The 57,333-nt window shown below is 71.8% G+C and carries 51 protein-coding genes (2 of these 51 running past the window's edge); 28 read left to right on the top strand and 23 right to left on the bottom strand.

What is annotated here, in order from left to right; genetic code table 11:
* The 3 genes from IE99_RS0103620 to IE99_RS0103605 all read right to left on the bottom strand — a co-directional run.
* Window positions 1-31 carry the 5' end (the start) of an RNA-binding S4 domain-containing protein gene (locus IE99_RS0103620; protein WP_030163636.1) on the bottom strand. 365 nt of this gene lie to the left of the window's left edge, so the window shows 31 of its 396 coding nt (coding positions 1-31); it begins with the start codon at window positions 29-31; its stop codon lies off the left edge, out of view.
* A 95-nt stretch (window positions 32-126) separates the two neighbouring features.
* A complete protein-coding gene (locus IE99_RS0103615; protein ID WP_030163633.1) occupies window positions 127-1,083 on the bottom strand; it encodes a DUF2382 domain-containing protein in 957 nt (318 codons plus the stop codon).
* Between the two features lie 507 nt (window positions 1,084-1,590).
* Window positions 1,591-2,376, bottom strand: a complete 786-nt coding sequence (locus IE99_RS0103605; protein ID WP_245623043.1) for a polysaccharide deacetylase family protein — start codon at window positions 2,374-2,376, stop codon at window positions 1,591-1,593.
* Window positions 2,377-2,760: 384 nt separating this feature from the next.
* Between IE99_RS0103605 and IE99_RS0103600 the strand changes: the two genes are divergently transcribed.
* From IE99_RS0103600 to IE99_RS0103590, 3 genes are all read left to right on the top strand, one after another.
* Window positions 2,761-3,129: a hypothetical protein gene (locus IE99_RS0103600; RefSeq protein ID WP_030163629.1), complete on the top strand. Its 369-nt coding sequence runs from the start codon at window positions 2,761-2,763 to the stop codon at window positions 3,127-3,129.
* Window positions 3,130-3,398: 269 nt separating this feature from the next.
* The gene (locus IE99_RS31675) at window positions 3,399-3,935 is read left to right on the top strand and encodes a hypothetical protein (protein WP_030163627.1); all 537 of its coding nucleotides are present in this window, start codon (window positions 3,399-3,401) and stop codon (window positions 3,933-3,935) included.
* Window positions 3,936-4,208: 273 nt separating this feature from the next.
* Window positions 4,209-5,423, top strand: coding sequence for a L,D-transpeptidase (locus tag IE99_RS0103590; RefSeq protein ID WP_030163625.1), 1,215 nt, complete (start codon window positions 4,209-4,211; stop codon window positions 5,421-5,423).
* Here the strand turns inward: IE99_RS0103590 and IE99_RS31670 are convergent.
* Complete coding sequence (locus IE99_RS31670) at window positions 5,404-5,553, bottom strand: hypothetical protein (RefSeq protein WP_157610025.1); 150 nt, start codon at window positions 5,551-5,553, stop codon at window positions 5,404-5,406. The genes IE99_RS0103590 and IE99_RS31670 overlap by 20 nt on opposite strands.
* Window positions 5,554-5,716: 163 nt before the next feature.
* On the opposite strand from IE99_RS31670, the gene IE99_RS0103580 reads away from it, so the two are divergent.
* The gene (locus tag IE99_RS0103580) at window positions 5,717-6,130 is read left to right on the top strand and encodes a hypothetical protein (protein WP_030163623.1); all 414 of its coding nucleotides are present in this window, start codon (window positions 5,717-5,719) and stop codon (window positions 6,128-6,130) included.
* Window positions 6,131-6,171: 41 nt separating this feature from the next.
* On the opposite strand, the gene IE99_RS0103575 is transcribed toward IE99_RS0103580, so the two are convergent.
* Window positions 6,172-7,296 (bottom strand): hypothetical protein, encoded by a 1,125-nt coding sequence (locus IE99_RS0103575; protein WP_157610023.1) that lies wholly within the window; start codon window positions 7,294-7,296, stop codon window positions 6,172-6,174.
* Window positions 7,297-7,803: 507 nt separating this feature from the next.
* Here IE99_RS0103575 and IE99_RS28795 point away from each other — a divergent pair.
* Window positions 7,804-8,190, top strand: coding sequence for an ATP-binding protein (locus tag IE99_RS28795; RefSeq protein WP_245623041.1), 387 nt, complete (start codon window positions 7,804-7,806; stop codon window positions 8,188-8,190).
* On the opposite strand, the gene IE99_RS0103565 is transcribed toward IE99_RS28795, so the two are convergent.
* Window positions 8,187-9,734 carry an MDR family MFS transporter gene (locus tag IE99_RS0103565; RefSeq protein WP_037558614.1) on the bottom strand — a complete coding sequence of 516 codons (1,548 nt, stop codon included), beginning with the start codon at window positions 9,732-9,734 and terminating at the stop codon, window positions 8,187-8,189. The two genes, IE99_RS28795 and IE99_RS0103565, sit on opposite strands and share 4 nt — an antisense overlap.
* A 156-nt stretch (window positions 9,735-9,890) precedes the next feature.
* Here IE99_RS0103565 and IE99_RS0103560 point away from each other — a divergent pair, with 156 nt between their 5' ends.
* The 6 genes from IE99_RS0103560 (at window position 9,891) to IE99_RS0103535 (ending at window position 15,108) form a co-directional block, all read left to right on the top strand.
* Window positions 9,891-10,481, top strand: a complete 591-nt coding sequence (locus IE99_RS0103560) for a TetR/AcrR family transcriptional regulator (RefSeq protein ID WP_030163619.1) — start codon at window positions 9,891-9,893, stop codon at window positions 10,479-10,481.
* Between the two features lie 35 nt (window positions 10,482-10,516).
* Window positions 10,517-11,050: a MarR family winged helix-turn-helix transcriptional regulator gene (locus IE99_RS0103555; protein ID WP_030163617.1), complete on the top strand. Its 534-nt coding sequence runs from the start codon at window positions 10,517-10,519 to the stop codon at window positions 11,048-11,050.
* Between the two features lie 88 nt (window positions 11,051-11,138).
* Window positions 11,139-12,329, top strand: coding sequence for a homogentisate 1,2-dioxygenase (locus tag IE99_RS0103550; RefSeq protein WP_030163616.1), 1,191 nt, complete (start codon window positions 11,139-11,141; stop codon window positions 12,327-12,329).
* Window positions 12,326-13,153 carry a hypothetical protein gene (locus IE99_RS0103545; RefSeq protein ID WP_157610021.1) on the top strand — a complete coding sequence of 276 codons (828 nt, stop codon included), beginning with the start codon at window positions 12,326-12,328 and terminating at the stop codon, window positions 13,151-13,153. The genes IE99_RS0103550 and IE99_RS0103545 overlap by 4 nt, the downstream gene beginning before the upstream one ends.
* Window positions 13,150-14,310, top strand: a complete 1,161-nt coding sequence (fahA, locus tag IE99_RS0103540; RefSeq protein ID WP_030163612.1) for a fumarylacetoacetase — start codon at window positions 13,150-13,152, stop codon at window positions 14,308-14,310. Before IE99_RS0103545 ends, fahA begins: the two co-directional genes overlap by 4 nt.
* 165 nt (window positions 14,311-14,475) lie before the next feature.
* Complete coding sequence (locus tag IE99_RS0103535) at window positions 14,476-15,108, top strand: VOC family protein (protein ID WP_030163610.1); 633 nt, start codon at window positions 14,476-14,478, stop codon at window positions 15,106-15,108.
* A gap of 81 nt (window positions 15,109-15,189) precedes the next feature.
* Here IE99_RS0103535 and IE99_RS0103530 read toward each other — a convergent pair whose 3' ends face one another.
* The 4 genes from IE99_RS0103530 to IE99_RS0103515 form a co-directional block, all read right to left on the bottom strand.
* Window positions 15,190-15,498: a hypothetical protein gene (locus IE99_RS0103530; RefSeq protein ID WP_211258711.1), complete on the bottom strand. Its 309-nt coding sequence runs from the start codon at window positions 15,496-15,498 to the stop codon at window positions 15,190-15,192.
* A gap of 105 nt (window positions 15,499-15,603) precedes the next feature.
* Complete coding sequence (locus tag IE99_RS0103525; protein WP_030163606.1) at window positions 15,604-15,930, bottom strand: hypothetical protein; 327 nt, start codon at window positions 15,928-15,930, stop codon at window positions 15,604-15,606.
* A 92-nt stretch (window positions 15,931-16,022) separates the two neighbouring features.
* Window positions 16,023-16,232, bottom strand: a complete 210-nt coding sequence (locus IE99_RS0103520) for a DUF397 domain-containing protein (protein ID WP_030163604.1) — start codon at window positions 16,230-16,232, stop codon at window positions 16,023-16,025.
* Window positions 16,229-17,056, bottom strand: coding sequence for a helix-turn-helix domain-containing protein (locus tag IE99_RS0103515; protein WP_084219256.1), 828 nt, complete (start codon window positions 17,054-17,056; stop codon window positions 16,229-16,231). The genes IE99_RS0103520 and IE99_RS0103515 overlap by 4 nt, the downstream gene beginning before the upstream one ends.
* Before the next feature lie 147 nt (window positions 17,057-17,203).
* Here IE99_RS0103515 and IE99_RS0103510 point away from each other — a divergent pair, with 147 nt between their 5' ends.
* The 3 genes from IE99_RS0103510 (at window position 17,204) to IE99_RS0103500 (ending at window position 18,680) form a co-directional block, all read left to right on the top strand.
* Entirely contained in the window at window positions 17,204-17,476 is a 273-nt protein-coding gene (locus IE99_RS0103510) for a hypothetical protein (protein WP_157610019.1), read from the top strand.
* Between the two features lie 110 nt (window positions 17,477-17,586).
* The gene (locus IE99_RS0103505) at window positions 17,587-17,979 is read left to right on the top strand and encodes a hypothetical protein (RefSeq protein WP_157610018.1); all 393 of its coding nucleotides are present in this window, start codon (window positions 17,587-17,589) and stop codon (window positions 17,977-17,979) included.
* Between the two features lie 152 nt (window positions 17,980-18,131).
* Window positions 18,132-18,680, top strand: a complete 549-nt coding sequence (locus IE99_RS0103500; protein ID WP_030163595.1) for a YceI family protein — start codon at window positions 18,132-18,134, stop codon at window positions 18,678-18,680.
* A gap of 40 nt (window positions 18,681-18,720) precedes the next feature.
* Here IE99_RS0103500 and IE99_RS0103495 read toward each other — a convergent pair whose 3' ends face one another.
* Entirely contained in the window at window positions 18,721-20,061 is a 1,341-nt protein-coding gene (locus IE99_RS0103495; protein WP_030163593.1) for a sensor histidine kinase, read from the bottom strand.
* A 145-nt stretch (window positions 20,062-20,206) separates the two neighbouring features.
* Between IE99_RS0103495 and IE99_RS0103490 the strand changes: the two genes are divergently transcribed.
* The 4 genes from IE99_RS0103490 (at window position 20,207) to IE99_RS0103475 (ending at window position 25,349) form a co-directional block, all read left to right on the top strand.
* Window positions 20,207-21,688 (top strand): glutamate-cysteine ligase family protein, encoded by a 1,482-nt coding sequence (locus IE99_RS0103490; protein ID WP_030163591.1) that lies wholly within the window; start codon window positions 20,207-20,209, stop codon window positions 21,686-21,688.
* 63 nt (window positions 21,689-21,751) lie between these two features.
* Window positions 21,752-22,429, top strand: coding sequence for a response regulator transcription factor (locus tag IE99_RS0103485; RefSeq protein ID WP_030163589.1), 678 nt, complete (start codon window positions 21,752-21,754; stop codon window positions 22,427-22,429).
* Window positions 22,426-23,481, top strand: a complete 1,056-nt coding sequence (locus IE99_RS0103480) for a sensor histidine kinase (protein ID WP_030163587.1) — start codon at window positions 22,426-22,428, stop codon at window positions 23,479-23,481. The genes IE99_RS0103485 and IE99_RS0103480 overlap by 4 nt, the downstream gene beginning before the upstream one ends.
* A gap of 359 nt (window positions 23,482-23,840) precedes the next feature.
* Entirely contained in the window at window positions 23,841-25,349 is a 1,509-nt protein-coding gene (locus IE99_RS0103475) for a DUF4153 domain-containing protein (RefSeq protein ID WP_051711907.1), read from the top strand.
* Between the two features lie 30 nt (window positions 25,350-25,379).
* Here IE99_RS0103475 and IE99_RS0103470 read toward each other — a convergent pair whose 3' ends face one another.
* Window positions 25,380-26,651 (bottom strand): PucR-like N-terminal domain-containing protein, encoded by a 1,272-nt coding sequence (locus IE99_RS0103470; protein WP_037558611.1) that lies wholly within the window; start codon window positions 26,649-26,651, stop codon window positions 25,380-25,382.
* Between the two features lie 241 nt (window positions 26,652-26,892).
* Between IE99_RS0103470 and qcrB the strand changes: the two genes are divergently transcribed.
* From qcrB to IE99_RS0103455, 3 genes are all read left to right on the top strand, one after another.
* Window positions 26,893-28,503 (top strand): cytochrome bc1 complex cytochrome b subunit, encoded by a 1,611-nt coding sequence (gene qcrB, locus IE99_RS0103465; RefSeq protein ID WP_051711906.1) that lies wholly within the window; start codon window positions 26,893-26,895, stop codon window positions 28,501-28,503.
* A 292-nt stretch (window positions 28,504-28,795) separates the two neighbouring features.
* A complete protein-coding gene (locus IE99_RS0103460; RefSeq protein ID WP_030163580.1) occupies window positions 28,796-29,509 on the top strand; it encodes a hypothetical protein in 714 nt (237 codons plus the stop codon).
* A 1-nt stretch (window position 29,510) separates the two neighbouring features.
* Window positions 29,511-30,146: a class F sortase gene (locus tag IE99_RS0103455; protein WP_030163578.1), complete on the top strand. Its 636-nt coding sequence runs from the start codon at window positions 29,511-29,513 to the stop codon at window positions 30,144-30,146.
* Between the two features lie 265 nt (window positions 30,147-30,411).
* Here IE99_RS0103455 and ccrA read toward each other — a convergent pair whose 3' ends face one another.
* The gene (gene ccrA / locus IE99_RS0103445; RefSeq protein ID WP_030163576.1) at window positions 30,412-31,746 is read right to left on the bottom strand and encodes a crotonyl-CoA carboxylase/reductase; all 1,335 of its coding nucleotides are present in this window, start codon (window positions 31,744-31,746) and stop codon (window positions 30,412-30,414) included.
* Between the two features lie 37 nt (window positions 31,747-31,783).
* Window positions 31,784-38,233 (bottom strand): type I polyketide synthase, encoded by a 6,450-nt coding sequence (locus IE99_RS0103440; RefSeq protein ID WP_030163574.1) that lies wholly within the window; start codon window positions 38,231-38,233, stop codon window positions 31,784-31,786.
* Window positions 38,234-38,627: 394 nt separating this feature from the next.
* Between IE99_RS0103440 and IE99_RS28790 the strand changes: the two genes are divergently transcribed.
* Window positions 38,628-40,400 (top strand): MFS transporter, encoded by a 1,773-nt coding sequence (locus IE99_RS28790; RefSeq protein WP_245623040.1) that lies wholly within the window; start codon window positions 38,628-38,630, stop codon window positions 40,398-40,400.
* A 22-nt stretch (window positions 40,401-40,422) separates the two neighbouring features.
* Window positions 40,423-41,667, top strand: a complete 1,245-nt coding sequence (locus IE99_RS0103430) for a glycosyltransferase (protein WP_030163570.1) — start codon at window positions 40,423-40,425, stop codon at window positions 41,665-41,667.
* Between the two features lie 5 nt (window positions 41,668-41,672).
* Here the strand turns inward: IE99_RS0103430 and IE99_RS0103425 are convergent, their stop codons facing one another.
* The 4 genes from IE99_RS0103425 to IE99_RS31665 form a co-directional block, all read right to left on the bottom strand.
* On the bottom strand, window positions 41,673-42,710 hold the full coding sequence (locus IE99_RS0103425) for an alpha/beta hydrolase (protein WP_030163568.1): 1,038 nt from the start codon (window positions 42,708-42,710) through the stop codon (window positions 41,673-41,675).
* Entirely contained in the window at window positions 42,700-45,306 is a 2,607-nt protein-coding gene (locus IE99_RS0103420) for an MMPL family transporter (RefSeq protein ID WP_030163566.1), read from the bottom strand. Before IE99_RS0103420 ends, IE99_RS0103425 begins: the two co-directional genes overlap by 11 nt.
* A gap of 60 nt (window positions 45,307-45,366) precedes the next feature.
* A complete protein-coding gene (locus tag IE99_RS0103415; protein ID WP_030163564.1) occupies window positions 45,367-47,163 on the bottom strand; it encodes a fatty acyl-AMP ligase in 1,797 nt (598 codons plus the stop codon).
* 178 nt (window positions 47,164-47,341) lie between these two features.
* Complete coding sequence (locus IE99_RS31665) at window positions 47,342-48,115, bottom strand: hypothetical protein (protein ID WP_030163562.1); 774 nt, start codon at window positions 48,113-48,115, stop codon at window positions 47,342-47,344.
* A gap of 348 nt (window positions 48,116-48,463) precedes the next feature.
* Between IE99_RS31665 and IE99_RS0103405 the strand changes: the two genes are divergently transcribed.
* The gene (locus IE99_RS0103405; RefSeq protein WP_030163560.1) at window positions 48,464-49,201 is read left to right on the top strand and encodes an IclR family transcriptional regulator; all 738 of its coding nucleotides are present in this window, start codon (window positions 48,464-48,466) and stop codon (window positions 49,199-49,201) included.
* On the opposite strand, the gene IE99_RS0103400 is transcribed toward IE99_RS0103405, so the two are convergent.
* Entirely contained in the window at window positions 49,194-49,556 is a 363-nt protein-coding gene (locus tag IE99_RS0103400; RefSeq protein ID WP_030163558.1) for a YkvA family protein, read from the bottom strand. The two genes, IE99_RS0103405 and IE99_RS0103400, sit on opposite strands and share 8 nt — an antisense overlap.
* Before the next feature lie 231 nt (window positions 49,557-49,787).
* Here IE99_RS0103400 and IE99_RS28785 point away from each other — a divergent pair, with 231 nt between their 5' ends.
* Window positions 49,788-50,684, top strand: coding sequence for an alpha/beta hydrolase (locus IE99_RS28785; protein ID WP_051711901.1), 897 nt, complete (start codon window positions 49,788-49,790; stop codon window positions 50,682-50,684).
* Here the strand turns inward: IE99_RS28785 and IE99_RS31660 are convergent.
* From IE99_RS31660 to IE99_RS0103375, 4 genes are all read right to left on the bottom strand, one after another.
* Window positions 50,663-51,244 carry a septal ring lytic transglycosylase RlpA family protein gene (locus IE99_RS31660; RefSeq protein WP_030163555.1) on the bottom strand — a complete coding sequence of 194 codons (582 nt, stop codon included), beginning with the start codon at window positions 51,242-51,244 and terminating at the stop codon, window positions 50,663-50,665. The two genes, IE99_RS28785 and IE99_RS31660, sit on opposite strands and share 22 nt — an antisense overlap.
* 508 nt (window positions 51,245-51,752) lie before the next feature.
* Window positions 51,753-52,862, bottom strand: a complete 1,110-nt coding sequence (locus tag IE99_RS0103385; protein WP_030163553.1) for a ferritin-like domain-containing protein — start codon at window positions 52,860-52,862, stop codon at window positions 51,753-51,755.
* 127 nt (window positions 52,863-52,989) lie between these two features.
* The gene (locus IE99_RS0103380) at window positions 52,990-53,598 is read right to left on the bottom strand and encodes an LURP-one-related family protein (RefSeq protein WP_245623039.1); all 609 of its coding nucleotides are present in this window, start codon (window positions 53,596-53,598) and stop codon (window positions 52,990-52,992) included.
* 68 nt (window positions 53,599-53,666) lie between these two features.
* Window positions 53,667-54,317, bottom strand: a complete 651-nt coding sequence (locus IE99_RS0103375) for a TetR/AcrR family transcriptional regulator (RefSeq protein WP_037558608.1) — start codon at window positions 54,315-54,317, stop codon at window positions 53,667-53,669.
* 70 nt (window positions 54,318-54,387) lie between these two features.
* Between IE99_RS0103375 and IE99_RS0103370 the strand changes: the two genes are divergently transcribed.
* The 3 genes from IE99_RS0103370 to IE99_RS0103360 all read left to right on the top strand — a co-directional run.
* Complete coding sequence (locus IE99_RS0103370; protein WP_030163549.1) at window positions 54,388-55,716, top strand: GH1 family beta-glucosidase; 1,329 nt, start codon at window positions 54,388-54,390, stop codon at window positions 55,714-55,716.
* Window positions 55,717-55,750: 34 nt separating this feature from the next.
* Window positions 55,751-56,620 carry a serine/threonine-protein kinase gene (locus tag IE99_RS28780; RefSeq protein ID WP_169744386.1) on the top strand — a complete coding sequence of 290 codons (870 nt, stop codon included), beginning with the start codon at window positions 55,751-55,753 and terminating at the stop codon, window positions 56,618-56,620.
* 86 nt (window positions 56,621-56,706) lie between these two features.
* On the top strand, window positions 56,707-57,333 hold the 5' portion of the coding sequence (locus IE99_RS0103360) for a peptidylprolyl isomerase (RefSeq protein WP_037558687.1). The gene runs 57 nt beyond the window's last position; 627 of the gene's 684 nt are visible here — the first part of the coding sequence; it begins with the start codon at window positions 56,707-56,709; its stop codon lies beyond the right edge, outside the window.

Below are 57,333 nucleotides of genomic sequence, written 5' to 3'. Positions count from 1 at the left end.
ACAGATCGATCCGCACCGTCCCCTCGTCCATTCCACGACTCTACTCATCGCGGCACTCGAGGCGGGAGGATCAGGGCGGGCAGGGGAACGCCCGGCGGCGACGCCGCCGGGCGCCCAGGCGGGCGATCACCGTCTCGGCCCCCGGGAGCCGTCGTCGCGGGTCACCTCGACGCGCTCCTTTCGGAGCTGGTCGCGGACGGTCTGCTCGTCCCGGATCTCCTCGGTGTGCAGCCGGATCCGCTCGACGGGGACGGTCTCCTTGGCCACGATCGGCCGCTCCTCGTAGAGGATGATCTCGAGGTCGTCCTCGGCCACGGTGACGCCGGACGCCGGCCTGCCGCCGACGATCGGCTCGCGGTCGATGCGCAGCTCCTCGTGCGAGACCGGGATCGTCTGCTCGACGGTCTCGGTCTCGATCCACTTGTGGACGTGGACCCGTCCGGCCTCGTGCCGCTCGGTGCCGATGCGGAGCCGCTCCTCCGAACGGGTGACCTCGGTGTCCTCGTGCCCCTCCCGGTCGGCGCGCGGCGGGAGGCCGGTGGCGGCGTGCTTGCCGGGCCGGCTCTGCGGCTGCGCCTGCCGCGCGGACGGGTCGCCGCCCTCAAGGACGCCCTTGCCGCCGGACCGCCCGGCCAGACCCGGGGTCCCGGCCATGCCCGCGGCGCCCCCCGTGCCCGTCGCCGTGCCGCTCCTGCTCCTGGTGTCCGCGTCGCGCCGCGCGCTGTCGGACGGCCGCCCGCTGTCGGACGGTCCACGCCCGCTCGGGGCCGGGGGCCGGACGCCGTAATGGCGGTAGAGGTCGACGATCTGCGCGTGGGACAGGTGCTCGTCCGCGTCGACGTTCGGGGCACCCTTGATGGTGTCCTTGTCATACGGCACCTGGAGCGTCTCCCCGCTCTTGCGGGCACCTGAGAGCGGGACGAAACTCTCTCTCATCCCGAACCACCCCGTGTGGACGGTCACCCACTCCGGAGCGCCGGAGTCGTCGTTGAGGTAGACCTGTTTGACCGTGCCGACCTTGCTGCCGTGGGTGTCGGTGACGCTCATGTCCATGAGTTCGCGCACCTGTGTCTGCGTCTTCACCTTGAACACCTCTGCTCTCGGACGGGCTGCCGGTCCGGAGGCGTGGTCCGGCTCACGGCCCCCCTTGGTGTGTTGATCCCGAGTTGCCTGTTTTTCAAGGCTTCTCCGGATGTGCCGCTGGTAAACCGATTTATCTAACAGAGAGTGACGATCTACCCAACAATGACGGTCGTCCGGTTCGCATACAACCGCAGCTCATTGGCCAATTTCGTGAGACCGAAGCAGGATATTGATTACTGTTAGTGATGAGTGACGGCCACACTCATAGGACGAACATTGCGGTAGGTATCCGTTACACTACGGATGGCAATCATCCTCCGCATTTCCCTCGGCCCTCCGATGGCCGCCCACCCCGGGAGTCCGCCGATGCCCTCCCCCCGCCCGTCCCTGATGTGGGCCTGGACGGCCTATTTCCGCTGGGAGTGGCACCTCGCCAACCAGCGTGTCGCCCGCTACCGCCGGCGCCCCGGGATGTTCTGACCCGGTCGCGACGACCTCGCCGGCGGTTCACACCCGGCTGCGGGTGCGCCACTCGTGGTGCAGCAGCTTGGCTCCGAGCAGCAGCCGCCCCTCCCGCTCCCCGACGCGCGCGCGGGGCAGAGCGAACCGGCCTCCCGGCACGATCGGCCCGCCCGGCGCGCAGGTGCCGCCGGCGCAGGCATAGCCGTACCCCGCAGCCCTGGCCGCCGCGATCTCCCGCGACGTGACGCGCCCGTACGGGTAGGCGAAACCGACGACCTCGCCGCCGATGACGTCCTCCAGGGTGAGGCGGCTGACCTCCAGCTCGGTCGCGAGCTCGGCGTCGGCCACGCCGGGCAGCGCCGCGTGCGACCGGCCGTGCGAACCGACCTCCATGCCCGCCCGGGTGACCGTGCGCAGCTGGTCGGGGGTCATGAGGGACTTGCCCGGCCCGCCCTCCCAGGCGCTGCCCCGGCCCATCCGCCCGGACACCATGAACACCGTCGCCGTGAACCCGTACCGCAGGAGCACCGGGACGGCGCGGGTCGCGAAGTCCGCGTAGCCGTCGTCGAACGTGAGGCCGACGAGGCCGCGCGCCGCGTCGGGGGCGCCGGCGTCCCTGGCGTCCAGCAGCTCCCGGACGCTCACGCCGCGCAGGCCGCGCGCGCGCAGCCAGCCCATCTGGCGTTCGAAGGCGCCCGGCGACACCGTGCGGGGATGCGGGTCGGCGCGCACGCGGTCCACCGACTGGTACCGCAGCAGCCACGGCGCGCCCGCCGCGCCGATCCGCGTCGGGCCGGACCGGCGCGCCGGGTCCTCGGTCGGCTGGGGCACTGCTCTCCTCCGGATCGGTGACGGCCGCGCCGTCCGGTGCCGGGTGCACATATCCCCGCGAAATACCGGACGTTTCGGATTGGCGGCACCGTGCAGCCTGGCAGCGTTCCCCGTTACCTCTCATGGCTTTAACCAACACCGGCCCGCACCTTGAGGAGAAGTTCGCCGTGCGGCGTCCGGACCGACCCGGGAAAATGGCTTTGCCCACGTCCGCCAGACTTTTCCGGCCCGAAAATTAATCGGCAGACCAAACTCAGGCCAAGATCAAAGCCCATAACGGACACGGAGGGTACGAGCTCGATCACAGCGTGATACTCCTAGGTTGCTCGCGACCACCTCAGTCGCGGGAGCACCACGAAGAAACCCGAGTTCTCAGGAGAAAAAATGATCAAGCGACTGGCAGCGGTCGGGGCTGCGAGCCTCGCCGCCGGCACCGTCCTCTTCGCCGCCACGCCCGCCATGGCGGACCCGGAGCTCAACGCCTACCAGAACTGCTCGAACGACGGTGAAGGGCTGCTGCTGGGCCTCAGCCTGCTCAACAACAACAACTGCAGCCAGGAAGTCAACCAGTTCGCCCTGGAGAGCAACAACTTCGGCGGCTTCGGCCAGGGCCACCACGGCCACGGCCACGGCCACCACCACGGCTGGCACCCGGGCTGGCACCGCGGGCACACGCACGGCCACTGGTACAAGCAGGGCCAGCAGAGCGAGCAGAGCGGCTACGCCGTCCACGGCTCCTTCCGCGCTCGCTAGACCCTGAAGCACGGGCGTTCCGGCGCCCGGTCAGAGTCGGGGGGAGGGCCGTCCAGCCCTCCCCCCTCCCTGCTTCCGGAGATGGACCGTTCCTCCCGACGCCACCGGTTAACCACCGGACGATCTCCCAGTAAAATGCCGTTGATACGTCGCATCAAAGCGTTTTCGGCGCTTCCTTTCGTGTTATCAGTTGAGTCGTTCCGCAGCAGTCCACAGGGCAGCGGAACAGGTGAAAGGGAAATTCCCGAAAAACCTCAGGAGGGCACACCATGAAGAAGCGACTGACGACCGCCGGCGTCCTGTCCCTGGCCGTCGGGGGGGTGCTGTTCGGCGCCTCGGCCGCGATGGCCGATCCGAACCCGAACATGATCGCCGTCCAGCACTGCTCCGCCGGTGGACCCGCCGTGACCGTGTCGACTTCCGGCGCCTTCGGCATCGTGAGCAACTCGAACAACTGCGGCCACAACACGCACATGAACGTCCAGCAGTGCTCGTCCGGTGGACCCGCCGTGCTCGTGGCGGGCTCCGGTGCAGCAGGCATCACGGGCCACTCGAACGGCTGCGGCAACAACCCGCACGTGAACGTGCAACAGCACCACAGCAGCCACAGCCACAGCCACAGCAGCCACAGCAGCTACAGCAGCTACAGCAGCCACAGCGGCCATGGCCACGAGCACACCGTCGTCTACGGCGGGGACGGCTTCGACGACGAGGACTGCCCGTTCCTCGACGACGAGGACACCGGCAACGACTGCCCCGACGACAACGGGAACGGCGGGACCCCGGGCAAGCGGTCCGGAGGCTGATTGGAACGATCCCCACGCGGGGAGGAGCCGCTGCGCGGCTCCTCCCCGCGTGCTCTCCCAGACGATCGACCTTCTTCGCAGATCATCGGCTTTCCTCTCTCATTCCCCGGCGAATCCTCCGAACCGCCCGCCGCGCGGCGGCCTTCGCGGCACGATGGGCGTCGCACGGGGCCGGACGGGGCGCGCGGCCGATCTCGGGGGCCGCGGGCCGTCCGTCCGCGACCGTGCGGCCGGCCCGGTCCCCGCGGGCCGGCGGGGCGACGAGGGAGAACGGTGCGAGGTAAGGCCATTGCCGCGGTACTGCTTCTAGGGCCGGCGACCGCGTGCAGCGGCGGAGACACGACGGAGGGCGGCGGAGACGGCACTCCGGCGGTGAGCATCGCTCCCGCGGACGGCACGAGGTCCGCGCGTCCCGATCGCGGCGTGACCGTCAGGGCGAAGGGCGGCACGCTCGGACGGGTGTCCGTCCGGCTCAGGGGCGTCGAGGTCCCCGGCACCCTGTCCCGCGACAAGAGGACCTGGCGCTCGGCGTGGACGCTCGTCCCCGGCGCCCGCTACGAAGTCTCCGCGACGGCGACGTCCGGCTCCGGCAGGACGGCCACGGCGAGCAGCGTGTTCCGCACGACCCGGGCCGTCGCCGCGACGGTCGTCAACAATGTCGTGCCGAGCCAGGGCGAGACGGTCGGCACGGGCATGCCGGTGTTCGTCCAGTTCAACAAGGAGGTCCCGGCGGCGGCCCGGCCGGCCGTGGAGCGCGCCGTCGAGATCCGCTCGACCGTCCCGACCGAGGGCGCGTGGCGGTGGCTGAGCGCGGGCGAGTCGTTCAACGGGCTCCCGTCGCTCGTCTTCCGCCCCCGGCGGCCGTGGGCGCCGCGCCAGACGGTGTCGGTCACCGTCCACTACGCGGGGCTGCCGATCGGCGAGACCGTCTTCGGAGCGCGGGACGTCACGCGCACGTTCCGCATCGGCGAGCACCACACCGTCGACGTCGACGCCGGCACGCACACGCTGGTCGTCCGGGAGAACGGCCGGATCGTGCGCACGTGGGGGGTCAGCCTCGGCCGCGGCGGGGACGTCCGGGCGGACGGCGTCGACCGCCTGCTCACCACGAGCGGCGTCCACCTCACCATGGACCGGGTGCGGGTGGAGCGCATGCGCGCGCCCGGCAAGAAGAAGGGCGAGCCGGGGTACTACGACGAGAAGGTCCCCTGGGCCACGCGGATCTCCAACAGCGGCGAGTACATCCACCAGAACATGGACGACCCGACCTGCCTGGGCAGGCGGAACTGCAGCCACGGCTGCGTGCGCTCCCCCGCCGCCCACGCGAAGTGGTTCTTCCACTGGTCGTACCGGGGCGACATCGTCACCGTCACCGGCACGAAGCGGCCCTTGGCCTGGACGAACGGCTGGGGCTACTGGCAGCTTCCGTTCGAGACGTGGGTCCAGGGCGGCGCCCTCGGCAAGTCCATCACGACGGAGCGGGCCTGACCGCGCGCCGGTTCAGCCGCAGTTCCCACAGCGCCTCGTCCACCGCGCGGTCGGAATGGGTCCGCAGGTGCCGCGCCACCCCCGCCGGGACCGCCGCGAACGCGGACGCGTCCATGCCCGAATCCAGCACTCGACCTCCCCCTTCGCCGCCCCTCCGGTGCGGGGTTCCCCCAGCATGGCCGATCGGCTCCGGGCGCGATTGTGGCTGGATTGAATCGTTCGGCGATCTTTCCTGGAGTCGGACGAAAAAAAGCATCGTTGAACGCCCGGTCACTTCTCCGGATAATGGCCGGATGCCGAATCGCCGCCAGGCCGCCGCCCTGCTGTTCGCAGCCGCCCTCTCCCTCACCGCGTGCGGCGGCGGGGACGACGGCGACGGCGCCGCTCCGCCGCCGGCCGCGCAGTCCCCGGGTGCGGGCGCGCCGTCAGCGCCGGTCCCGGGCGGCACCGCCCCCGGCGGCGCGGCCCCGAGCGGTCCGGCCCCGGGCGCTCCGGGCGCGACGGCACCCGGCGGCACCCCCGGCCAGGCGGTGCCGAGCGGTGCCGCGTCGCAGGCCGTCAGCGCGTTCGCGGCCTGCATGCGAAAGGCCGGCGTGGACATCCCGGGCGACATCAGCACCTGGACGCCGCCGCCCGGCGAAACGGATCCGAAGACCCAGCTCGCCGCCGCGAAGTGCATGCGGGAACTGCTGGAGGCGCGTGAATAGCCGGCGGGAAATGACCCGCGCGGCTCTTTCGAGGGCAGCGGTCACATTCGGCGGGTCAGGTGATGGCCCGGCGCGGGGTCGCCCGGCGGCGTCCGCCATCGGCCGGCGTCGTCGGTCGGGCGTCCGTGCGGCAGCGCCCGGTGGGCCGCGGTCCGGCGGGGTTCGGCGACCGAACGCGGCTCGGCGGGCGGACGCGGCTCGGCGGGCGGACGCCGCTCGCCGGATGTACGCCGCTCGGCGGGTGGACGCGGTTCGGGACGCGTCCGCCGCTCGTGGCGCGGGAAGGCCGACAGGGCGAGGACGGCCAGCAGGACGCCCGCGACCCGCAGCATGAACAGCGCCCGGTCGGACGGCCAGGGCTCGCCGTACAGGAGCGTCGCGGAGAGCAGCAGGTGCGTCTTCGCGGTCACGGTGACGACCGTGACGATGATCGTCAGGCGACAGCGCTGCAGGCCGATCGAAAGCAGGACGAGACCGGGAGCGCCGGCGGCGAGGAACAGGTACGGGTGCGGGGTGGACAGGACGCCGAGGCCGTCGCCGCGCGCCGGCATCATCGCCATGCCGAGGCCGAAGACCTCGGTGGCGCCGAGCAGGACGCCCGCGCCGAGCCCGTAGGCGATGCCGGTGACGGGGCGGGCATGGCGCCCGGCGACCGCCCGGTCGTGCACGCAGAACATCCACAGCGGCAGCGCGAGGGACGGGACGACGACGAGGGCGGCCTTCCACAGGGGCAGCGCCGCGGCGGCCTCCGCGCCGCCGGGGGCGCGGTGCAGGGCGTCCAGGACAGACTCGCCCGCGCCGGACGTGATCGACAGGGCCGCGCTGCCCATGGCGGCGACGGTGATCAGGACGGCGAGCCATTCGCGGGCCGTGGGCCGCTCCCCGAAGCCGCTCATGCCGACGGCCAGCAGCAGGACGAGGCTGGCGCCGTAGGCGGGCAGCGCGGCGACCACGGGCAGGTCGCCGAGCGCGAACGCCGACAGGGCGAAGCCGCCGATGAGGACGAGCAGCCCGGCCGCCCAGCGCCGGCTGCGGAGCAGCAGTCCGGCGGCCCGGAACGGGCGGCGGCCGCCGATCGGCCGGATCCGGCCAGTGGCGGTCTTACAGAGGACGAAGGCGACGATATAGACGACCTGCGCGAGGCAGGCGAGGACGATCATTTCCATGACGCACCCCCGGCGGGCCGAGCTTCCGCCGGCGGGCCGCCCCGCCGGGCGCGAATGTCTACCGCATCGGATCGTGACATATGGAGAGCGTTCGGCGATGCATGCCCGGACACGCAAAACGTTCCCGGTTTGTGCGGATCGGTGAGTAGCGTCGGGCCGTCCGCCGGGCGACGCGAGCGGCCGGGCACGCAGGGTGTCGGATTACCGCGATCCGCAGGTGGAGCGGCCGTGCTTGCCGTAGGCTCCGCCGCACCGGCTCCGCCGGACCGCATTCCGGTCCGGCCGCGCCGGGGCAAGGGCACGTCACGGAAGACCGCGCCGCGGAAAGGCTGTGTCTCGAACAGGCCAAGATCGTTCCGTTCGGTGCGTTGAATCGTCACTCAGCGCGGGTGAATGATTGCGTTGCGCTCTCAATACACAGTGTGGTGATGCAGTGACTATCGGCACATCGGTCATCGTCGTCCGCAGCCGTGGCCCGCGCCGGCTCCGCCCGCGGGACCGTGCGGCATGACCGGGACCATGGAGCCGCTGGGCGAGCCGCTCGCCCTCACCGGCGCGCCGGACGAGGGGCGCCGGGCCCGCCGGGCCGTCCGGGAGCGCGCCGCGAAGGTGATCTCCGATCCGGACCGCCTCGACGATGTCGAACTGATCACCGCCGAGGGCGTGGCCAACGCGGTGCTGCACGGGTCCGCGCCCGTCCGGGTGCACGTCGCCACCGACGGGCGGCGGGTGCGGGTCGAGGTGTCGGACGGCGGTCCGGCGCAGGGCGTCCGCCCGTACCGCTGCCACGCCGACCACGGCCGGGGGCTCACCGTGATCGACGCGCTCGCGGACGAGTGGGGCTTCGACCAGGCCCCGACCCGCACGCTGCTCTGGTTCGTCCTGTCCGGTTAGCCCGCCGGCTGCAGTTCCGGCTCGTCCTCGGCCCCGTCCGGGACCGACTCGATGAGCTCCAGGCTGCCGCGCAGGGTGATCGGCTTGAGGAGGGCGGCGGCGACGATCCCGACGACCGCGATCGCGGCGGAGATCAGGAAGATGTGCCCGGTCGCGTCGCCGTAGGCGGCCCGGACGACCTCGCGGACCGGGGCGGGCAGCGAAGCCAGGTCGAGGGTGCCGGCGCCCCCGCCGGACGGCCGCACACCGAGCTTCGCCAGGCCGGCCGTGATGTTCTCGGTGACACGGGTGGCGAGGACGGCGCCGAGGACCGAGACGCCGACCGTCCCGCCGAGGGAGCGGAAGAACGTGACGGTGCCGCTGGCGGCCCCGATCTCGTGCATGTCGACGGAGTTCTGGACGACCAGCACCAGGTTCTGCATCGACATGCCGACCCCGACGCCGACGAGGAACATGCCGGCGCCGATGACGGTGAGGGACGTCTCGTGGTCCATCACCGACAGGACCGCGAAGCCGAGCGTCAGCACGACGGTGCCGATCACGATGTACGGCTTGACCTTGCCGGTCTCGCTGGTGAGCCGTCCGGTGACGGTGGACGCGAGGAGGACGCCGGCCATCAGCGGGATCATGAGCAGGCCGGCCTCGGTGGGGCTGTGGCCCCGGCCGATCTGGAAGTACTGGCCGAGGAACACGGCGCCGCCGAACATGGCCATGCCGACCGCGAGGCTCGCGATGATCGCGAGGGCGGTGTTGCGGCGGGCGACGAGGCCGAGCGGGACGATCGGATCGGCGACGCGGGATTCGACCCACACGGCGGCGGCGAGCAGCACGAGGCCGCTTCCGGCCATCGCGGCGGTCTGCCAGGACAGCCAGGCGAAATCCGTCCCGACGAACGTGACCCAGATGAGCAGGATGCTGATGCCCGCGGTCATGAGCGTCGCGCCCACGTAGTCGATCTTCACGTCGGCGCGGCGGAGCACCGGCAGCTTCAGGGTCTTCTGCAGCAGGACGAACGCGACGGCGGCGAACGGGGCGCCGATGAAGAAGCACCAGCGCCAGCCGAGCCACGAGGTGTCGACGATGAGGCCGCCGAGCAGCGGGCCGCCGACGGTCGCGACGGCCATGACGGCGCCGAGGTAGCCGTAGTAGCGGCCGCGGTCCCGCGGGCTGATCATGGCGGCCAGGACGATCTGGACGAGGATCTGCAGCGCCCCCATGCCAAGGCCCTGGGCGGCGCGGAAGGCGATGAGCTGCTCGGTCGTCTGCGCGAAGCCGGAGGCCACCGACGCCGCCACGAAGATCACGATGGCGATCTGCAGCAGCAGCTTCTTGTCGTAGATGTCGGCGAGCTTGCCCCAGATCGGGGTGCTGGCCGTCGACACCAGCAGCATCGCGGTGACGACCCAGGTGTACTGCGCCTGGGTGCCGTCCAGCGCGCCGATGATCTGGGGTAGAGCGGTGGACACGACGGTCGAGCTCAGCATGGCGACGAACAGGACGAGGAGGAGCCCGCTGAGGGCCTCCAGCACCTGCCGCCGCGACATCGGCGCCGACCCGGAAGGGGCGTGGACGCTCAAGGAGGCCTCCGGAGAGAGTGATGGGCACGTACGGGGGTGTCAACGGCACCCCCGGGGAACAATATTCCCATTGCGCAAGTTTTCCCAATGGGAATCATTGTCGATCGGTAGGGTGTACGGATCATGGAGACCACCGTCGGACTGCGCGAGCGCAAGAAGGAGGCGACGCGCAGGGCCCTGCACGAGTGCGCGATGCGCCTGGCCATCGAGCACGGCGTCGACGCCGTGACCGTCGAGGCGATCGCCGACGCCGCGGGTGTCTCCCGCCGCACGTTCTCCAACTACTTCGGCGGCAAGGAGGAGGCCCTCCTCTACGGCGACGAGCAGCGCATGCGGACCCTCCTGGCCACGTTCGCGGAGCGCCCGCCCGGCGAGTCGTCCTGGGCGGCGCTGCGGGCCTCCGTGCACGCGATCGCGGCCGTCGAGGGCGAACCCGACCCGCGGTGGGCGGCGCAGTCGCGGCTGGCTCGAACGCATCCGTCGGTCCTCGCGCGGCAGCTCGCCCACTTCGCGTCGTTCGAGCGCTCCCTGGCCGACCTCATCGCGGAGCGGGACGGGCTCGCCGCCGAGGGCCTGCGGGCGCGCGTGCTGGCGGGGGCCTTCATGGCAGCCCTGCGGATGGCGTCCCACGCGTGGGGCGAGGTGCGCCCGCCGCGTCCGCTGGCCGACATCGTCGACGAGACCCTGGACGAGATGGCCCGGCCGTTCTCCTGAACTGATTAACTGATGAATCAAGTTCACGGAGGGGCATGATGGCCGCGGAGCGGGAGCAGCTCGACTTCTGGTCGTTCGTGGACCTCGCCCGCCGCCGGCTCGGCGACGAGTTCGGCTTCCCGCACCCGCTCGCCACCCGGCTGCTGCTGACCCTGAACCGGGCGTCCGCGATCGTGACCTACGACCTGGAGTCGACCGTCCACCGGCCGCGCGGCCACTCATGGGCGGCGTTCCGGCTGCTGTTCGTCACCTGGCTCGCCGGCCCGCTCGAACCCGGCCGCGCCGCCGCGCTCGCCGGGATGACCAGGGCGGCCGTGTCGAACCTGGTCAAGTCGCTGGTCGCGGAGGGAACGCTCGCCCGGACGCCCGGCGGGCGCGACGGCCGGTCGGCGCTGCTGTCCCTCACCGAGGACGGCCGACGCGTCATGCTGGAGACCTTCGCCGCGCACAACGAGCGCGAGCGGCGGTGGGCGGACGTGCTGACGGACGCCGAGCAGCACATCCTGATCATGCTGCTGGACAAGCTGATCGCGGGACGCGAGGCGTTCGACGCCCGGGAGCGCAGCTAGCCCCTCCCGTTAGGGCTTCCCTCCATCCGGGAATCGCCGTAGTGTCGGACGAAAGTAGTACACGCATGAATCATCGGAGGCGAGGGAGATGGCCCACTACCGCCGGGCCGGCGACATCCCGCCGAAGCGCCACACCCAGCATCGGGACTCCGGCGGCAGGCTCTACTACGAGGAGCTGATGGGCGAAGAGGGCTTCTCGTCCGACTCGTCCCTGCTCTACCACCGTGAGATCCCGTCGGCGATCGTCGACTCGCGGCCCTGGGAAGTCCCGGACGCGACGACCACGCCGAACCATCCGCTCAAGCCGCGCCACCTCAAGCTGCACGACCTCTTCCCCAAGGACTCGTGGCCGGCGACCGATCCCGTCACCGGCCGGCGCCTGCTCCTGGGGAACGGCGACGTCCGCATCTCCTACGTCGCCGGCACCGCGGACTCGCCGCTCTACCGCAACGCCACGGGCGACGAGGTCGTCTACATCGAGTCGGGCACCGCCTCCGTCGAGACGGTCTTCGGAACCCTGACGGCCGGGGAAGGCGACTACGTCGTCATCCCCACGTCCACGACCCACCGCTGGCTTCCCACCGGGGACGCCCCGCTCCGCGCGTACGCCATCGAGGCCATGGGCCACATCCACCCGCCCAAGCGGTTCCTGTCACGCTTCGGGCAGTTCCTGGAGCACGCCCCCTACTGCGAGCGCGACCTCCACGGCCCCTCCGACCCGGTGCAGATGGAGGGAACCGACGTCGAGGTCCTGGTGAAGCACCGCGGGCCGGGCGGTGTCACCGGAACCCGCTTCACCTACGCGCACCACCCGTTCGACGTCGTCGGCTGGGACGGCTGCCTCTACCCGTACACGTTCAGCGTCCACGACTACGAGCCGATCACCGGGCGCGTCCACCAGCCGCCGCCCGCCCACCAGGTCTTCGAGGGGCCGGGTTTCGTCGTGTGCAACTTCGTGCCCCGCAAGGTGGACTACCACCCACTCGCCATCCCGGTGCCCTACTACCACTCGAACGTCGACTCGGACGAGATCATGTTCTACTGCGGCGGGAACTACGAGGCGCGGAAGGGCTCGGGCATCGCGCAGGGCTCCGTCTCCGTCCACCCGGGCGGCCTCGCCCACGGCCCCCAGCCCGGCGCGTACGAGAGCGGCATCGGCGTCGAGTTCTTCGACGAACTGGCCGTCATGGTGGACACGTTCCGTCCGCTGGAACTCGGCGAGGGCGGCCTCGCCTGCGAGGACCCGGCCTACGCCTGGACATGGGCGCGGCGCCGATGATCCCTCCACTGGCCCTCGGCCTCTGCGACGACGCGTCCGTGTTCCCGCCGGGCCTGATGCCACTGGCCGACGCCCTCCCGGCCCACCGCGTTCATCGCGCGGCGCCCTACGCGGACGCGGTCGGTCTCCTGGTCCTGCCCGCCACCGCCCTCGACGACCTGCCCGTGACGGAGCCGATCGACGTCGCGCTGACGGCGCCGGGCGGCCCGATCCAGGCGTGGGAGGTACTGACACGGGGCTCCGGCATGCCGCTGCGGCTGCGCGCCCTGGAGGTCGCCGTCCCGGACGACATGACCCCGGCGCGGTTCTTCCGGGAGCTGGGCGACCCCCCGGTCACCGTCTATGTGGAGATCCCCAGGGACGCCCGGGGCCCGGAGTTCATCAAGGCCCTGATGTTCGAGGGGCACCGCGCCAAGTTCCGGACCGGCGGCGTCACGGGGGCGCTGTACCCGTCCCCGGACGAGCTCGCGGGCATGGTCAAGGCGGCCGTCGACGCGGGGGTCGCGTTCAAGGCGACCGCGGGGCTGCACCACGCCGTCCGCAACACCGACCCGCCGACGGGGTTCGAGCAGCACGGCTTCCTGAACCTCCTGCTCGCCACGGCGGCCGCCCTCGACGACGCCCCGGTCACCCGCATCACGCACATCCTCGCCGACCGCGACGCGTCCGCGGTCGCCGCGCGGGTCGCCGATCTGCCCGCCGACCGCATACGGGCGGTCCGCGGGCGCTTCCTGTCGTTCGGGACGTGCAGCGTCCTCGAACCCCTGACCGAACTCGCCGACCTCGGCCTGCTCCCGCTCAAGCTCCTGGAAAACGACACATGACGCACATCGAGATCCCGGACGGCTCGCCCTTCGGCATGGACAACCTCCCCTACGGCGTGTTCTCGACGCCCGGAACGGACCCGCGCGTGGGAGTCCGCGTGGCCGACCATGTGGTGGACCTGGCCGCGACCCTGGGCGACCCGTGCTTCTCCGCCCCCAGCCTCAACGCCTTCATGGCGGAGGGCGACTGGGCCGGAACCCGCGAGCGCGTCAAGGCCCTGGTCTCGGGCGACATCCCGGACGACGCGGTGCACGCGGTCGGCGCGGTCGCCCTGCACCTGCCGATCGAGGTGGCCGACTACGTCGACTTCTACGCCTCGGAGCACCACGCGTCCAACTTGGGCCGACTGTTCCGTCCCGGCTCCGAGCCGCTGATGCCGAACTGGAAGCACCTCCCGGTCGGCTATCACGGCCGTGCCGGAACGGTCGTCGTCTCCGGTACGGACATCGTGCGGCCGAGCGGCCAGCGCAAGACGCCGGACGGCATCACCTTCGGCCCGTCCCAGCGCCTGGACATCGAGGCAGAGGTCGGCTTCATCGTCGGCAAGGGCTCTCCCCTGGGCGACCCGGTCGCCGTGGACGATTTCGCCGACCACGTCTTCGGTGTCGTCCTCCTCAACGACTGGTCGGCCCGTGACGTCCAAGCGTGGGAGTACGTCCCCCTGGGGCCGTTCCTGGGGAAGAGCTTCGCGACGTCCATCTCCCCTTGGGTCGTCCCAGTGCAGGCCCTGGAGGCGGCCCGCGTCGCGACGCCGCCCCAGGACCCGGAGCCGCTCCCCTACCTGCGCGAGAAGAGCCCGTGGGGGCTGGACATCGACCTGGCCGTCACCTGGAACGGCCAGGAGGTCTCTCGTCCGCCCTACCGGGAGATGTACTGGTCACCGGCCCAGATGATGGCGCACATGACGGTGAACGGCGCGTCCCTCCGCACCGGCGACCTGTTCGCGTCCGGAACCGTCTCGGGCCCGGAGAAGCACCAGCGAGGCGCGTTCATCGAGCTGACCTGGGGCGGCAAGGAGCCGATCGAGGTGGACGGCCGATCGAGCACCTTCCTGGAGGACGGCGACGAGGTCACCATCACCGCCACGGCCCCCGGCCCGGCCGGCGCACGCCTGGGCTTCGGCGAGGTGACCGGCCGCATCATCTCCGCAAGATGAATGTCCATCGCGCGACCATTCACAAGCGTCGCCGCCGCCGCCCGCGCCGCGCTCGCCTCGCGGGGCGTCCCCGACCCGTTCCGGTCGTCGTGCGTTGCAGGCGCTTTGGCCGACGCGGACCGGCTTCCGCTGGCCTGGGCGCCGAGCCGCACGTAGCTTGTCCGCATGGCTTCCATCGAGTTCGTCGCCATCGAGGTGCCCGACGCAATGGCCGCCGACCGGTTCTACACCGCCGCCTTCGGCCTGGGCCCGCTGGTGCGCCCGCGCGCCTCGCAGGCACCGGCGACCGGCTTCCGCGGGTTCACGCTGTCGCTCGTCGTGTCCAGGCCGGCCACCGTCGACGGGTTCGTCGGCGCCGCGCTCGACGCCGGCGCCACGGCGCTCAAAGCGCCCGCGAAATCGCTCTGGGGCTACGGCGGCGTGGTGCGGACGCCGGACGGGACCATCGTGACGATCGCGTCCTCGACCAAGAAGGACGCCGGTCCGGCCACCCGGCAGATCGACGGCATCGTGCTGCAACTCGGCGTCGCGGACGTCGCCGCGAGCAAGCGGTTCTACGTCGAGCGCGGACTCACCGTGGCGAAGAGCTACGGCCGCAGGTACGTCGAGCTCGGCGCACCGTCGGATCCCATCACGATGGCGCTCTACAAGCGCCGCGCCCTCGCCAAGGTCGCCGGCGTCCCCGCCGAGGGCGAAGGATCCCACCGGCTCGTGATCGGCAGTGACGCCGGCCCCTTCACCGATCCGGACGGCTTCGTGTGGGAGGCCGCATCGCCTCCCAGTGCCCGCACCGACTAGAACTGGAGCTTCGTCTTCCAGCCGGACGGACCGGCGGCATGCCCGGAGCGGTTGACCGGCACCGTGGACAGAACGGCCAGGTCAACCGGCCATGGTCTCGGGCAGAACGGCGAGCATGCCGGTGACCTGTTCGCCGTCGGACATGCGCAGCAGGGCGGTGCACTGCCACCAGCGCCGCTCCCCGTCCGGCCAGTAGTAGGACGCGGGGTCGGGCACCAGGTGGTGGACGGCATCGGAGTCCATATGCGCTCGCAGCCACGGGCCGCCTGCGCCGAGGCCGAGCCGGAGGCGGGCTGCCTCCTCGTAGAGAGCGCAGACGGTGTCGGCGTTCATCGCCTTGAGAACACGTGCCGAGCGGGGCAGCGCCGAGTGCCCCTCGGGCGGTCGCACGGGCCACCGAACTGGCATGCCGAGCCGCCGGTGCAGCGTGAGGTGGGCTCCCCTGCGAGGGGTCGGCAATGGTGGTGGAGGGTATCCAGCGGTGCCCGGCCTCGCTCAGCCGTTCCAGGATCCAGGCGCGTCCCTCGGGCCGGTCGTGTGCCATGTCCAGCTCATCGGGCGCTCGGCTCTCGCACGATCCCCGCTGCTCATGGGGGCGTTCCGGCGGGACGGCCGCCAGGCGCGCCGTTGGGTGGCGCCCGGCATGTTGTGGCACAGGTTCGCCAGGAACCAGATCCGCTGCATGTCCTCGGCCGACGACGGCTCCTTCGTCCCAGGCCGGGCGAGATGGCGGATCTCGATGAACGCTCTCGCGGCGAGGAGCGCGGCCGCCTCGCGGTCGTCGATCTGTACCGCCTTCCGCCGGCCGATGCGCCCCTTCATGTCTCTCCTCGTCGGGTGCGGCCATGCCGGACGCGCGAGAACCCCGGGCTCGGCGCGTGACGCGCCGGGGCCGGGGTTCCGTCCAGTCGGTCTCAGCTCAGGTCGAGCGTTCCCGCCTTGACCCGCTGCGCGAACGCCGCCCAGGCATCCGCCCCGAACACCAGCTTCGGCCCGTCCGGGTCCTTCGAGTCCCGCACGGCCACCGCCGCCGCCACGTCCGCCACCTCGACGCACTGTCCACCCGTGTCACCACTGTGGCTACTCTTACGCCACTGCACAGTGGACGCATGGCGCGTGTTCATTGGTCCTCCAGGATCATCCCGAGCCTGTCAAGGGAGGCATCAGCGGACATCGCTGCACCCCTGATCAAGTCGAAACGTACCCCATACATTCGGACAGCGTCAGGGTGATCCACAAGCTGCGCGCCAACGTGACCATCCAGATGCACGATGTCCGGATCGTTCCGAAAACTCATGATTGTAAACGCACCCAGCAAGCCTGCGTAGGCGCCTTTAGTTTCGGGAACAATCTGAAGCGTTACATGATGGAGGACTGCCAGATCCATCAGGTGCTGTACCTGTCCCTTAAGGATCTCGCGACCACCGATCGGGCGTCGAATCGCGCTCTCATCGAAAATTGCCACCACGTGCGGTGGGTCTTCGCGCTTGAGGATCTCCTGCCGATCCATGCGGGTCCTGACGAGCTGACGCGCGGCCTCGTCCGTCTTGTCGGACTTTACGACCTCGTAGGCGTATTCAGGGGTCTGGAACAGGCCGGTGATGACCATGGTCTCGAAGATGTACATCACCTCCGCCTCCGCTTCCTTCTGGATGAAGTCATCGAAGCCGGGCGGTAGGACCTGCAGCTTGCCGAGTTCCTGCATCCACCCCCAGATGCGATGGAACGTCCCGTTCGCACTGAAGAACGAATCGCAGTCCTTGGCGAAGTCCTCGGAGGGCGCGCATCGTCCCGACTCGATCTGGCCGATCCACTGAGGTGAGTAACCGAGCTTGTCGGCCAGCTGCGGCCGTGAAAGTTGGGCCAGTTCTCGTCGCGCGCGGAGTTCGGCACCGAAGTATTCGGTGGGTGAGGAAGGGACGCCGGGGTCACGCGGGCGACGGGGCACGGAAAACCTCCGAGGGTACGAAACCGAGATCGGTTTCCAACGACGGGCGGGCCTTTCCTACGCGTTCTTTCTGCTCCTTCCCGACGATAGCCCGATCACAGGAAGATCGGGGTCGGTAACGGAGAGAAACCGAGACGCAAGGGACTGGTGAGCATGAACGCGGCCGTCGACCCCGCCGACCAGGCGTTGGCTCAGCTTCGCGGCGACTTCCGGGGGCACCGGATCTGGCGTGCGACGCGCCATGACGGACGGCTCGGCGACTGGGTCGCCACGCTGCACGACCCGAAGGCGGGCGTGGAGGCGACCGTCATCCGCAACAGCGCCGACGAACTCCGCGAGGCGCTGACCGTAGAGCGTGAGCGCGCGACGGGCCGCCGCACCGCGTCGGCGCACACCCCCGAGCGGTGTGTCGACTGGTGATGGTGAGGGCGCATCTCGACAGGCTCGCGGCGGAGGTCGTTCGGGAGGGCTGGCAGGTCCTTCCCCGCTACGACGAGCCTCGCCCGCTCCTCCGTGTCTTCGATGCCGACGTGCCGCAATTCGGAGAGAGCATCGCGCTCGTTCCGGCGTCCGGCACGTGGTGGTTCCGGTCGAGCACGGGCGAGCATCTGGCCCCGTACGACAGACCGGTCCGCGCGGCTGAGCGGATCACCCGCATCCTCACTCCGTTCGTGACGACCGCGATCGCCGCGAGGAGCCGGCAAGGACGCGCGCCGGGTCGGTATCCGCCGGAGCCGGCTCCTTCCCTCTCGGTCACCATCGCCGAGGTGCGGCACCGGTTGCCCGGCGTCGTCTGCTGGTGGGGCGCCTCCACGGGCGAGTGGTGGGCACTCGTCCCGGACGGGACACGCTGGCGGATCATCAACGCTCGCGATCCCGACCATCTGATCCAAGCCGTCCTCGGCACCCGCCCCTCCGCCTGACCATCGTTCTGGGGCGCGGTCCGGCATGTCGCTCACTGAGCGTTGGGGTGGTCGTGACGGGTGGGAAAGGGTGGGGGTTGACAGTGTTTGAACCCTCAAGTAATCTGGGTCTTGTTGTTGAAGTTTCAAGCACATCACTGAGGGAGCATCACATGAGCATCGCCACCGTCGCCCCGGGTCTGACCGCCGGCACCTGGAACATCGACCCCGCGCACTCCGAGGTCACGTTCGCCATCCGGCACCTGATGAGCAAGGTGCGCGGCACGTTCACCGAATTCAGCGGGAGCATCGAGGTCGCCGAGGACGTCGCGAAGTCGACCGCGACCGCCGAGATCACGATGGCCTCCCTGGACACGCGGAACGCCGACCGGGACGCGCACGTGCGCGGCTCCGACGTCCTGGACGTCGAGAACCACCCCACCATGTCGTTCGTGACCACGGGTGTCCGCACCGAGGGCGGCGAGAACTACCTGGACGGCGACCTCACCATCCGCGGCGTGACGCGTCCGGTCAGCTTCGAGGTCGAGTTCAACGGCGTCGGCGAGGACCCGTGGGGCGGGACGCGCGCCGGTTTCACCGCGTCCACGACCATCAACCGCAAGGACTGGGGCATCGAGTTCAACGTCCCGCTGAAGGGCGACAAGGCGCTGCTCGGCGACAAGGTCGACATCCAGCTGGAGGTCCAGGCCGTTCGCGCCTGACCGCGGTGAGGAGAGGGGCCGTCCTCGGACGGCCCTTTTCTCATGCCAGGGGGAGGCGGAGCGCGAAGCGGACGCCGCTCGGGCGGTCCTCGATGCGGAGGGTGCCGTCGTGGGACCGGGCGATCTCGCGGGCGATCGCCAGCCCGAGGCCGACGCCGCCGGCGTCGCGGCTGCGGGCCGTGTCGAGGCGGGTGAAGCGCTCGAAGACGCGTTCGCGGTCGGCGGCGGGGATGCCCGGCCCGTCGTCGGTGACGGCGAGCAGGGCGTGGTCGTGGTCGCGGGCGACCTCGACGGTGATCGACGTGTCCGCGTAGCGGTCGGCGTTGTCCAGGAGGTTGCCGAGGAGCCGGACCAGCTGCATCCGGACGCCGCGAACCGGGACGTCCGGGTCGAGGCGGGTCTCGACCGCGGCGTGTAAGGCGCGGCCCGCCAGCTCGGCGGCGGCCAGGGCGGACAGGTCGATGCGCTCCTGGACGGCGCCGCCGGTGCCGATGCGGGCGAGCAGGAGCAGGTCGGTGACGATCGCCTCCAGCCGGTCGGTGTCGCGGAGGGCCTGCCGGACGACGGCGGGGAGATCGTTGTCCTCGGGGTGCATCGAGGCGTCCTCGAGGTTGGCGCGCAGGCCCGCGATGGGCGTGCGGAGCTCGTGCGAGGCGTCCGAGGCGAACTGGCGCTGCCGCCGGACGGCGCTCTCCAGCCGCTCGAGGGTCGCGTTGGCGGTGCGGGCGAGCTGGGCGATCTCGTCCTCGCCGGGCGGTTCCGAGACGCGCCGCGACAGGTCGGTGGCGCTGATCTCGGCGAGCTGGGCGCGGATCTCGCCGACAGGGCGGAGCGTCCGGCCGACGATGAGCCAGGTGATCCACGCGACGACGGCGGCGAGCAGCAGCACCGCCGCGGCCAGCGTCCCTTCGAGCAAGCCGGTGACCAGGTAGGACGGCAGTTCCCCGGACGCGTACACGACCAGCGAGTCGGGCGCGGTGTCGACCCGGATCGCCTCGACGGCGCGGCATTCGCGGCGCGGCCAGCGGCCCCGGCATTCGACCAGGTCGCGGACGCGCATCCCGCTGGACGGGTGGAGGCGCGAGACGGGTGCGCGTCCGGCGGCGGCCGGTGTGGCGTTGACGACACGGCCGTCCGGCGCGACGACCTGGATGAGGATGCGGCCGTGGCCGCCGTCGGGGATCGGGGTCCGCAGCGTTCCGTCGCGGACGCCGCCGCTCACCCGGCGGGCGTCGATCTGAGCGGATCGGAGTAGGTCGTCCGTGACGCGGGTACGGATCGCCATGTCGATACCGGACGCGCAGAGGCCGAGGACGAGCACGGCGAGCACGGCGGCGACGATCGTGTCCCTGGCCCTGATCGACCGGGGGCGCATCCGCATGGGCTGCCTCCCTGGTGCACCGGCGGTGACCTACGCTACCGACCGGTCACAAATCACCAACCCCGAAAGCGCGCCGGGTTTTCACCCCCCTTCCGTTGGACATCCGTTTTATGACGGTTCCTCCGGAGCACAGGGACGGGAACACATGGGCAGGGACGTGGCTTCGGTCACCATCAGTGGCGAGGACCGGCGGCGGTACCGGGAAAAGGTACGCAGGTGCCTGGACGTCCTGGCCCGCATGCTGGGCGAATCGCAGTTCGACTTCGAACGCCCCCACATCGGACTGGAGATCGAGCTCAACCTGATCGACGCGCTCGGCGACCCGCTCATGCGCAATGCCGACGTCCTGAAGGCCATCGCCGACCCGGCCTGGGCGACGGAGCTCGGCCAGTTCAACCTCGAGATCAACATTCCGCCGCGCGAACTCGGCGGCGAGGGCACCGGCGAACTGGAGGTGGAGGTCAGGGACCATCTCAACCACGCCGACGAGCGGGCCCGCGAGGTCGGCGGACGGCTCGTCATGATCGGCATCCTGCCGACCCTGCGCCGCGCGGACATCGGGGAGGAGACGCTCTCCTCCAACGCCCGCTACAAGATGCTCAACGACCAGATCTTCGCGGCGCGCGGCGAGGAGCTGCACATCGCGATCGACGGCCCCGAACCGCTGCGGATGCACGCCGACTGCATCATCCCCGAGGCCGCGTGCACGAGCGTCCAGTTCCATCTGCAGGTGAGCCCCGACGAGTTCGGCGCCTACTGGAACGCGGCCCAGGCGATCGCCGGTCCGCAGGTCGCGATGGCGGCGAACTCGCCGTTCCTGTTCGGGCACCGCCTCTGGCAGGAGTCCCGCATCACGCTGTTCGAGCAGGCCACGGACACGCGTCCGGACGAGCTCATCGCGCAGGGCGTCCGTCCCCGCGTGTGGTTCGGGGAGCGGTGGGTGACCTCCGTCTTCGACCTGTTCGAGGAGAACACCCGCTACTTCCCCGCCCTGCTCCCGCTGTGCGACGAGGAGGACCCGCTCGCCGTCCTCGACGCCGGCGGCATCCCGCAGCTCGGTGAGCTCACCCTCCACAACGGCACGATCTACCGCTGGAACCGTCCGATCTACGCCGTCGTGAAGGGCCGTCCCCACCTGCGCGTCGAGAACCGTGTGCTGCCCGCCGGCCCGACCGTCGCCGACGTCATCGCGAACGGCGCGTTCTACTACGGGCTCGTCCGGATGCTGGCCGAGGAGGACCGTCCGGTATGGACGCGCATGTCCTTCGCCACCGCCGAGGACAACCTGCACCGAGCCGCGCGCGACGGCCTGGACTCGACGCTCTACTGGCCCGGCATGGGGGACGTTCCCGCCACCGAGCTGATCCTGCGCAAGCTGCTGCCGCTCGCCCACGAGGGCCTCGACCGGTGGGGCGTCGACCCGGCCCGCCGCGACCGGCTCCTCGGCATCGTCGAGCGGCGCTGCGTCACCGGCCAGACCGGCGCGGCCTGGCAGATCGCCACCGTCGAGTCGCTGGAGGAGTCGTTCAACACGCCGCGCCACGAGGCGCTGCGCATGATGACCCGGACGTACCTGGACCGGCTGGCCGACAACGAGCCCGTGCACACCTGGCCGATCGGCCCCTGATCAACACAGAACCTACACATTTCGCTCTCACCGCATACAAACCCGGCATCTACAGTCGGGCAGGTGAACGAGACCCGCATCCTCGTCGTCGAGGACGAACCCACGATCGCGAAGGCGGTGGCGGACCGGCTGGCGGCCGAGGGGTTCACGGTCGACCTCGCCGCCGACGGCCCCGCCGCCGTCGAGCGCGCCCGGGACCGGGAACCGCACCTCATCGTCCTCGACGTGATGCTCCCCGGCTTCGACGGCCTGGAGGTGTGCCGCCGCGTCCAGGCCGAACGGCCCGTGCCCGTCCTCATGCTGACCGCCCGGGACGACGAGACCGATCTCCTCGTCGGCCTCGGCGTCGGCGCGGACGACTACCTCACGAAGCCGTTCAGCATGCGCGAGCTCGTCGCGCGGATCCGCGCCGTCCTGCGCCGCGTCGGCCGCGCCGCCGACCAGCCCGCCCCCACGCCGCTGCGCGCGGGCCCCCTCGAGATCGACCCCGCGGCCCGCCGCGTCCGCCGCGCCGGCACCGAGGTGCACCTCACGCCCACCGAGTTCGACCTGCTCAGCTGCCTGGCCCGCAACCAGGGCACCGTCCTGACCCGCGCCGTCCTGCTCGAACAGGTCTGGGACTGGACGGACGGCTCCGGCACCCGCGTCGTCGACACCCACGTCAAGGCGTTGCGCCGCAAGCTCGGAGCCGACCTCATCCGCACCGTGCACGGCGTCGGCTACAGCCTGGAGACCGCGTGACCCCCGTTGTCCACAGGCTGTGGACAAAGCTGCCCCGGCCCCTGGACCCGCTCCGCTCCATCAAGGTCAAGTTCGGCATCACCGTCGTCGTCACCGCCTGCACCGCCGCGCTGATCGTCCTGTGGGGGTACCCCCTCGGCCTCCGCGCCCGCCAGACGCTGCCCGTCGGCCTCCTCCTCTCCCTCGTCGTCATGCAGCTCATCGCGCACGGCATGACCGCGCCGCTGCGCGAGATGACCGCCGCCGCCCGCGCCATGGCCCGCGGCGACTACACCCGCCGCGTCCGCGCCACGTCCCGCGACGAGGTCGGCGAACTCGCCCAGGCCTTCAACACGATGGCCGCCGACCTCGCCGAAGTCGACCGCCAGCGCCGCGAGTTCGTCGCGAACGTCTCGCACGAGCTCCGGACGCCCATCAGCGCGCTCCGCGCCGTCCTGGAGAACGTCGCCGACGGCGTCACCCCCGCCACGCCGGACGTCCTGGAGTCCGCCCTCGACCAGACCGAGCGCCTCGGCCGCCTCATCACCCAGCTCCTCGACCTGTCCCGGGTCGACGCCGGCGCCGCCCCCCTCGACCTCGCCGACCTCGACATCGCGTCCTTCATCGCCGACGTCACCGCCGAGGCCGCCGCGGGCCACCCCGACGTCGCCTTCACGACCGACGTCGCCCCCGGCCTGCACGCCACCGCCGACCGCGACCGCCTCCACCAGGTGGTCGCGAACCTCCTCGACAACGCCGCCCGCCACGGCCCCCCGGGCGAACCCGTGACCGTGACCGCCCGCTCCGGCCCGGACGGCCTCGTCCTGGACGTGGCGGACAGCGGCCCCGGCATCCCGCCGGGCGAACGCACCCGGGTCTTCGAACGCTTCTCCAGGGGCGCCGCGTCCGGTCCGCAGACGGGCACCCCCGGCGGCGGCACCGGACTGGGCCTCGCCATCGCCCGCTGGGCGACCGAACTCCACGGTGGCCGCATCACCGTCCTGGACACCCCGTCCGGCTGCCGGATCCGCGTCACCATCCCCTCCCACCCCACGACGAGAGCGCCGAGATGACGAACGACCCCGAGTCCCACGGCTTCTGGACGCCGTCCACCGAAGACGTCCGGGACGAGCCGCCGGAACAAGCCGCGCCCAAGGACCAGAGCACACCCCCACACCCCACCACGGCCCCCGGCGTCGAACCGCCGAGGGAAGGCGCGACTCCGCCCCAGGGCGGCGTCGCACAGGAGCAGGGTGGGGCGGCGGTGCACGGCGTGGGCGTTCCGCATGTCGGGGGGCCGCCAGTCGGTGCCGCTCCTTACCCGGGCGGGGGGCCGGGGTATGGGGCGCCCGGTGGGTGGGTGCGCCCTGCGCCCGGTCCGCCGGACTGGGGATACGGGCGGGGACCCGGGGCTCCTCGGCCGCCGCTCCCGGTGCGGGAACAGACGGCGCTGGAGCGGATGTTCCTCGCCTGGAAGGAACCCGAGCGGCCCCCGTCGGGGCGGCTCGTCCTCGGGGCCGTGATCGCGGCCGTCGTGGGATCGGTGGCGGTCGTGCCCGCTCTGAGGGCGGAGCGGTTCGGAGTGGGGCTGCTGCTCACGGCGATCACGCTGGCCTGCGTCGCGGGCGTGTCGCTCCGGGAGGCGGGCCGGCTCGTCCAGCCGAAGAGGAGCGGGTTCGCGCGGGTCAACCGGACGGGCCTCGCGTTCGGGCTGCTTGCCCTCCTGCTCGTCTCCGTCGCGGCGGTCCGGGACGCGGAGTGGGTCGTGGGCCTCGCGGTGGTGCTCGCGGTCCCCATCGCGTCCTATGCGCTGGCGGGCGGGCGGACGTGGGTCGAGGTGATCGGGGGCGGGCTCGCGCTGCCGCCCGCCGGGATCCGCATGGCGTCCTGGTCGGCACGCGGGCTACAGGGCCTGATCGTGCCGGGGCGGGGCCGGGCCTGGCCGGTGATCCGGACGGCGCTCATCGCCGGCGCCCTGCTCTCGGTGTTCGGCGGGCTGTTCGCCATGGCGGACGCGGCGTTCGGCGACCTGGCGGCCGGGCTCGTCCCGGACCTGTCGATCGGGTCGGTCCTGCTGTACGTGGTCGTGGGCGCGGCGACGGCCGCGGTGGCGTTCGCGGCCGTGACGCTCGCGCAGACGCCGCCGCCGCTGAAGGCGCTCGCCCCGCAGAGGCCGGCCCCGGCGGGACGCTGGGCGTGGGCGGTGCCGATCGCCATGCTCGACCTGCTGTTCCTCGCCTTCTGCACCGTGCAGGCCAGGGTGTTCCTGGCGTCCGACCGTGACCGGGTGCTGCGCGCGACGGGCCTGACGTACGCCGAGTACGCGCGGGAGGGGTTCTTCCAGCTCGTCATCGTGACGGTGCTGGTCCTCGCGGTGCTGGCGTTCGCCGTCCGGTACGCGCCGACGGCGGCGCGGGGCGACCGGGCGACCGTCCGGGTCCTGCTCGGGACGCTGTGCGCGCTGACGCTGGTCGTCGTCGCGGTCGCGCTGCGGAGGCTCTACCTGTACGAGGAGACGTTCGGGTGGACGCGGCTCCGGCTGTGGGTGCACGCGTTCGAGCTGTGGCTCGGCCTCGTGATCGTGCTCGTCGCGGCGGCCGGGGCGCGGTGGCGGGCGGCCTGGCTGCCGCGCGCGGTCGCGGGCAGCGGCGCGGCGGCGTTCATCGCCCTGGCCGTCCTCAACCCGGACGGGTTCATCGCCGAGCGGAACGTCACGCGGTTCGAGGAGACCGGGAAGATCGACGGCTGGTACCTGGGCGAGCTGTCGGCGGACGCCGTCCCGGCCCTGGACCGGCTTCCCGAGCCGCAGCGGTCGTGCGCGCTGCAGCCGATCCAGAACCGGCTGCGCGAGGAGGATCCCGCCGCGGCCGCCAACCTCGCCCGGCAGAGGGCGCGAGAGATCCTCGAGAGGCGACCGGCCGGCACCTGCTCCTCCTGGTGAGGGAGGAGCAGGCCGGAGCCGCCCGGAACGTCAGCCGCGCCGGAAGCTGACCACCTCACCGCTCTCCCCCACGGCCTCGCGCGCCTGCGGGATGATGTGCTCGCCCGGCTTGTCGGCCAGGAGCGCGCGGGCCCGCAGGACGATCTCCAGGTCGAAGCGGAGGTCGGGGTCCAGGAGCTGGTCGCCGAAAAGCTCCTCCAGCTGCCGGAGGCGGTACCGGACGGTCTGCGGGTGGACGTGCAACCGCATCGCGACCTCGTTGGCGTTGCGGCCGGACTGGAGCCAGGCGAGGAGCGTCTCGGCGAGGCGGTCCTGCTGGCTGGGGCGCAGGTGCGCGAGGGGCGCCAGCCGCAGCTCCGCCAGAGACGTGATGAGCTCCTCGTCCTGGAACAGGATCAGCGTGGACATGTGCTCGACGCTGCGGATCACGCCCGCGTCCGCCTCGATGACGCCGCGGCTCACGAGGCCGAGCGTCTTGCGGGCCCACTGGATCGACCGGGCCGCCTCCGTCACCGGGACGGTCGGGCCGACGACGGCGAGGGTGCCGGCGAGGGCGCGGTCGACGAGCTTCGCGCGCCCCGGGCCGTCCGGGTCCGGAATGATCAGGCTCGGGGTGCGCCGGGTGAGGTCGGCGAGGATGTCCGGCGGGAACGCGGTCTTGCGGGCGTCGTGCGAGCCCAGCGCGACGGCCGCGACGGTCCGCGGGACGGGCCAGTGCGCGGCGGCGGCGAGGTCGGCGATCGCCTCGGAGGTGGCCGCCGGGTCGGCGAACATGAGGTCGAGCAGCCGCTTGCGGCGGCGCTGCATCTCCCCCGCGACGGCGGCCTTGGCCTGCGCGAACCCCTCCGCCGCGGCGGCGGCGAGCTCGTCTTGGAACTGCATCAGCGCCTCCCCCACCGCGCCCAGCATGCGCGGCGAGACCTCGAGGGTCTCCGCGCCCTCGGTGAGCCGCCGCCAGGCGACCATGCCGCCGACGCGCATCGCGGTCTGCATCGCGTCGAGGCTGCGGCCCTCGCCGGCCTCGCCGCGCCCGATCGCGCGGAAGAAGTCGGTGACCGAGCCCGGCTCGTGGCCGGGGTCGGCCACCCGGTCCACGAAGTAGTGCAGGACGCGCTCGACGGCGAGCCGGAGGGTGCCCGAGTAGGACCCGTCCCCGGGACGGTCGTACTCGCGGACGCGCGTCTGGATCTCCTGCATCATGTCGTCCGCCACCTCGTCGAGATGGGGCCGCATGTGGTCGGCGAGCTCCCGGGGCAGATCCGCCCACGGGCGCCCGTCAGCGGTCGAACCCTCTTCCGCCACGTGTACCTCCCGCCGCTCGTCCCCTTGCGTTGCGCGCCGTACACACGGGGTAATTAATTACCTATGGGTCGAATGTGAGGCAAATCATGACCTGGTGGTCCCAGGTGTGCAAAGTCTAGGTCGAGAAACGACCAGATTCGGCCGATAGCCTGACGAAACCACACAAGTGGGGGGACCCTGGCCGCCCGGCGCGTCCGGTGCGACAGTGGAGGGAAGACACCACGCCACGTGAGGTGGTCACGTGACCGACCGCGTCCCTCCCAAGGCCCTGACCTCCGCCAACAAGGCCATCGACGAGCGCTTCGGCGGGCAGGCGTTCCTGCGCAAGTCGCTCCGCAAGGCCTTCCCGGACCACTGGAGCTTCCTGCTCGGCGAGATCGCCATGTACTCGTTCGTCATCATCCTGTTGACGGGCGTGTTCCTGACCTTCTTCTTCAAGCCGAGCATGGCGGAGGTCGTCTACGACGGCTCCTACGAGCCGCTGCGCGGCGTCCGGATGAGCGAGGCGTACGCGTCCACGCTGCACATCAGCTTCGACGTGCGCGGCGGCCTGCTCATGCGGCAGATCCACCACTGGTCGACGGTCATCTTCATGGCGGCGATCCTGATCCACCTGCTGCGGAACTTCTTCACCGGCGCGTTCCGCAAGCCCCGCGAGCTGAACTGGCTGATCGGGATCGTCCTGTTCATGCTCGTCATGCTGAACGGCCTGTTCGGCTACTCGCTGCCGGACGACCTGCTCTCGGGCACCGGGCTGCGCATCCTGGAGGGCGTCATCGCGTCCCTCCCGCTCGTCGGCTCCTACCTGCTGATGTTCCTGTTCGGCGGCGAGTTCCCCGGGACGGAGATCATCCCGCGGCTCTACGTCATCCACATCCTGTTGATACCGGGGATCCTCGCGGCCCTGATCCCGCTGCACGCGATCGTCCTCACCTGGCGGCAGACCCACACGCAGTTCCCCGGCAAGGGCAGCTCCAACAGGACCGTCCGCGGCTACCCCTTCTTCCCGGTCTTCATCGCCAAGACGACCGCGTTCTTCCTGTGGGTCTTCGGCGTCACGGCGCTGATGGCGACGTTCTTCCAGATCAACCCCGTCTGGCTGTTCGGCCCGTACGACCCCGGCGCGATCAGCTCCGGCTCCCAGCCCGACTGGTACATGGGCTGGCTGGAGGGCTCACTGCGCATGATGCCCGCCTGGGAGATCACCGTCGCCGGGCACTCGCTGCCCATGAGCGTGATCGTCCCGGCCCTGGTCGTCCCCGGCCTGCTGTTCACCGGCCTCGCCGCGTACCCGTTCCTCGAACGGTGGGTGACGGGCGACCGCGAAATGCACCACCTGCTCGACCGGCCCCGCGACGTCCCCGCCCGCACGGGCATCGGCGTCGGCGGCGTCGTCTTCTACGGCGTCCTGTGGGCCGCCGGCGGCAACGACGTCATCGCCCACACCTTCGAGATCCCGCTGTTCTGGACGACCTGGTTCTTCCGCTGCGCGATCATCCTCGGCCCCATTCTCGGGTACGTCATCGCCTACCGGATATGCCTGGGCCTGCAACGCCGCGACCTCGCCCTCGTCCAGCACGGGCTGGAAACGGGCCGCATTCACCGCCGCCCGAGCGGCGAGTACATCGAGGTGGAAGAACCCCTGGACGAGGAGCGCCTCGCCCCCATCACCGACCCCCGCCCGCCCGTGGCGGTGGCGCTGGCCCGTCCGCTCAAGAAGGGTATCGAGGCCCCGGAGAGCCGCACCCGGCGAGGCCGCCTCCGCGCGGCCCTGAACCGCCGTTTCCGGCAGGACCTGGCCTCTCCGCCCGCCCCCAACGGCAAAGACGATCACAAGGTCCTCGGCCCCTGAGGCCATTTCCCGCCGGTTCACGCGCCGGACGATCTTTCTTCCCCTGTCATGGACTCCTGATCATCAATTCGGGTTTACCGGAATAGCGGAAATGACCGGGGCCGGTCATTCCATTATTTGTTCCCACTTTCTCCGATATCTGTCGCCGGCTGTCATTAGGCTGCGAGCTCAGCATTCTCTTCCGTCCCACCGGCCCGGCCACCGCGCGCACGGCATGTCCCCCGCCATCGCCCCGTGCGCTTCTCGCCGGCCGGCCGGCGAGACGGAGAGCCCCCGATCAGAGGAGAAAGGCATGCGTGCAACCCGGCTGGCCGCGACGGGATTCGCGGCGGGAGCCATGGTGCTCGGGATGGCGGCTCCCGCACTCGCCGACCCGGTGACCCCCGGAGCCTTCTGCGGCAAGAAGAACATCGGCGAGACCGGCAAGACCGTGGACGGCGTCCTCATGAGGTGCACCCTGAAGGCCGGGGAGGAGCAGCCGCGCTGGCGGAAGGTCGCTCCCGGCGACACGCCGACCGAGACACCCACCCCGACGCCGACGCCGACCGCGCCGCAGTTCAAGTTCGGCACCGACAAGGTGCGGCTGTCGACCAACCGCGTCGTCCCCGGAGGCTCGACCACCTTCACGATCACGTGCCCGAGCTCGGTGAGCATCACGAGCAACGGCTACACCCGCAACCCGCTGCCGGTGGCGAAGATCGCCGAGAACCGCTGGCGGGCCACCGGTACGTTCCGCAGCAAGCTGCCCGACCCGACGACCGCCACGGTGGTCTGCAAGGGGTACGGCTCCGTGAAGCTCAGCACCAGCCCTGAGAAGGGCGACAACGGTCTGAAGCCCCGGACGCCGAAGATCCCCACCGGCCCGATCAACACCGGTGACGGCAGCGTCTACGGGCAGCGGGACGGCTCGTCCGCGCTGCTGCCGGCGGCCGGTGGCGGCGCGCTCCTGCTCGCGGGGTTCGGCGCGTTCGCGCTGCGCCGTAAGACGGCGGGGAAGCGGTCGTAAATTGACCGGACCTTCCACCTCCACCGGTCGCCGCGCCTTCGGTGCGGTGACCGGTGCGCTGCTCACCGGACTCGTGTTCGGCGGCTGCGGCGGCGAGACGCCCGCGTCCTCGGGCACTCCGAGCCCCTCGGCCACCGCCCCGGAGCCCGCCGCGCCCCCGGCGCAGCGGGCTCCGCTGAACCACTCCGTGCCAACGAAGATCGCCATCCCGAGGATCGGCGTGTCCGCGCCGGTCGGCGCGATCGGGCTGCGGCCGGACGGACGCGTCGAGGAGCCGCCGCTCAGCAGGCCGAACCTCACCGGCTGGTACAAGGAGGGCGTCACTCCGGGCGAGGTCGGCCCGTCCGTCCTCCTCGGCCACGTCGACGCCAGGGGCAGGCCGGCGGTCTTCGCCCGGCTGAAGGAGCTGAAGCCCGGCGACAGGATCCAGGTGAAGCGCCAGGACGGCACCACCGCCACGTTCGCGGTGGAACGCTCGCAGCGCGTCGCCAAGAACGCCTTCCCGCACGGGCAGGTCTTCGGCGCGGCCCTCGACCACGCGTCCCTCCGCCTGGTGACCTGCGGCGGGGCCTTCGACCCCGCGTCCGGCCACTACAAGGACAACGTGATCGTCTACGCCCGCCTGCTCGGCACCTGACCGACGCGAACGCCCGCGGCCCGTCCCCGACGGGCCGCGGGCGTTCACGCGTCCCGCGACGTCCAGCCGAGGCCCGTTCGAGGTCCGGGACGAAGGCCCTTGCGCGACAACCAGGAGAACCAGGCGATCAGTGGCCGGGTCGACCAGGCGCGCCTCGACAGGCTGCTGGCCGAGCACGACCCCTTCTCGGCCCAGAACCTGTGAGCGTGCCCGGATGTACGACGAGGGACGGTCCCCGTGGGGGCCGTCCCTCGTCGCGGGGTGGTCAGCGGCGGTAGAGGTTGAAGTTCTCCTCGCCGATGCGCTCGCGCATCGCCGGGTCGTCGATGCCCTGGCCTTCGCCGGTGGCGCCGCAGAGGACGGCGACCTTGCCGATGTGCTGGTTCGTCTGGACGGCCCGGGTCGCCTCGCCCGCCTCGTCCAGCGGGAAGACCTTGGAGAGCGTCGGGTGGATCATGCCGAGGCTGAACAGCCGGTTCACCTCGACGGCCTCGTGGTAGTTGAAGCCGTGCGAGCCGATGATGCTCTTCAGGCGCATCCAGAGGAAGCGGTTGTCGTACTCGTGCTTGAAGCCCGTCGAGGAGCCGCAGGTGACGATCTTGCCGCCGCGCTTGGCGACGTAGACGGACGCGCCGAACGTCTCCCGGCCGAGGTACTCGAAGACGATGCCCGGGTCCTCGCCGACGAGGCGGCGGATCGCCTCGCCGAGCATCCGGCCGGCCTTCGGGTGGCGCAGTCCCTGCTCGCCGAGCTCGAGGTCGTTGCGGTTGATGACGTGGTCGCAGCCCTGCGCGCGGACGATCTCCGCCTTCTCGTCGGAGGAGACGACGCCGACCGGGATGCCGCCGCCGTTCTTGACGAGCTGCGTCGCGTAGGAGCCGAGGCCGCCGGTGGCGCCCCAGATGAGGACGACGTCGCCCTGCTTCATGCGGGCGCCGTGGGTGCCGACGAGCATCCGGTAGGCGGTGGCGGCGCAGAGGGTGTTGGCGCCCGCCTCCTCCCAGGACAGGTGCGCGGGCTTCTTGATGAGCTGGTTCGCCTTGACGATGCAGTACTCGCCGAGGGAGCCGAAGTTCGTCTCGAAGCCCCAGGCGAGCTGGGTCTCGCTCATCATGCCGTCGTCGTAGGAGCCGTGGTCCTCCTCGTCGACGTAGGACGGGGAGATGACGACCTTGTCGCCGACCTTCCAGCTCTTCACGCCGGCGCCGGTGCGGACGATCACGCCGGAGCCGTCGGAGCCGAGGATGTGGTACGGCAGGTCGTGGCGGGCGCCGTACCAGCCCTGCCGGCCGAACTTCTCCAGGAACGCGAACGTCGGGACCGGCTCGAAGATCGCCGACCAGACGGTGTTGAAGTTGATCGCGGCGGACATCACCGCGACGACGCACTCGTCGGGCGCGAGCTCGGGCATGTCGACCTCGCCGACGTGCATCGAGCGCCGGACGTCCTTGTCGGTCTGCCCGTCGAAGATGCCGACCTCGTCCTTGCGGGTGAACGCCGCGCGGAAGCGGGTCGGCAGGTCGATCTCCTGCAGCTCCTGCCCGCTCGCGCCGTTGCGGACGGCGTCGAGCAGGGCATGGGACGAACCGGACTGGGCCATGAATGTCCTCCGTGAGACGACGGGGTGGGTCGTACCGTCAGCGGGCCGGGGTGGCCTCGCGGGCGCTGAGCCTCTCGTCCAGGTGCGCGGCGAGTACCTCGACACCGGGCGGGTCCAGCAGGTTGAGGTGGTGCACTCCGGGGATCGTCACGATCTCCAGGTCGGAGCAGAGCCCGCCGAAACCGTTGGTCCCGTCGAGCACGTAGCGCGCGTCCTTGACCGCCCAGGGCGTCTCTTCGGGCGCGTAGTACAGGATGACGTGCCCGTCGTACGTGCCGGGCTTGTAGGCCTCCAGGGACCGCGTGTCCTGGTGGGAGGTGAGCTGGTGGGTGAGGGCGGCCGGGGGGATGAAGTCCACCAGCGGCGCGGCCCGCTCCATCACCAGCGCGAACTGGGCCTCCTCGTCCAGTCCCGCGAGCTCCTCGTAGGTGAGGGACACCTCGAGGCCGTACGTCTCGTTGATGTAGTCGGCGAACGCCGCGAACCGGCGGGCGAGGGTGTCGGACTCGTCGTCGACGGCGAGCGGCAGGCCCGCGTCGAACAGCGCGACGAACTCGACCTCGCGTCCGGCCGCCGTCAGCCGGCGGGCCGTCTCGTAGGCGAGGACGCCCCCGAACGACCAGCCGCCGAGCCGGAACGCGCCCTCGGGCTGCGCCTCGACCAGGTGCCGGACGTAGCGCGCGGCGCGCTCCTCGACGGACGGTGCGTCATCGAACCGTTCCAGTCCGTACACGGGCTGGTCGGCGCCGAGCAGTTCGATCAGCTGCCGGTAGCAGGCGGTGGTGCCCCCGGCCGGGTGCGCGATGAAGATCGGCCTGCGGTCGCCGGTGGGCTTCAGCGGCCGGACGGTCTGCCGCGCGGCCTCCTCGTCGGCGGCCCGGATGTACTCGGCGACGTGCTCGGCCGTCGGAACCGCGAACAGGTCGCCGCGGGTGACCTCGTGGCCGAGTTCGGCGGCGACGAGGGCGACGACCCGGTCGGCCTGCTCCTCCCGGCCCCCGAGCTCGGCGTAGAAGTCGGCGGTGACGCCGACGCGGTCGAGGCCGAGGACGTCCTCGAACATCCGGACGGCGAGCCGCTCGGCGGCGTCGCGCGGCATCACGTAGCCGGACTCGGCGTTCGACACGGCCGTGGGGGCGGGCGCGTCGCCGAGGCCGAGCTCGGACGACGCCCACTCCTCGAACACGTTGACGCTGGCGCCCTGCAGCAGCACCGACGCGGGCACGGTGAGCCCGAGGTCGTGCTCGACGCCGCTCTTGATGCGGACGGCGACGAGGGAGTCGAGGCCGAGGTCGGTGAGCGGGACGGCCGGATCGAGGCGCTCGGGGTCGAAGCCGAGGACGGACGCGATCCGGTACCGCACCTGCGCGGCGATCATGGCGCGGGCGGTGGCGGGATCGACGCCCTTGAGGGCCTCGACGCCGGGCCAGTCGCCGGTGTCGGCGCCGCCGCGCTCGTCCGCGGCGGCGGTGAGCGCCGCGAAGTACGGCATCCTGCGGATCTCGGGGAACAGCCCGACGGCCGTGACGGGGTCGAACCGGACGACGCCGGCGGCGGGCACGCCGAGCGCCAGCACCGCCTCCAGGGCCTCGGCGCCCTCGGCCGGGCTGATCGGGTCGATGACGGTGACGGACGTGTCGACCGCGCCGCCGACCTGCGACCAGGTGCCCCAGTTGACCGTGGTGCCGGGCCTGCCGTGCGCCCGGCGGTACGCCATGAGCGCGTCGATCGCGGCGTTCGCGGCGGCATAGGCGCCCTGGCCGGGCGAGCCGAGCAGCGCGGCCGCGGACGAGTGCATGACGAACCAGTCGAGGTCGAGGTCCCAGGCGGCCTCGCTGAGCCGCCGGGCGCCCTCGACCTTCGCCGTCCACACCCTGTGGAGATCGTCGGGGCCGAGGTCGGTGATGAGGCGGTCGTCGATGGCGCCGGCGCCGTGCACGATGCCGCACAGCCGGACGCCGCCCTCCTGCGCGACGCGGATCAGCCGCTCGGCGGTGCCGGGCCCGGCGATGTCGCCGAGGACGACGCCGACGTCCACGCCGTCCTCGCGGAGGCGGGCGATGACCTTCTCCGCGTCGGCGTCCGGGCCGGAGCGGCCGGACAGGACGATGCGTCCGGCGCCGCGCTCGGCCAGCAGCCGGGCGGTGACGAGGCCGATGCCGCCGTATCCGCCGGTGATGACGTAGGCGCCGCCGCGGCGGACGATCCGCTCCGGCCTGCCGGCCGGTTCGGGGAGTTCCGCCTGCGCGAGCCGCGCCACGCGGCGCACCCCGCCGCGCCAGGCGACCTCGCGGGCGTCGTCGTCGGCGAGCAGCTCCGCGACCAGGCCGTCGGCCGTGTCGCCGTCGACGAGCGTCGCGCGCTGCACGGTCCGCTCGAACGCGAGCACGCGGGTGATCGCGGCGATGTGCGCGTGCCGCGGGTCGCCGGCCTCCCCGTCCAGGACGGGGACGGCGCCGCGGGTCGCGACGTAGAGGCGGGGGCCGTCCGGGAGGGAGCGGCTCACGCCCGCGACGGTCAGGACGAGGTCTTCGTCGGCGTGGGCGGGCGAGGGAATGAGGACGACCCCGGCGACGGGCCGGTCCATCTCCGGGTGGTCGCCGGGCGGGCGGCCGGTGAGGCGGTGCCGGATGACGCGGCGTCCCGCCCGCTCCAGGCCCTCGGCGGTGGCGGCGGCGAACGCGCCGGTCGCGTCGTCCTCGTCGGAGAGGATCAGCCAGGTGCCGTCGCCGGCCGTGGCCTCGGGCGCGTCCGTCTCGTCCCAGACGAGTTCGATCAGCTTGCCGGCGACGGGGACGGGCACGTCGTGGCGCTCCACCCGCCGCAGGGCGATGCCGGTCGCCTCGGCGAGGACCTCGCCGTCGGAGCCCAGCAGCCGCACCGACCCGGTCACGCCCTCGTCGTCGCGGACGACCCGGGCGCTGACATGGCCGCCGCGATGCGTCGGGCCGTACACGCGGAGGCTGCCGATCGACTCGGCCAGCCAGACACCGCCGTCTTCGGCGGCGGCCTCGCCGGACAGCACCGCCAGGCAGCGGTCGAACACCTCGGGGTGCAGCCGGTAGTGGCGCGACCCGCGCTCGGCGCCCGCGACCTCCGTCGCGGCGGCGGGCTCGGAGTCGGCCGGGCCGCGCAGGTCGGCGCCGACGTCGGCGCTGGCGAGCCGCGTCCAGGTGCCGGCGGGGGTCAGCACGTGGATCTCGACGCGCTGCTCCGACTCGCTGTACGTCGTCGTGACGGTGGTGTGGCCGGCGAGCGCGAGCGGGCGCTCCATCCACAGGCTGTTGACGCGGACGGCGTCGGTGCCGAGCGCGGTGGCCCCGGCCGCGAGCGCCATCTCGGCGAACGCGGCGACGGGCAGCGCGGGCAGGCCGTGCACGGCGGTCCCGGCGAGCCACGGCTGGGCGGCGAGGCCGACGTCGGCGCGCCAGGCGTGCCGGTCCTCGCCGGGCAGCTCGACGTGCGCGCCGAGGAGCGGGTGCTCGTCCTTGCCGGCCGACGTCCGGGACGACAGGTCGACCCAGTGGTGCTCGTGCCGCCACGGCGACGGCGGGACGTCGGCGACGGCGCCGCCCGCCGGCGCGGCGATCGTGTGGCCGTAGGCGGCGAGCGTCGCGAGCTGCGCGTGGAACGTCAGCGTGTCGTCGGTCTCCTGGCCCTTGGGCGCCCGCTTGAGGGTGTGCGTGACGATGGCGCCGGTGCCGTCCAGGGTCTCCCCGACGGCGTGCGCGAGGATCGGATGCGCGTTGATCTCGACGAACGTCCGGTAGCCGTCCTCGGCGGCGGCGGCGATCGTGTCGGTGAGCCGGACCGGGTTGCGCAGGTTCGCGGCCCAGTAGTCGGCGTCGTACCGGGCCGGCGTCGCCCGCGGGTCGTCGAGCGCGGTCGTGTAGAGCCGGGTGTCGCAGGACAGCGGGACGCCGGGGTCGGCGCCGACCCCGGCCAGCGCCTCGCGCAGGTCGTCCAGCAGCGGGTCGACCTGCGGGGAGTGGCCCGCGCCCTCGGCCTGCACGAGGCGGGCGAGGCGGCCCTCCGCCTCGGCGCGCTTCACGATCTCGGCGACCTGGTCGGCGTCGCCGGTCACGACGGTCTGCTTCGGCGACGAGTGGACGGCCGCGTACACCTTCGGCAGGCCCTCGGCGAGCCGGGCGACCTCCAGCGCGGACGCGCCGAGCACGGCCATCGCGCCGCCGCCGACGAGCCGGGTGAGCAGCCGGGACCGGCGGCAGATGACCTTGACGCCGTCGGCGGTGCTGAGCGCCCCGGCGACGACGGCCGCGGCGACCTCGCCCATCGAGTGGCCGATGACCGCGCCGGGCGTGACGCCGTACGCCTTCCACATGCGGGCGAGGCCGATCTGGATGGCGAACAGCACCGGCATCGCCTCGGCCGGGCCGTCCGGCTTGCGGCCCTCTTCGAGGAGCGCCCACAGGTCGGGGCCGCCCTCCTCGGCGAACAGGCCGTCGAGGTCGTCGATCGCCTCCGCGAACGCGGGCTCCTCCTCCAGGAGGCGCTGCGCCATGCCCGGACGCTGCGCGCCGTACCCGGAGAACACCCAGACGGGGCGTCCGGGGACGCCGAGCGCGGAGCCGGTCACGACGCCCGGGTGCGGGCGGCCTTCGGCGAGCGCGTTCAGGCCCTCGATCAGGCCGTCGCGGTCACGGGCGGCGACGGCGGCGCGGGAGCGGCCGCGGCCGCCCCGCCGGTGCAGGGTGAGGGCGAGATCGGCGAGCGGCACGTCGTCGCGCGCGGGCAGCCACTCCGCCAGCAGGGCGGCGTGGTCGCGGACGCGGTCCTCGCCGGTGTCCGACAGCGGGAACGTCCGGACGACGGCCGGCTGCGACTCCGTCTCCTGCGGGGGGGCCGCCTCAAGGACGACGTGCGCGTTCGTCCCGCCGAACCCGAACCCGGAAACGCCGGCGCGCGGCGGGTGGCCGCGGTCGGGCCAGGGGGTCTCCTCGGCGGCGACCGCGAGGCGCAGGTCGTCGAACGGGATGTGCGGGTTCGGCTCCTTGTAGTGCGCGCTCGGCGGGATGACGCGGTGGTGCAGCGCCAGCACGGCCTTGATCAGACCGGCGATGCCCGCCGCCGACTCCATGTGGCCGAGGTTCGACTTCGCGGAGCCGATGAGCAGCGGCTCGTCGGCGTCGCGGCCCGCGCCGAGGACGTCGCCCATGGCCTTCGCCTCGATCGGGTCGCCGAGGAACGTGCCCGTCCCGTGCGCCTCGACGTAGTCGACCTCGCGGGTGTCGATCCCGGCGGCCGCGTACACGTCTCGGAGCAGGGCGCGCTGCGCGTCGGAGTTCGGCGCGACGAGGCCGTTGGAGCGGCCGTCGGAGTTCACGCCGGAGCCCCGCACGACGGCGAGGATCCGGTCGCCGTCGCGCTGCGCGTCCGACAGCCGCTTCAGCACGACCGCGCCGCAGCCCTCCGCCCGGACCATCCCGTCGGCGGACGCGTCGAACGCCTTGCAGTGCCCGTCGGACGCGGTGCCGCCCGCCAGGTCGAACGTCATCGTGACGGTCGGCGACAGCAGCAGGTTCACGCCGCCGGCGAGCGCCACGTCCGCCTCGCCGTTGCGCAGCGCCCGCACCGCGAGGTGCGTGGACACCAGCGACGACGAGCACGCGGTGTCGACGATCATGCTCGGGCCGCGCAGGTCCAGCAGGTACGACAGGCGGTTGGCGATGATGCTGAGCGCCGCGCCGGTCGCCGTGAACGGCTCCAGCGAGACGAGGTCGGACGCGGTGAACGCGGCGTACTCGGGCGCGGAGACGCCGACGAACACGCCGGTGCGGCTGCCGCGCAGCGACGCCGGGCCGAGGCCGGCGTGCTCGAACGCCTCCCAGGCCACTTCGAGGACGAGGCGCTGCTGCGGGTCCATCACGGCGGCCTCGCGCGGCGTGATGCCGAAGAACTGCGCGTCGAACCCGGCGACGTCGTCCAGGAAGCCGCCGAGGCGGGTGGTCTTCTCCAGCAGGTCGGCGACCTCGGGGGAGCCGTCGTCGAACGGGTCCCAGCGGCCGTCCGGCACCTCGCGGATCGCGTCGCCGCGGCCGGTCAGGAAGCGCCAGTAGTCCTCGGGCGTGGTGAGGTCGCGGTCGCCGCCGGGGAAGCGGCAGCCGATGCCGACGACGGCGATCGGCTCGTCGGAGGCGGTCTGCGGGGTGGCGGGGAGGGGCGCGGGGGCGGGGGCCGAGGCGGCGGCGGGGCCGCCGGCCAGGGCCACGGCCAGCTTGTTGATCGTCGGGTGTTCCCAGACGAGGGTGGCGGGGAGCGAGCGGCCCAGCATCTGCTCGAGTTCGCCGGCGATGGCGACGGCGTCCCGCGAGGCGAGACCGAATTCCTCGAGCGGCCGGTCGGGGTCGATGTCGGCGACGGGGGTCCGGGAGCGGCGCGCGATCTGGTCGATCAGGTGCCGGCGTATCGAATCCTCGGTGATCCGAGCGTCGTCCTGCGCGGCTCCGGAACGATCGTTGCTCTGCATGCGGTGGGTTCCCCCCATGAAACCGGGATCGTTCAACGAAGCGGAGGGACCACTTTGTCCTACGGTGCCCGGCTCACGATGCGCATCCAGACCACTTTTCTCATCCACTACTTGTCACGGCGATGACAAGACTCACTAGTAACCAATGTGGCCAGATGGAATAGTTGAGCTTCATGCCCTGCGTTCCGGTCAGAGTAGTCAGAGAATGACAATTGGTGACCGTGATTACACGAATTGTAACCGGGGCTTGACAATTAGTTAGCAGCGACAAGCGCATTTAGGGGGAAGCGGCGATGCCCCGGGAGTTCCGGACGCCCCGCCGCGCGATCAGGTGACCCGCGGCCGATACCGGTGGGCGCTGGCGGTGGTGGCCGTCAGCGCATTCATGATCACCATGGACAACACGGTGGTCGCCAACGCGCTGCCCGCGATCATCGACGACCTCGGCATGTCGAACTCCGCCAAGGACTGGGTCGCCACCGGCTACATCCTGATGTTCTCCTGCCTGATGATCGCGGGCGGGCGGCTCACCGACATCTACGGCTGCCGCGTCACGTTCGTCTCCGGCATGACGATCTTCACGATCGCGTCCGCCGTCTGCGGCCTCGCCCCCGACACCTCCACGCTGATCCTCGCCCGCATCGCGCAGGGCGCCGGCGCCGCGCTCGCGCTGCCCGCCACGCAGGTCATGGTGACCGTCGGGCGCAACGACAAGCAGCGCTCCCTCGGCACGATCGTCTGGGTCGGCGCCGGGGCCTGCGCCACCGCGCTCGGCCCCACCATCGGCGGCATCATCGTCGACCGCTGGGACTGGGGCTGGATCTTCCTGATCAACATCGTCCCGGGCGTGCTCGTCATCCTGCTCGGCATGGTCGTCCTCACCGGCAAGGGCGAGAACGCCGACGCCAGCGTCGACCTGCCCGGCGTGCTGATCTCCGCGACGATGCTGTTCGCGTTCATCTACGGCATCGAGGCCGGACGCAAGCACGGCTGGCTCGAACCGTCCGTGGTCAGCGTCTTCGCCCTCGCCGCCATCGCGTTCGTGTGCTTCATCATGGTGGAGAGCTGGGCGCCCGACCCGATGATCAACCTGCGCTTCTTCCGGAACCGGGTGTTCACCGGCGGGCTGCTCGCCCAGATGCTCTACGGCATCGGCTTCAACGGGATGATCTTCTACTCGGCGACGTTCCTGCAGCGCTTCCTCGGCTTCGACCCGCCCCAGGCCGGCCTGGTCATGCTGCCGCCGTCCATCGCGATCATCGTGATGACGCCCGTCGCGTTCTGGCTCGCCGCCAAGCTCGGCCCCCGGCCCGCCATCGGCGGCGGCATGGCCCTCATGGCCCTCGGCATGTTCCTGTTCTCCATGCTGCAGCGCGGCGACGGCTACGCCGAGCTGATGCCCGGCGTCATGATCGTCGGCGTCGGCGCCGCGATGGGGATGCCGCTGGTCATGTACGTCCTCAAGGCCGTTCCGGAGGAGCAGGCGGGCGTCGCGAGCGGCATCATCAACGTCATCCGCGAGGCGTCCGGCGCGTTCGGCATCGCGATCGTCGGCCTCCTCGTCCACTCCATCCCGGAGAAGGGCGCGGACGCCGCCGAGCTGGAGACGTTCCGGCACGGCACCGCCTCCGGCCTGGTCCTCGGCGCCGTCCTCGTCCTCATCGGCGGGGTGATCTGCGGTATCACGCTGCCCAGCCGGCGCGGCTGGCTCGGCCCGAAGCACGGCAAGCAGCCGCCGCTGGTCGACGACCGGCCGCAGAGGAAGCGCGAGCCCGTCCTCGCGGGCGCCCGCATGACACCCCGGGACGGCCTGCCGATCACGTCCCAGCCGCTCATGATGTCCGCTCCGACCCCCCACGACTGGTTCGACATGGACGACATGCCCGACACACCGTCCCCCGGACCGCACTGGTGGACGGACACGCCCTCGCCCGAGGACAACGCGTCCGGCACCCCGCCGACCCCCGCGCCCGAGCCGTCGGCGACGGTGTTCCCGTCGCGACCGCCCACCGCGTGGCCGCCCGCGCCGGCGTCCCCGCCCCCGACCGCTCCCCCCCGCGGCGACGACGACGAGGACCTCCCCGACCCCCCGGAGGGCTTCTACCGCCCGTACACCCCCGGGGAAGACCCGCCCAGCGGCCCCACCCCCCGTACCCCCACCTGGTGACCCCGACCTTCGAGAGGCAGCGATGAAGCGGATCGTGATCTTCGCGGCCGGGTCGCGGGGCGACATCCAGCCGTGCGTCGCGCTCGGACGGGAGCTGCGCGCCCGGGGCCGTGAGGTCCGGCTCGTGGCGAGCGCCCGGTACGCGCCGATGGCGCTCGCCGCGGGCCTCGACCTGGCGCCGCTGACCGCCGACCCGACCGAGATCCTCGAATCGGACGCCGGCCAGGAACTGCTCGCCGGCGGACGCGACCCGGTGAAATTCCTCCGCGGCTTCCGGCGCATTCTCGGACCGATGGCCGAACGGCTGCTGACCGAGTCACTGGACGCCTGTAAGGGCGCCGATCTCATTCTCGGCCCCACCCTCGGATTCCTGCCCCGGCACATCGGCGAGCATCTCGGCGTGCCCTGGGCGCTCATTCATTTCCAGCCGAGCCAGCCGACCGGCGCGTTCCCGCACCCGTTCGTCCCGCGGGCACGGCTGCTCGGGCCGCTCGGGAACCGCGCCAGCTTCCGCGCCGTCGACCAGATCGCCTGGCAGCTCGCCCGGCCGTTCATCGACCCGTGGCGGAGCGGCGCGCTGGGCCTCGGCCGCCTCTCCCTGCGGGGGCCGATGGCGGCCGTCCGGCGGGACGGCACGCCCGTCCTCGCCTGCTTCAGCCCCGCCGTCGTGCCGCGGCCGAAGGACTGGCCGCCCAATGTCCACATGACCGGGTACTGGTTCCTGGACGAGCCGCGCTGGGAGCCCCCGGCCGACCTCACCGCCTTCCTCGACGCCGGGCCGCCGCCCGTCTACGTCGGGTTCGGCAGCATGGTCCCGAAGGACGCCGCCATGACCGGACGCGTCGTCCGCACCGCCCTGCGCCTCGCCGGGGCGCGCGGCGTCGTGCAGGGCGACCCGGAAACCTCCGACGACGACGTGCTCGCCGTCCGGGACGTCCCGCACTCGTGGCTGTTCCCGCGCATGGCGGCGGTCGTCCACCACGGCGGCGCGGGGACGACCGCGGCGGGCCTGCGCGCGGGCGTCCCGACGGTCGTGTGCCCGTTCTTCGGCGACCAGCCGTACTGGGGCGAGCGGGTCGCGGCGCTCGGCGCCGGGCCCCGGCCGCTGCCGTTCACGGCGATGACCGTCGCCCGGCTGGCCGGGAGGATCCGCCGCGCCGCCGGCGACCCGGACCTCGCCGGGAACGCCGCCGCCCTCGGCCGGGAGCTCCGGGCCGAGGACGGCGTCGCGCGCGCGATCGAGGTCGTCGACCGGCTACTCGCCTGAGCGGGTCACCTCGCCTGCCGGGCGCCGAGCGCCTTCATCATGTGCGGCCACGCGCTGTGCATCTCGCGCTTCCAGTACGGCCAGGAGTGCCGGCCGTCGCCGTAGACGTTCGCGATGATCGGGACCCGCTGCCGCTTCGCCTCCGCCGCGAACGCCTGCACGGTCGGGCCGATCGCCTTCTCGCTGATGTAGCCGATGTCCCAGGGGGCGATGTTCTCCGGGTCGAGCGGGCCGCGCCGGCCCGTCGTCCCGGACGACACGTAGAACCGCGTCGACCGCATCTTCGGCAGCAGCTTGATCGGGTCGTGCGCGTCCCAGTTGGCCCTGTTGAGCAGCGGCGAGCCCCAGATGTCGTACGGGTTCTGGCCGTTGGTGGTGTTCGTGTACATCAGCAGGGACGGGATGCCTGGCGAGCTCATCGACAGGATGCCGCTGAAGCAGGCGGCGAACCGGAACATGCCGGGCGCGCGCCCGGGGTAGGTGCAGGCGCCCTGCGCGCCGGACGAGATGCCCATCGCGGCGCGGGACCCGCCCGCCTGGAAGTTGCGCTCCATCAGCTGACGGACCTCGCGGAGGTGGAAGTCCTCCCACTTCGGGGTGCCGCCCCGGCCGCCGTTGTACCAGTTCGTGTAGGAGCCGTTCGCGCCCTCCGGCATCACGACCATGACGCCCCATTTACGCGAGAGGGCCTCGATGTCGGTGCTCTTCTGGCGCGTCCAGGACGTCCAGTTGTCGTTGCCGCCGTGGTAGGCGTACACGACCGGCCAGCTCTGCCGCGAGTTGTTCTTCCAGCCCTTCGGCAGGAGGACCCGGACGTTCTGGGCCGAGCCCAAAGACGGGGACTGCACGCGGAAGTCGAACGCGGTCTTGCCCTTGTTCAGCCACTTGTAGCTGAGGATCCGCGCGCCCGTGTCGGCCGGCCGGAACCCGGCGGCCTCCGCGGGGAGCGCGGTCAGGGGGACCGCGGCCGTACCGGCGACGGCGGTACCGGCCAGGACGGACCAGGCCCGCCGGGCGGTACGGCGACGCGACTCAGCTGACATCGTTCTCTTCACTGTTCCTCCAGCGCCACCCCGAGCCGTCCGGGGCGGGCACGATCTCGCGGACGGCGGCCGGGGCGGAGCGGGGACGCGGCCGCGGCGGGCCGTCGGCCCACGGTGCCCAGGGCGCCTTGGGTTCCGGGGTGGGAACGGGTGGTGCGTGTCGCGGGGCGGGCGGGGCTTCGGCGGCGGGGTCTCCGCCCGAGCCCGCGCCGGGCTGTTCCCAATGGATCGCATACGGGAACGGCTGGTCGGCGGGCAGCGGGGGCGCCGCCGCGACGACCTTCGGGGCCGACGGGTCCGGCAGGTCGCTGCGCTCCCGCAGGTCCATGCGGGCGTGCAGGCCGGCGAGCGGGCCAGGCAGCCACCAGTTCGCGGCGCCCATGAACCGCATCGTGGCGGGCACGAGCAGCGACCGGACGAGCGCCGCGTCCACCACGACGGCGACGAACATGCCGACGCCGATGAGCTTCACGACCGTGATGCCGGCCATGCCGAACGCGCCGATGACGACGAGGAAGAGCAGCGCGGCACTGGTGATGATGCTGCCGGTGTGCTGCATGCCGGCCGCGACGGCCTTCCGGTTGTCATGGGTCTTGTCCCACTCCTCCCGGATGCGGGAGAGCAGGAAGACCTCGTAGTCCATGGACAGCCCGAACACGACCGCCAGGATGAGGATCATGCTGGTGGCCTCGACGCCGCCGGTCGGGGTGAAGTCCAGCAGCCCGGCGAGGTGCCCGTACTGGAACCCCCACACGATCGCGCCGAACGACGCCCCGATCGACAGGACGTTCATGACGATGGCCTTCAGCGGCAGGACGATCGACCCGAAGAACATGAACAGCAGGACGAACGTCGCGACCCCGACGGTGACCGCCATCTTCGGGAGGCTGCGCATCAGGCTGGACATCAGGTCCATCTGCGCGGCCGTGCTCCCCCCGACGTCGATGTGCATCGGGTAGCCGTTCTTGGTCAGGTCCATGTCGCGGATCGTCGTGACGAGGTCCTGCGCCTTCTCGTCCATCGGCTCGTACCTGTGCGTGACGGAGAACCGCACGCCGCCGTACTCGCCGGAGTAGCCGGTGATCTCCGCGTCCACCACGCCCGGCAGATCCGAGAGCTTCTCGCGGAAGTCCTCCAGGTAGGGCGGGATGACGTCGCCCTTCCGGCTGGGCTGCCAGTTGCGCGGGATGAGGTCGCCCGAGACGACGACGTCGATCGGTTCCGCCGACCCGTTCGGGAAGTTCTTCTTGACGGTCTCCACGACGGCGCGCGTGGGGCTGTCCTTCGGCAGGACGCGGGCGTCCACGCTCCCGAACTGGACGTTCAGGAACGGGCCGAACAGGACGCCGAGGACGATGAGCACGAACGCGAAGTACGGCAGCGGGTGCTTCATCACGCTGTTGCCGAGGCGGTACCAGAACCCGCTGTCGGGGGAGCGGCGCGCGCGCCGGGAGTTCGGCCGCCGCCACGGCATCCGGCCGCCCTCGACGCGCGGGCCGAGCAGGGCGAGGAGGGTCGGCAGCAGGACGGTCGCGCCGAACACGGCGACCATGACGGTGGCGATGCCCGCGAGGCCGATCGTCCGCAGGAACATCTGGGGGAACAGCAGCAGGCCGCCGAGCGCCGCCGAGACGGTGACGCCGGAGACCATGATGGTGCGGCCCGCCGTCGCCATCGTCCGGGAGAGGGCGGACGCGCGCACCGGCGCGAGCGCCTTCCGGTGCGCCTTCTTGGCCGCCTTGCGCGCGCGCCGGTCCCGTTCCGCCTTCCAGGGCTTGCCGGGTGGCAGCTTGTGCGCCGCCATGCCGCGGTCGAGTTCCTCGCGGAACCGGCTGATGATGAACAGCGAGTAGTCGATCGCGAGGCCGACGCCCATCATCGTGACGACTTCGAGGGCGAACGACGTCACGTCCGTCACGTACGTGACGGCGTGCAGCACCGCCAGGCCCCCGATGATCGAGAACAGCCCCACGATGATCGGCAGGACGGACGCGGTCAGCGCCCCGAACAGCAGCACCAGCAGGATCAGCAGCGGACCGATCGTGATCGTCTCGGCCCGGATGATGTCCTGGACGACCTGCTCGCCGAACTCCTGGCCGAGCGGGACGCTGCCGCCGAACCGCACGGTCAGCCCGGGGGCGGCCAGCCGCTCCTTGATGTAGTCGTAGTTCTCGAGCTTGGTGGGGTCGTCCTTGCCCTGCAGCTTGATGGCGACGAACGTCTGCCGCCGGTCGTGCGAGGCCAGGCGGTCCGCGTACTTCTTGTCATCGAACGACCAGAACGTGCTGAACTCGGCGACCCGGTCCTTCGGCAGCCGCGCCACCGTCGGGACGACGCTCGCCAGGTACTCCGGGTCGTCCACGGTCAGCGTGTCGCTGCTGTAGAGGACCAGCACGTCCGGGTTGGTGCTGCCGAAGTACGTGGCGCCGAGCTTGGCGACGAGCGTGGACGACGCGTTCGGGTCCTCGAAGCCGCCCGCCTTGAACTTGGCGAAGACGCCGAGGCCCCAGCCGCCCGCCAGGACCGTCATCACGAGGATCAGGACGAGACTGATCCATCGCCGCCGATGGATGACGAGCCCCAGCCCCGAAAGCATGTTCCTCCTGAGTGATGACGGCCGCCGCGACACGTCGCGGCGGCCGAACGGTGCGTATCGCTACTTACGAAACGCGAGACGCGCCTGGGTCGTTGGCAGGGCGCCGTCGAGGAAACGCTGCTTCGTCGCCGCCCGCGCGATCTTGCCGCTGGACGTCCGGGACACGCCGCCCGGCTCGATCAGCACGAACTCGTGCACGCTCATCTCGTGCTCGACGTTGATGGCGCCGCGCACCGCCGACTCCACCTCGTCGATGTCGAGCGTCCCGAGCGGCACGCGCCGGTTCCGCTCCGCGACGACGACGAGCCGCTCGGTCTCGTCGCCGGTCAGCGCGAACGCCGCGACGTGGTCGGGGCGGATCGCGGGGTGGGCCTCCTGCGCGGTGACCTCGATGTCCTGCGGGTAGTGGTTGCGGCCGTCCACGATGATGAGGTCCTTGATGCGGCCGGTGACGTACAGCTCGCCCTCGTGGAGGACGCCGTAGTCGCCGGTCTTCATCCACGGCCCCACCGGCAGCCCACCGGCTTCGGCGAGCTCGCCGCCGAAGGTGTCCTGGCTGCGCTCGGAGTTGCGCCAGTAGCCGGGCGCGCAGTTCGGGCCGTGCACCCAGATCTCGCCGACGCGCCCGTCCGGCTGCTCCAGCCGCGTGTCCGGGTCGACGATCGCGACGATCTGCCCGGACGGCCCGCCGCACGACACCAGCGACGTCGCGCGCTCGGCGTCCGGCTCGCACAGCCGCAGTTCGCCCTGCGTGAGCCCCTCCCGGTCCACGGACAGGACCCGCGGCGGCGCGTCCTCGGCGTGGGCGGTGACGAACACCGTCGCCTCCGCCAGCCCGTACCCGGGGGCCTGCGCACCCGGCCGCAGCCCGGCCGGCGCGAGCGCCTCCGCGAACATCTCCAGCGTGGACGTGCGGATCGGCTCCGCCCCGTTGAGGCAGGTCGTCAGGCCGGACAGGTCCAGCTCCGCGATCCGCTCCGGCGGCACCATGGACGCCACGTACTCGTAGGCGAAGTTCGGCCCCGCCGTGTAGACGTTCTTCGCCGGACGCTCCGCGATCAGCTCCAGCCACCGCACCGGGTTCATGATGAACGACACCGGGTCGGTGTAGATCGCGTGGTCGCCGTTCACCAGCGGCAGCGCCATCGTCGAGATCAGGCCCATGTCGTGGAACAGCGGCAGCCAGCTCACGAGTTCCGGCGTCGGGCGGTCCGGCGCCCAGCCGGCCCACAGCTGCGCGGCGTTCGCCGTCACGTTCCCGTGCGTGATCTCGACTCCGGCGGGGCGCCGCGTGGACCCGGACGTGTACTGCAGGTACGCGAGGTCGTCGAAGTCGATCGGCTCGTCCGTCCAGGTGTCCGCGAGGGCGAGGTCGACCTCCTCCGCGAACATGATCTCCTTCGGCTGCGGGACGTCGTGGTCGGCGAGGAACTTCTCCACGTGCGGCAGCGCGTTGCGCGTCGTCACGATGACGGCGGGTTCGGCGTCGGTGTAGGCGCCGATCAGGCGGTCGGCGTGGCCGGGCAGATCCGGCGAGAACAGCGGCACCGCGACGACGTGGGCGTACATCGCGCCGAGCATCGTCATCATGTACTCGAGCGTCTGCGGAAGCAGCAGCGCGGCGCGGTCGCCGGGCGCGGCGACCTGCCGCAGGCGCGCCGCCGTCGCCCGCGCCCGCAGGTGCGTCTCCGCCCAGTCCGCCGTGATCTTCACGCCGGCGGGGTCGATCGAGTAGTCGACGAAGGTGTAGGCCGGGGCTTCCGGCTTCTCCTCCGCCCACCGGGCGATCCGCTCGATCAGCGGGGTACGGCCGGAACCTCCGGGCAGCAGTTCGGGAAGCAGCGAACCCAGTGCCATTGGATCATTCTCCCGAGGGGAAGGGGCCGGGCGAGGCCATCGGACGCGGGCGTCGCCGGCGGGGATCTCCATCAGCCGGACGGCGCTGTCCAACGCCCCCCGGCAATGATCGCAAGCTACCCGAAGGTAGACATCTGGCGATATTAGCCCGGGACCACATTACGCACGGGTCGCTTTGTCACCCCCGTGACAAGCCGCCCGGCCGTCCGCCGGCGCGCGCGAGCTCGATCCGCCGCCGCCACAGCCCCGCGCACGCGGCGCCCCACAGCAGCGCCATCCCCGCCGTGACGCCGATGCCCATCACGATGGCCCAGTCCAGCGCGTCACCGGGCTCGACTCCGGCCGGCACCAGGAGGGTCGTCCCGCCCCCTCCGGGCGGCCCCACCGGCGGCGGCAGGGCCACGGGCTTCTGGGGCGGCACGACGGACGGCGGCCGCACCTCGGGAACCGGAACGAGGCCCGAGCCGCCCACGCCGCCACCCGCGCCGGCCACCGGTCCCGGGCCGAGTCCCAGCACGCCCGCCCCCGCACCCGGACCGGACGCGGCGGCCTCACCGCCGCCCCCCGCGCCGCAGCCTTCCTGAAGGGGATACCCGCCTTCGCTGGCCCGGCAGGCCACCGCCCCGCTCACGGGCGTCCCGGACTCGACCCCGGCGACCTCGGCTTCGTCCGCCTTCTTCGGCCGCGGCGGCTTGACCGCCGGCGACGACGGCCGCGGGAGCCCCACGGGCGCGGGCGCCTCCGACGACGCGGGCGCATTCGTTTGCCCGGCCGGCTCGGGTCCCTCTGGAGGCGCGGACGACTCCGACGGTGCGGGCGCGTCCGGATGCTCGGCCGGCTCGGGTGTCTCCGACTGCGCGGGTGTGCCACCGGCCTCCGGCGGCTTGGCGTTCTGGTCCTCGCACTCGTCGGCGTCCTGCTCGCCTTCCTGCTCCCCGCTGGGGGCCGGCAATGGAGCGGTTCCGGCGGGAGGCCGCGTGCATCCGTCTGCTTCCGGCGTGGTCGGAGCCGCCTTGCCGCAGGCCTCCCCGTGCCCGGTCGGGGGCGATGGCGAGCAGGCGCGCTGGGCCGCCGGGTCGGCGTGGGCCGGCGGGGCGGCCAGGAGCAGGGGCAGGGTCGCGCAGGCGGCTGCGGCCGTTCTGGCTCGGGTCGTGCGCGGCAACAGGCTCCCCCTCGGTGTCCATGGGGGGTGATCTCGTTATAGCCACGGTGGCCATCGGGTTAACCCTGGACGGCGTTCTTTCGCACAGCGAAAGAGGATCTCCGTACAATCGGCGGGAACGCGAGAGAGGAGACGCCGGTGGCGGAAGCCGTGCGGTCGCTGGAGCGCGCCTTCGAGTTGCTGGAGCATCTGGCGGACGCGGGCGGCGAGCTGACGCTGTCGGAGCTGACGGAGGCGTCCGGGCTGCCGATGCCGACGATCTACCGGCTCATGCGGACGCTCGTCAACCGCGGGTACGTGCGGCAGGAGCCGTCCAAGCGGTACGCGCTGGGGCCGCGGCTGATCCGGCTCGGGGAGGGCGCCGGCCGGCTCCTCGGGACGTGGGCGCGGCCCGTGCTGGCGCGGCTCGTCGACGAGGTCGGGGAGACCGCCAACATGGCCGTCCTGGAGGGCGACGAGGCGGTCTACGTCGCGCAGGTCCCCTCGCGGCACTCGATGCGGATGTTCACCGAGGTGGGGCGGCGCGTCCAGCCGCACTGCACGGGGGTCGGGAAGGCGCTGCTGTCGCAGCTGCCGGAGCGGCGGGTCCGGGAGATCGTCGCGCGGACGGGGATGGCGGCGCAGACGCCGAACACGTTCACGGATCCGGACGCGCTCGTGGCCGAGCTGGCCCGGATCCGTGAGCAGGGCTACGCGCTGGACGACGAGGAGCAGGAGGTCGGCGTGCGGTGCGTCGCGGTGCCGCTCCAGGGCGCGCCCGCGCCGACCGCGCTGTCGGTGTCGGGGCCGTCCGCCCGGATGACCGGGGACGCCGTCGCCGAGATCGTGCCGATCATGCGGACCGCGGCGGAGCGGTTCGCGAAGGAGCTCAGCTGACGGGCTCGCCGACGATGACGGTGGGCCGCGCGGAACGTTCCCAGGCGACGAAGTCGCCCGCCGACCGCACGAGGACGGCGAACAGCCACAGGGCGATGCCGGTGTCGTCCACGAGCCCCGCGATCGGGAGCATGTCGGGGATGCCGTCGATCGGGGAGACGATGTAGACCAGCCCGAGGCCGAGCAGGCCGAGGGTGCGGACGGACATGCCCTTGTAGCGGCCGCCCAGGACGGCCTTCATCATCCGGGGGACGGCGCGGAACCGCTCCCAGAATCCCGGGGCGCCGGGCCGCTGGGTCTCGCTGTAGATCGCCCACGCCTGACCGGCGGCGGCCGCGCTGCGCTTCTTGTCCACAGGGTCTCCTCTGAACGTTGGGGCGGGCGCGCCCCCGCGGCGCCCACGACTCTCTAGGACGTGGGCGGCCTCCGTTTTGTTCCCTGGCGCGGGTGTTACCGGAGGTGAGTTCTTCCTCACCGTTCGCCGTTTCGCCGGGCCCTCCGGCGCGTCGGCTGGAACCATGGGCCCGGGAACCTCCGGGTTCGCGGGAGGAGCGCCGCCTCCCCGGCCCCCTATGCAGGAGCTGACATGAGCGGCGACCGTCCGTACCGGCCTGTCCATGGAACCGTTTCCGATGTCGCCTTCGTGGCGCTGCCGCCGACCGCGGTGGACGCCGCGGCCGGGCCGACCCGGCTGATCGTGGCGTGGCCCGGCTTCGATCCACCGCGCACGGCGCGCGCGCTGGCGGCCGCGCTGCCAATGACGGGCGTGCCCGCCTGGCGGATCTACGTCGACCTGCCCGGACGTCCGGTGGCGGGGCTCGAGTCGGGCGCGATCCTGGAGAGCGAGGCCGTCGAGGCGTTCGCCGACGCCGTCGAGCAGTCGGTGGCGCGGCTGCCCGGCCTGGTGGCGGAGCTGGGCGGGCTGCTCGGGGTGCCGGACGGGCCGGTGGGGCTCGCCGGGTTCAGCACGGGCGGGTCCGCGGCGCTGCTCGCGGTGGCGCGGCGGGTCGTGCCGGTGAGCGCGGCGGCGGTGGTGGCGCCGGTCGTGGCGCCGGCGCGGGCGGCGAGCGCGGTGGAGCGGCGCGCGGGCCGCGAGAACCGGTGGACCGACGAGGCCGCCCTGCTCGCCGAGCGGCTCGATCTGCGCCGGCTCGCGGCGCGGATGCACGGGGTGCCGCTGCTGCTCGTCGCGGGCGCCCGCGACCGGGTCGTCCCGCCGCGCGAGGTCACGGGGCTGGGCGAGCTGCTGCCCGACGCCGAGACCGCGACGTTCCGGATGGGGCACGCCCTCGCGGCCGAGCCCGGCACGGAGGCGCTGCCTCCGATCACCGACGCCGTGCGGGTGGACGGCGTCCTCACCGACTGGTTCCGTCAGCGCGTCACCGGCGGTGATGTGCCGGTGGAGCTCACGGTCCCGGACATGGAGGACGCCGTCCACCTGGTGGGTCACGTCGCCCGGGATCAGTGGCGGGCGAGCACCTGATAGCGGACCGGGATCACACCCGAGCTCGTGCCGCCGACCGCGCGCATCGCGGCGGTCGACAGGTCGAGGCAGCGGCCGCTGATGTACGGGCCGCGGTCGTTGATGCGGACGGTGACCGTACGGCCGTTCTTCTTGTTCGTCACGCGGACCCGGGTGCCGAAGCGCAGCGTCTTGTGGGCCGCGGTCATCTCGGACGGGTCGAACGCCTCGCCGTTGGCGGTCGTCTGCCCCTCGCCGTAGTAGGAGGCCTGGCAGGAGCCCGTGCGCACCACCCTGGGCGCGCGCGACTTCTTCTTCGGCTTGTGCTTGGGCTTCGTCGCGACCTTCTTCGGCCGCGGTTTCGCGACGCGGGTCGCGGGGCGCGGCGCGGTCTGGCTCGCGTCCGCGAGCGGGGCGGTCGCCTTCGGCGCGGACTCGGCCGCGCGGGCGGTGTCGGATGGGCCGTTCCCGCCGTTGAGGATGATCCACACTCCCGCCGCGACGACGGCGAAGGCCGTGCCGGAGGCGAGCAGGACGGTGCGAAGGCGTGCGTGCTTACGGCGCTCGAGCGGGCTGCTCACAGAAGGATCCTTTGATCGGGGACATGGCCCCGGACGCCAGGCGGGTCGAAACCGCCGTCGCGCGGGCACGGCCGGGCGACACCGCTCAGGGGTCCCCGATCCGTGTGCCGCATGCGGGCCTCGGTGCCCGCCTCGCGCCACCGTCTTGGGCGCGTCCGCGTCAGTGCGGAACCGGCATCCGGTCAGTGCGGCGAATGAGGAATCTTCATTTAGGCATCTCGACTGCGCCGCACAAGTCCTTGACCGTACGCGGCCGTCGGCGTGAAACAACCGCAGGGCCGCTCTTTGTGGGCTTTGTCACCCGTTTTTTTGCGCTCCGGAGTCGATCAACTGCATTGTGTGACGGGCTTCGTAGATCAACTTTACATATTGTGTAAGTGCCGATCTCGCCGCGATAACAATGCGAAACGGGGCGCCTCCCCAGATGTCGTTAACCTGGGAAAACGCCCCGCCTCGCCGTATTTTTCCAGCCCGCCGCGGTGCCGTCCGCAGCGCGGGCGCGCCGGCGCTACACCTCGGATCCGCCGAGCGCGATCGCCGCGTCGACCTCCTTCTGGCGCGCGGCGAGCTCGGCCGCGTACTTCTCTTCATCGACCTTTTCGGCGATCTCCTCGTCCTGCTTCATGAGCGCTTCGAGATCGGCCTTGGCGTTGTCGAGGACGCCCATGTCCTCATATGCGGCCTGCACCTTGTCACCCCACAGGCCCACGTCCCGGACGCACGGGACGATCCGGCTGAAGAGCAGCGACTGGTACAGCGTGTACATGTCCGAGTTGTCGACGTACTCCATGCATTCGGCGACCGGCATGTCGAGCTGCTCGAAGATCTCGCGGCCCTTGAACCGGTCGCGCATCAGGTAGCAGCCCTCGACGACGAACTCCTCGCGCTCCGCCCGCTCCTTCGAGGTGAGCTCGGCGTAGTAGTCCTTCAGCGCGAGCCGCCCGAACGCGACGTGGCGCGCCTCGTCCTGCATGACATAGGCGAGGAGCTGCTTCACCAGCGGGTTCGTCGACAGGTCGCGGTAGAGGCCGAACGCGGCGAGCGCGAGGCCCTCGATGAGGACCTGCATGCCGAGGTAGGGCAGGTCCCAGCGGCTGTCCTCCAGGGACTCGGCGAGCAGCTTCGCGAGGTCCTGGTTGATGGGGTAGTACATGCCGATCTTCTCGTGCACGAACTTCCCGTAGAGCTCCACGTGCCGCGCCTCGTCCATCGTCTGGGTGGCGGCGTAGAACTTCGAGTCGAGGTCCGGGACGGTCTGGACGATGCGCGCGGAGACGTTCAGCGCCCCCTGCTCACCGTGCAGGAACTGGCTGAACAGCCACGCGCCCTGATGCCGGCCGAACTCGTCGCGCTCCTTCTGCGACATCTTCTCCCAGATATCGGATCCGAGGAGCGGGTTGAAGTTGTCCGGCAGCCCGGCCACGTTGAGCGGGTCGACCTCGAGGTCCCAGTCGATGCGCTTCTGCGCGTCCCACTGCTTGTCCTTGCCCTTCTGGTAGAGGCTGAGCAGCCGGTCGCGGCTCTCGTCGTACTCCCAGGTGAAGCGGGTCTCTCCCGCCATGGGGACGTTCCACGTCTCCGTCGGGACGGGGGTGGAGTAGAAGTCGTAGGAACTCACGGGGTGAAGCCTCCTCCGGGCCGGGGCGCCGCTCCGGTGCGGCATGCCGCTTTCCGCCCACCTGCTTTACATCTCTTCGTAACATGTAAAGCAGGTCCTGAACAGGCCCAGCCGGACGATCCCCGGGTCAGCGCGACTGGAGGGCGTCCAATGCGACGGCCATCGCGATGACGAGCCGCCGGTCGAGCCGCGAATCCCGGATGTCGACGACATAGCGGTCCCGCAGGCCGATCTTCTTCTCCACGGAGAAGACCACCTGGTCGCCGGCCCGGAAATCGAAGTGGTACGGCCACGCGAACGGCACGGCGTCCACATACGGGATGAGCTCCCACACCCGGCGCAGCGCGGCGACCACCTTGTTGCGCTCACTGCCGGTCGTCACGCCGAGGCCCGGCTGCTCCAGATGCCAGGTGGAGGCCAGCAGCGACTTCTTGAAGTCCTTGCGGAAGACCCCGATCGGCTGCCCGGACGCGTCGGTGACGTCGTACGCGGACGCCAGATCGATGCGCTTGCGCGCCTTGAAGCCGAGGATCGGACGGCTCTTGCCGTCGTCCGCGTACAGGGTGACCTGCTCCTTGAAGGCCATCCGCTTCTGCTGCGCGAACGCGACCAGTTCGCCCTCGGAGCCGTCCGGCTGCTCGGCATGGACCTCGTACTGGTTCACCATGAGCCGCAGGCGCTGCCGCACCAGCAGCCGGTTCTGCGCCTGGAGCCGCTCCATGTCCACCGGGTTCACCCATCCTTCAGATCACGTGAATTACGGGCGGAGTCTTCCACAACCAGTGTGGACCCGAACCTCTCGAATCAGTGGCGTTCGCCGGGATCGGCGGGAGTCTGCTCAATGTGGCCCGCCAGATACCCCTGAATCATCCGCACGGCCTCCGCCACGATGACGGGATCGCCGTCCGGGTCGCGCCGGAACGCCATCTTGAGCACGGCGTCACCCGCCTCGACCGCGATCGCGAGGGCGGTGGCGAGGCCGGGGGCGTCCTCGATGGGGAACGACTCGACGATGAGCCGGCGGAGCCGGTCCGCCACCACGGCGTTGTTGTCCTGGACGGCGTCCAGCAGGTTCACGTCCGCGACGTCGCCGAACCGCAGCACGCGGAAGCCGGGGACGGTGCGGTGCATGTCCACGAAGATGTCGATGATCGCGCCGACCGTGTCGGACCAGTCGGCGAACCCGCCTTCGGCGAGCCGGTCGGAGACCCGCCGCCCGAACTCCTCCAGGTTGCGGAGCGCGAGCGCCTGCGCGACCGCGCGCTTGTCGGGGAAGAACTGGTAGACCGAGCCGATCGCGACCTCGGCGCGCTGCGCGATGCGCGTGGTGGTGAGGCCGTCGTAGCCGTCCTCGTGCAGGATCTCCGCGCAGGCGTCCAGCATGCGCTGGACGCGTTCGGCGCTGCGGCGCTGCGCGGGACGGCGGCGAAGGGGGGTCGTCCGGGTCTCGGTCACGGGACCATTGTCACCCGAGCGGCGGGCCGCCTAAAATCCGAAATCTGTTCGGCTTTTGGGAAGGGGCGCCGTGGGGCTTCCAGAGGGGTTCCGATGGGGCGTCGCCACCGCCGCCTACCAGATCGAAGGGGCCGCCACCGAGGACGGGCGGGGCCCGTCCATCTGGGACACCTTCTCCGCGACCCCCGGCAGGACCCGGGACGGCCGCACCGGCGAGGTCGCCTGCGACCACTACCACCGCTGGCCGGAGGACGTCGACCTCATGGCCGGCCTCGGCATCGACACCTACCGCTTCTCCCTCTCCTGGACGCGGGTCCGCCCGACCGGCGGCGGCGCCGCCAACCCGAAGGGCCTCGACTTCTACGACCGGCTCGTCGACGCGCTCCTGGACCGCGGCATCGCCCCCGCCGCCACCCTCTACCACTGGGACCTCCCCCAGCCGCTCGAGGACGAGGGAGGCTGGCTCAACCGCGACACCGCGTTCCGGTTCGCCGAGTTCGCCTACCTCGCCGCGGAGCGGCTCGCCGACCGCGTCGAGCTGTGGATGACGCTGAACGAACCGGTCGTGACCACGGCGTACGGCTACGGCTTCGGGGTCTACGCGCCCGGCCGCGCCCTGCTCCTGGACGCGATGCCGACCGCGCACAACCAGCTCCTCGCGCACGGCGCCGCCGTCACCGCGCTCCGCAGCCGGGGCGTCCGCACGATCGGCATCGCGAACCACTACTCGCCGGCCCGGCCCGCCGATCCGGACTCCGCCGCCGACCGGGCCGCCGCCGGCGCCTTCGACATCTTCATGAACCGCCTCTACACCGAGCCGCTGCTGACCGGCCGCTACCCCGACCTCAGCGCGCTCGGCGGGGAGAAGCTCGACATCCGGGACGAGGACCTCGCCATCATCGCGTCCCCCATCGACTTCCTCGGCGTGAACTACTACCAGCCGACCGGGGTGACCGCCCCCGCCGAGGGGAACCCGCTCCCGTTCGACCTGGCCGAGCTGTCCGGCCACCCTGTCACCGGCATGGGCTGGCCGATCGTCCCCGACGCCTTCCTCGAGCTCCTCCGCTCCCTGAAGGAGCGCTACGGCGACCGGCTGCCGCCCCTCTACATCACCGAGAACGGCTGCTCGTTCCCCGACGAGCCCGGCCCGGACGGGGCGGTCGACGACGCGTCCCGCATCGCCTACCTCGACGCGCACATCGCGGCGATGCGCACGGCGGTCGACGAGGGCGTGGACGTCCGCGGCTACTACACCTGGTCGCTGCTGGACAATTTCGAATGGTCGGAGGGCTACGGCCCCCGCTTCGGCCTCGTCCACGTCGACTACGCGACGCAGCAGCGGACGCCGAAGAAGTCCTACGCCTGGTACCGCGACCTCATCGCCGCGTCCCACGGATAGTCTTCCCCTCCATCCCCCGATGGAGGTCGCCAGCATGCCCGAGCCTCGTCCGCTGCACCCGAACGATCCCCGCGAACTCGGCGGATACCGGTTGGCGGGAAGGCTCGGCGAAGGCGCCCAGGGAATCGTCTACCTGGGCGAACGGGACGGCGACCGCGTCGCCGTGAAGGTCCTCCACTCCCTGGACGAGCGGGCGCGCGTCAACGTCGAGCGCGAACTGACCGCCGTCCGGCGCGTGGCGCCCTTCAGCACGGCCCGCATCCTCGCCGCCGAGACCGACGGGGACACGCCGTACGTCGTCAGCGAGTACGTCGACGGCCCTTCGCTGAAAGACCTGATCGCGACGCGCGGGGGGCTGCCCGCCGCCGAGCTGACGCGCCTCGCCGTCGGCACCGCGGCCGCGCTCGCCGCGATCCACGAGGCGGGCGTCGTGCATCGCGACTTCAAGCCCGCGAACGTGCTGCTCGGCCCGGACGGTCCCCGCGTCATCGACTTCGGCATCGCCCGCCCGCTGGACGCCACGTCAGCGACCATGACCGGCGCGGTCGGCACCCCCGCCTACATGGCTCCGGAGCAGTTCGCGGGCACGACGGCGGGCCCGCCGCTCGACATGTTCGCGTGGGGCTGCACGCTCGCCTGCGCCGCGAACGGGCGGCCTCCGTTCGGCGGCGACTCCGTCCCGGCGATCATGCACCGGGTGCTGCACGGCGAGCCGGACCTCGGGCTCCTGAGCGGCGACCTCCGCGACCTCGTCGCGTCCTGCCTCGCCAAGGACCCTGCGCGCGCCCGACCGCGCTCCAGGTCCTGCGGCGCCTGCTCGGCGACGAGATCCTCAGGAAGGACACCGCCCACCGGGACACCGAGGAACTCCTCGCGGAGGGGACGGCCGCGTCGGCCGCCCTGAACGCCGGGACGGTCGCGTCCGGCGCCGTCCCGCCGCCCCCCGTCGCACCGGCGTACGGGGGCGCGTCCAAGGGACGCCGCGTCCTCATGGTGACCGGGGCCGCGGCGGCGATCGCCGCCCTCGCAGGCGCGGCCGTGGTCGCGACCGTCCGCGAGGGCGGCGAGGACGGCTCTCCGCGGTCCGGGGCGGCGACCTCGCCGGTCGCCGGAACCGCCGGCTGCACCTACCTGCCCAAGGCCGACAGCGGCCTCCGGAACGTCGGCACGCCGCCGTCGAAGCCCCCGAGTCCCGCACCTCGGCGCGCCACCATCACGACCAGCCTCGGAACCCTCGAGGCGGAGCTGGACGCCGGGAAGGCGCCCTGCACCGTCAACTCCTTCGCCTACCTGGCCGGACGCCTCTTCTTCGACGGCACCGCGTGCCACCGCGTCACGACGGACCCGGGTCTGCAGGTCCTCCAGTGCGGGGACCCGACGGGCACCCGGACGGGCGGCCCCACCTACCGGTACGCGGACGAGAACACGGCGGCCAGGAACTACACGCGGGGCGTGCTCGCGATGGCCAACGCCGGTCCGGACACCAACGGCAGCCAGTTCTTCATCGTCCACGGCACCGCGAAGCTCCCCGGCGGCTACACGATCTTCGGGCGCGTCACGTCCGGCATGGAGGTCGTCGACCGGGTCGCGCGGGCCGGCGCCGAGGACCAGAACGGC

The sequence above is a fragment of the Spirillospora albida genome (genome assembly GCF_000718255.1).
Classification (GTDB): Bacteria; Actinomycetota; Actinomycetes; order Streptosporangiales; family Streptosporangiaceae; genus Spirillospora; species Spirillospora albida.
Note: the sequence above shows the minus strand (reverse complement) of the source record. Positions and strands in the feature narration are given on the sequence as shown.

Excerpts from the sequence above, each read along its gene's own strand:
- IE99_RS0103600 (WP_030163629.1), top strand. The coding sequence starts at position 2,761 with ATGATCAAGCGACTGGCAGCGGTCGGGGCTGCGAGCCTCGCCGCCGGC.
- IE99_RS31675 (WP_030163627.1), top strand. The coding sequence starts at position 3,399 with ATGAAGAAGCGACTGACGACCGCCGGCGTCCTGTCCCTGGCCGTCGGG.
- IE99_RS0103580 (WP_030163623.1), top strand. The coding sequence starts at position 5,717 with ATGCCGAATCGCCGCCAGGCCGCCGCCCTGCTGTTCGCAGCCGCCCTC.
- IE99_RS0103575 (WP_157610023.1), bottom strand. The coding sequence starts at position 7,296 with ATGGAAATGATCGTCCTCGCCTGCCTCGCGCAGGTCGTCTATATCGTC.
- IE99_RS28795 (WP_245623041.1), top strand. The coding sequence starts at position 7,804 with ATGACCGGGACCATGGAGCCGCTGGGCGAGCCGCTCGCCCTCACCGGC.
- IE99_RS0103565 (WP_037558614.1), bottom strand. The coding sequence starts at position 9,734 with ATGTCGCGGCGGCAGGTGCTGGAGGCCCTCAGCGGGCTCCTCCTCGTC.
- IE99_RS0103560 (WP_030163619.1), top strand. The coding sequence starts at position 9,891 with ATGGAGACCACCGTCGGACTGCGCGAGCGCAAGAAGGAGGCGACGCGC.
- IE99_RS0103555 (WP_030163617.1), top strand. The coding sequence starts at position 10,517 with ATGATGGCCGCGGAGCGGGAGCAGCTCGACTTCTGGTCGTTCGTGGAC.
- IE99_RS0103550 (WP_030163616.1), top strand. The coding sequence starts at position 11,139 with ATGGCCCACTACCGCCGGGCCGGCGACATCCCGCCGAAGCGCCACACC.
- IE99_RS0103545 (WP_157610021.1), top strand. The coding sequence starts at position 12,326 with ATGATCCCTCCACTGGCCCTCGGCCTCTGCGACGACGCGTCCGTGTTC.
- fahA (WP_030163612.1), top strand. The coding sequence starts at position 13,150 with ATGACGCACATCGAGATCCCGGACGGCTCGCCCTTCGGCATGGACAAC.
- IE99_RS0103535 (WP_030163610.1), top strand. The coding sequence starts at position 14,476 with ATGGCTTCCATCGAGTTCGTCGCCATCGAGGTGCCCGACGCAATGGCC.
- IE99_RS0103525 (WP_030163606.1), bottom strand. The coding sequence starts at position 15,930 with ATGAAGGGGCGCATCGGCCGGCGGAAGGCGGTACAGATCGACGACCGC.
- IE99_RS0103520 (WP_030163604.1), bottom strand. The coding sequence starts at position 16,232 with ATGAACACGCGCCATGCGTCCACTGTGCAGTGGCGTAAGAGTAGCCAC.
- IE99_RS0103500 (WP_030163595.1), top strand. The coding sequence starts at position 18,132 with ATGAGCATCGCCACCGTCGCCCCGGGTCTGACCGCCGGCACCTGGAAC.
- IE99_RS0103495 (WP_030163593.1), bottom strand. The coding sequence starts at position 20,061 with ATGCGGATGCGCCCCCGGTCGATCAGGGCCAGGGACACGATCGTCGCC.
- IE99_RS0103490 (WP_030163591.1), top strand. The coding sequence starts at position 20,207 with ATGGGCAGGGACGTGGCTTCGGTCACCATCAGTGGCGAGGACCGGCGG.
- IE99_RS0103460 (WP_030163580.1), top strand. The coding sequence starts at position 28,796 with ATGCGTGCAACCCGGCTGGCCGCGACGGGATTCGCGGCGGGAGCCATG.
- ccrA (WP_030163576.1), bottom strand. The coding sequence starts at position 31,746 with ATGGCCCAGTCCGGTTCGTCCCATGCCCTGCTCGACGCCGTCCGCAAC.
- IE99_RS0103440 (WP_030163574.1), bottom strand. The coding sequence starts at position 38,233 with ATGCAGAGCAACGATCGTTCCGGAGCCGCGCAGGACGACGCTCGGATC.
- IE99_RS28790 (WP_245623040.1), top strand. The coding sequence starts at position 38,628 with ATGGACAACACGGTGGTCGCCAACGCGCTGCCCGCGATCATCGACGAC.
- IE99_RS0103430 (WP_030163570.1), top strand. The coding sequence starts at position 40,423 with ATGAAGCGGATCGTGATCTTCGCGGCCGGGTCGCGGGGCGACATCCAG.
- IE99_RS0103425 (WP_030163568.1), bottom strand. The coding sequence starts at position 42,710 with ATGTCAGCTGAGTCGCGTCGCCGTACCGCCCGGCGGGCCTGGTCCGTC.
- IE99_RS0103420 (WP_030163566.1), bottom strand. The coding sequence starts at position 45,306 with ATGCTTTCGGGGCTGGGGCTCGTCATCCATCGGCGGCGATGGATCAGT.
- IE99_RS0103415 (WP_030163564.1), bottom strand. The coding sequence starts at position 47,163 with ATGGCACTGGGTTCGCTGCTTCCCGAACTGCTGCCCGGAGGTTCCGGC.
- IE99_RS28785 (WP_051711901.1), top strand. The coding sequence starts at position 49,788 with ATGAGCGGCGACCGTCCGTACCGGCCTGTCCATGGAACCGTTTCCGAT.
- IE99_RS28780 (WP_169744386.1), top strand. The coding sequence starts at position 55,751 with ATGCCCGAGCCTCGTCCGCTGCACCCGAACGATCCCCGCGAACTCGGC.